A 55,307-nucleotide genomic window follows, 5' to 3' on the forward strand; every position below is an offset into this window, starting at 1 on the left:
TCGAGCGCTCCCGCCAGGTCTGCGAGATAGGGGCGGGATCGTCGACGTCCGCGTGCTCCGCGAGTGCGGCCGCGGTCGCGTCGACGTCGACGAGCGTGCTGTAGGAGTCGAACGTGACCGTCGTCACGCGGTCGGGATCGAACGCCATGGCGGCCCTACAGTGTGGAGAGCAAAGAACGTGGACCGTTCGTTCCGCCGACGAACCGGTCGAACGTCGGCTCGAGACGAGCGGTCGACCGAAGCCGCTTAGTACGAACACCGGCTGATATTCCCTATGAATCTCTCGAACTGGCGGACCTATCTCGTCACGCAGGCGTCGCTGTCGGGCGACCGGACGACGCCCGAGATCGTCCGCGCGGCCATCGACGGCGGCGTCGACGCCGTCCAGTTGCGCGAGAAGGAGACGAGCGCCCGCTCGCGGTACGAACTCGGCCTCGAACTGCGCGAACTCACCGCCGAGGCGGGCGTCGATCTGATCGTCAACGACCGGGTCGACATCGCACGGGCGATCGACGCCGATGGCGTCCACGTCGGCCAGTCGGATCTGCCGGTCGCGGTCGCCCGCGAGCTGCTCGGTTCGGATGCAATTATCGGTTGTTCGACGTCGACGGTCGCGGAAGCGCGGGAGGCGGAAGCCGAGGGGGCGGACTACCTCGGCGTCGGAGCCGTCTACGAAACCTCCTCGAAGGACGTCGACGAGGGGACCGACGGAATCGGCCCGGAACGGATCGCCGCGATTGCGGACGCAGTCTCGATCCCGATCGTCGGGATCGGTGGCATTACGGCCGACAACGCCCGGCCGATCGTCGAGGCGGGTGCGGCCGGCGTAGCCGTGATCAGCGCGATCACGGCGGCCCCGGATCCGGCGGCCGCGACCGAGTCGCTGGCGACCGCCGTCGAAACGCCGAAGGCACTCGACGTCGGAGGAGAAGGACAATGAGCGTAACCGATATCGACGCCGTCGACCTCGCGGAATCGGTCCGGACGGTTCGGGAGACGGAGCCGCTCGTCCAGTCGCTGACCAACACGGTGACGATCAACGACGTCGCGAACGTGACCCTCCACTGGGGAGGGCTCCCGGTGATGGCTGACTCGTTCGGCGACGCCGGCGAGATGGCCGACCTCGCGCGCGCGGTCCTGATCAACACCGGCCAGGTGCCCGACGGCCGCGTCGAGGCGATGCACGAAGCCGGAAAGAAAGCCAACGAGCGCGGAATTCCGGTCGTCTTCGACCCCGTTGGCGTCGGCTCGACGCCCTCGAGGGAGGCGGTCGCCGAGAGCCTCCTCTCGGAGATTGACTTCACCGTGATCAAGGGCAACTACGGCGAGATCAGCGCGCTTGCAGGCGTCGAGGCCGAGGTCAAGGGCGTCGAATCCGTCGGCGACTACGAGGAGATCGAGCGGACGGCCCGCTCCCTCGCCGAGTCGACCGGTTCGATCGTCGTCGCCTCCGGCGTCGACGACGTCGTCACAGACGCCGACGGCGCGGTCCGACTCACCGCCGGCCACGAGATGCTCGGCGAGGTCGTCGGCACCGGCTGTATGCTCGGCGCGACCGTCGCGACCTTCTGTGGCGCGCTCGAGGACGACCACGAAGCCGCAGTCCACGGCACGCTCGCGTTCGGTCTCGCCGGCGAACGCGCAGCCGACCTCGAGTACGCGGGGCCGGGAACCTACCGGACGAACTTCCGCGATGCCGTCGCCAACGTAACGAGCGATACCGTCGGCGGGCCCTCCCTCGAGGAGCGACTCGAGCAGGTACTCTGATCCGGCCGAACCGCGCCGGTCACCGTTCCGATAGCCGAACTGTATTGAAACCGTTTTAGTACCCGCTGGTGAACTGGAGCGTATGGCTCGAGATGACCTGCAGAACGCGGCCGACTCGATCGAACGGGCGGCCGACGCGACGTCCGACGACGAAGCACAGGAGCGACTCCAGACGCAAGCGGCGAAGTTCGAGGACTACGCGACGGCCGATCACGGCCCGGATCACGGACAACTCGCGCGTCACGAACACATCCTGAACGAGATCGCCGACGAGGAGGGCGGCCACGTCGCGTCGAACCTCGAGGACGCGCTCGCGTCGATCTCCGAGTTCCGGTCGACGCTCGAGGGCGTCTAAGGCCTTTCGCGGTTTTTCGGCGGCTCGAGGAACGTGTCGTACCGATTCTCGCCGAGAGATTCCTGGTATCAGTTCGTTCGGTGTGCGTTGTTTGCGTAACAGCTGATTCCGACGGAGTTGTCGCGGAAAAACCATTCTGCTAGCGCGGCAACACGGAATGGCCACGCCCTCCCCATCCGATTCGCTCCCTCACGGGTCGTGCCTCCCCGTTCGTTCGCTCATCCCTCGCACGAGATCGTCGACCGCCCTCGTATCACTCGGCCGGTCAACAGCGCGCGCCACCGCATGCCGGGTGATCGATCTGCAGTGAGATGTCTGTCCCCTGAATTGAGCACGAAGTTACGAAATATTCGTCAGCAAGAACCCGTCCGATTCCCTGCCGTTAACAAACGGGTTTGGGGTTCGCGCCCATCCCCTCGAGCGTCTCGACGTACTCGTCGTAGGCGGCCTGGATCGCGCCACTCGCGGCCTCCTGGGCGCGGTCCCAGTCCTCGTCGCTGTCACAGACCGTCTCGAGCAGGTCTTTCGCGCGCTCGAGTTGGTCGTCCAGCTCCTCGCCGAAGCCGCGGAACAGGCTGGCCGTCTGGGGGTCCGCGTCGCCGACGAAGTAGCCGACCACCTGATCCTTCGAGCGCTGGCTCGCGAGAATGCGGCCGACGAGTGCGCCAGCCCGTTCCACGGTGTCCTCGCGATCTCGGAGATACTCATGAAGCTGAGGGACCTCGCTCGGCTCGTACTCGTCGTCGGCGAGTTTGCCGTCGACGGTCTCGTAGTGACCTTGCTCTTCCTCGGCCGTCGCCTCGAACGCCGCGCGAGCCTCGTCGTCGGCCTCGTCGTCGGCCCACTCGAGGAACGTCTGCCAGGCGGCGTACTCGGCGTCGGCGGTCGCCTCGAGGACTGATTCGGTGTCGATCTCTCCGCCGGTGTCGGCGTACAGTGCCTTCGAGGAACCGAGTCGTGAGAGCGCGGTCTGGTTGTCCTCGCTGACAGTCTCGACGAACGTCTCCGGATCGGTCATGCGGAGTGCTTCGGGGGGGCTCGAGTTATGTCTGTCGTCAGCCACCCGGCGCTTCCGCGGGTATCCGTACTCCACTGCTACTGACGACTCCCGCTGCCAACCGTTCACCCCGCGTTGTCCGTCGATAGGTGCTGGTTACCAGTCGCGAACGGAACTACAACGGCGGCATAACAATGATCCTACTCGGAATTTCTTCGATCGGAATGAAACGACGAGCGTATCTGGTGACGGCCGCCGCGGCGACACTCGGTGGCTGTTCCGCCCTGAGCAATTCCGAAACGTCGGACGAACCGAACGACGATGACGACGACGACGACGATAGTTCCGACTCGCAGGATCCGATCGACGAATCGGCCGGGTCGTTCGATCAGTTCGACGATCTCTCGATGTGGACGGTGATGGAAGGCTCGCTGGAACTCGATAACGAACGCGCGTTCGTCGGCGAGCAGTCCGGCCGCATGGAGGCGACAGAGTCCGAGCGACGAGTGATGATCAAACGGCGGTTCGACCAGCCGCGGGATCTCTCCGATGAGTTCCCCGCGATGGCGTTTGCGACCGAGCAGGACGTCAATCCGATCGTCCAGCTCACCGACACTGACGGCAACCGGCTACTCCTCCAGTGTGACGTCCCGCCGGGGCTATCCTTCGCCCAGCACGATCTCGGGATCATCAGAACCGACGGCGACCCGGATCTGAGTTCGATCGCTCACATCAAGATTTCGGCGTGGGCGGGCGACAGGTCGGTGACGGTGTGGTGTGACGACCTCCACTTCGTCTCTCGGCCGGACACGGGCAAGGTCCTCCTCCAGTTCGACGCCGGTGACGAATCCACCGCCACTCGAGCCCGCTCGGCGCTGTCTGACTACGACTTCCCCGCGACCGCGTTCGTCCCCACCGATTACGTCGGCGGCTCCGGCTACGTCAGTCGGGGCCAGCTCGAGACCCTCCAGAGCGAGGGGTGGACGATCGCCAGCGGGAGTACGGCCAGCGGCGGGCTGGCCGGCCGGTCCGAATCCGCCCAGCGGGACCGCATACAGGGTGCGATCGAGTGGCTCGAGAGCAACGGGTTCGAAGACGGTGCCAGCTACTTCGGCTATCCGCTCAACCGCTACGACGAGACGACGATGGCCCTCGTCGAGGAACACCACGATATCGGCTTCGTCGGCGGCTACGGCGGCCACGCCGACCTGTTGAATCCGGCGATCGCCCCGCGGGCGGTCGGCTCGTCCGCCGACGAGGCGAAGCAACTCCTCGATCAGACGGCGAAGTTCCGGACGATTACCACGCTCAACTACGTCGATCTCTCCGGTGAATCGGGAGCGGCGCTCGAGGAGACGCTCTCGTATCTCAGCGACCTCGAGTCCGCTGGCGACCTCGAGGTCGTCGGACCGGACGATATCGCGTCGAACCACGTCTACGACGGGTAGATTTCCGGCGAGCAGTCGTCTGACGGCGTGGCTGACGCTATTTTTGCGAGTGGTGCAGAAATGGAGTGCGGCAAAGCCGCTGATTATACTTTACTGAACGACGACGCTCAGTTGCCCTGCTCCACGGGTCGCTTGCGCTCCCCGTTTCGCTACGCGGTCTCCTTCGCTACGCTCAGTCGCCCGCGCCCTTCTCGATCGGCGCGTTGACGAGGTTGCCCCACTCGGTCCAGGACCCGTCGTAGTTGACGGTGTCCTCGTAGCCGAGCAGTTCGTGCAGGGCGAACCAGGCGACCGACGAGCGCTCGCCGATGCGACAGTAGGCGACGGTCGTCTCGTCGCCGTCGATGCCCTCGTCGACGTAGAGTTCCTCGAGCTCTTCGGGATCCTTGAAGGTGCCGTCGTCATTGGTCACGGCAGCCCACGAGATGTTCTTCGCGCCGGGGATGTGGCCGCCGCGCTGGGCGGTCTCTTGGAGTCCCGGGGGCGCGAGGATTTCGCCGGAGTACTCCTCGGGCGAGCGAACGTCGACGAGGGGAACGCCGCGATCGATCGCGTTCTCGACGTCCTCGCGGTATGCGCGGATGCTCTCGCGCGGACCGGCGGCGTCGTACTCGGTTTCCGAGAAGTCGGGCTCCTCGTCCGTGGTCGGATAGTCGTTCTCGAGCCAGTATTCGCGGCCGCCGTCGAGCAGGTAGACCTCGTCGTGACCGTAGTACTTGAACTGCCAGTAGGTGTAGGCGGCGAACCAGTTGGAGTTGTCACCGTAGAGGACGACCGTGTCGTCCTCGCTGATGCCGTGGCTGCCGAGCAGTTCTTCGAAGTCCTCCTTGTCGAGGATATCACGCTGGGTCTGATCCTGGAGTTGGGTCTCCCAGTTGAACCCGATCGCGCCGGGCGCGTGTGCGTCTTCGTAGGCTTCCGTGTCGACGTCGACCTCGACCAGTCGAAGGTCGGAGCCGTCATCCTGAAAGTCGTCGAGGCGCTCCTCGACCCAATCAGCCGTGACGAGTACGTCTTTGGCGTAGTCGTTTGCCATACGCGCTCCTTGGATAGCGACACACAAAGGGACTACTTAACCGGTCAATTCAGACACCAGTCGACTCTGTCGGAAAGGATTGCCGCAACTCGACTCACCGATCCGCATCATCGTTCGGACAGCGGCTGTATTCGTCGGATTCGCGGTGTTTGCGCTCTTTCGTGAGAGACAGCGGGCAGAAAATCCGCCGAAAACGAGCAATTGTTGCCACTGTTGCGGTAGCCGAAAGCGGTGGAAATCGGTGCGTACTCGGGTCTGCGTTTCGAAGGATCACCCAATGGACGAATCCGTCGTCGTCTCTCCCGACTGGCTCGCAGCGCGTCTGGACGACCCGGCCGTACGCATCGTCGACGTCAGGGACGCCTGGGAGTACGACGGGATCGGTCACATCCCGGGTGCAGTGAACGTTCCCTTCGACAGCTACCGCGACGAGAGCGATGTCGACCGCGGCACCTTGCCCGGTGCCGAGGCCTTCGCCGACCTGCTCGGCGAGGCAGGGATCGACGCCGACGACACGATCGTCACCTACGACGATACTCACGGCGTCTTCGCCGCCCGGTTCATGCTCACCGCGCTCGAGTACGGCCACGACGACGTGCGGCTGCTCGACGGCGACTACAGCGCCTGGAACCGGGAGTACGAGACCACAAGTGAGGTCCCGGAGATCGAATCGACGACCTACGAGCCCGATCCGCTCTCACCCGAAGAGAGCCCGCTGGTCGGCTACGACGCCGTCGTGGACGCCCTCGAGCGCGACGCCGTTTTCGTCGACACGCGCGAGCGTGAGGAGTTCGAGGAGGCCCGTTTGCCCGGCGCGGTGCGCTTCGACTGGCGCGAGGTCGTCGACGACGAGACGCGGCGGCTGAAACCCGAGGCCGAACTCGAGGACCTCCTCGCCGAGCACGGGATCACGCCGGATCGGGAAATCGTGCTCTACTGCAACACCGCACGACGGATCAGCCACACCTACGTCGTCCTCAAAGCGCTGGGCTACGAGACCGTCCACTTCTACGAGGGGAGTCTGACGGAGTGGCTCGCCAACGACGGCGAGGTCGAGAGCGGCCCGGTCGCGTCCGAGTGAGCCCCGAACCGACGGGCCGCGCCGTCGAGTTACACGTCGCTACCCCGGCCGACGGTTTCTGAACCGCCGAGTTCGCCGAGTCCGTCCGATCCGGTAGCGGGAATCCGTGCCGGTGATCGGAAGACCCATCCACCGGTATCGAATACGCCGCACCGATGGTCCGCAATTCCTTGCCGAGCATCGGCCTCGGCACCTATTCCGAAGACGACCGTGAGCAGTGGCGCGACACCGTCGAGACGGCGCTGAACGTCGGCTACCGCCACGTTGATACGGCCCAGGTGTACGAGAACGAACGGTACGTCGGCGAGGCGCTCCGATCCGCGTCCGTCGACCGCGAGGACGTTTTCCTCTCAACGAAGACGGTCCACCACGACGTCCCACCCGAACCCGCGGCCGTTCCCGACGCGATCGACGGCTGCCTCGAGCGCCTCGGCGTCGAGACTGTCGACCTCCTGTACGTTCACTGGCCCTCCGGCATCTACGACCACGAGGCGGTCCTGCCCGCCTACGACGAGGCCTATCGGGCGGGGAAGACTCGCCGCGTCGGGCTCTCGAACTTCACGCCCGACCTGCTCGACGAGGCGCTCGAGGTCCTCGACGCGCCGCTGTTCGCCCATCAGGCCGAGATGCATCCCCTGCTGCCACAGGAGGAGCTGGTCGCCCACGCACAGGACCACGACTACCGGTTCGTCGCCTACTCGCCGCTGGCGAACGGTGAGGTACTCGACGTACCCGAAATCCAGCGGGTCGCCGAGAGACACGATGCGACGCCGGCGCAGGTGTCCCTCGCTTGGCTCCTCGATCACGACAACGTCGCTGCGATCCCGAAAGCGAGCAGTCGCGAGCATCTCGAGCAGAATCTGGCTGCGCGAGCGCTCGAACTCGACGATGACGACATCGAATTGATCGACTCGATCGATCGTCGACAGCGCGTGATCGACCCTGATCACGGGCCGTGGAACTGGTGAATCGCGGCGACTCTCGGGGAGACGGAGCCGGCGGCGGCCGTTCTCGGATCGCCCTCCGTCGGGCGATCACGAGACGTCTCGCCAGTCCGGTGCCGTCGAGTATGGCGCGTCCGAGAGGTCGTCGAACGCCGCATAGACCACCTCGTTCAGCGCGGGGTGGACGTGGACCGGCCCCGCGACGTCATCAACCGTTCCGCCGCCATCCATCGCGACGACCACCTCGTGGAGCAGCGTCGCGGCCTGCGGGCCGACGATGTGACAGCCCAGAATCTCGCCGTCCGGCGCGGCGATGGCCTTGACGAAGCCGTCGTCGGCCTCGAGGATCATCCCCAGCGGCGCGGCCCCGTAGGGGACGGTTACGGCCTCGTACTCGCGGCCTTCGTCCTCAAGTTCGTCCTCCGTTCGCCCGACGCTCGCGACCCGTGGGCTGGTGAAGATTGCGTGTGGCATGGCCTCGTAGTCGATCGTCTTCCCGGCATCGTCCAGTACGTTCGCCGCGACAGTCTTCGACTCGTCGTCGGCCGCGTGCTTGAACGGCTGCTCGCCGACCACGTCGCCCAGCGCCCAGACGTTCTCGGCGGTCGTCTCGAGGCGCTCGTCGGTCTCGACGTACCCTTTGTCGTCCGCTTCGACGCCCGCGGCCTCGAGGTCAAGCGCGTCGGTATTGGGCCGCCGACCGGTCGCGAGCAGGAGGTCGTCGGCGGTGAGTTCGACGGTGTCGTCGCCGCTCTCGTCCTCGCCCGCGGGCTCGGCCGTCACGGTGACGCGGCCGTCGGTTTCGGCGACCGACCCGGCTTCGTAGCCGGTGTACACGTCGCAGTACGTCTCGAGCGATTCGGTCACGACCGCGCTCACGTCGTCGTCCTCCCGCGGGACCAACTGGTCGCTGCGGCCGACGATCGAGACGTCGGCTCCCAGCGCACCGAAGAAATAGCCCAGTTCGGCTCCGATGTAGCCGCCGCCGACGATCACGAGCTCGTCGGGGCGTTCCTCGAGGAAGAGCGCGTCGTCGCTCGTGAGAAAGTCGACGTCCTCGAGGCCGTCGATCGGCGGGACCATCGGTCGGCTCCCGACGGCGATGACGACGGTCTCGCCGCGGATCCGATCGGCTTCGTTCGCCTCGTCGTTCGGATCGATCTCGATCGTTCGGTCGTCGACGAACCGGCCTTCACCGCGGTAGAGCGTGACGGTTTCGCTGTCCCGGAGGCCGGACTCCTGATTGTCCGCCTTCGCGTAGACCGTGTCGTGAACCGAGGCCGTGATCTCTCCGTAATCGATGTCTTCCAGCCGCGCGGGAACGCCGAACTCCTCGGCTCCGCGAACGCCTTCCACGACGTCCGCGCGGTGGATGAGCGCCTTCGAGGGAACGCAGCCGCGAGTGATACAGGCCCCGCCGAGCGGTCCGGGTTCGACGACGGCCGCCTCGAGGCCCTCATCGGCCGCCGCGGTGGCAACCTGACTGCCCGAGCCGCCGCCGAGCACGACGATATCGTACGCATCCATACCGTTCGAAACCACGAACGGCCGCGTAAAACGGGGGCCTGCTATGCGAACCCCGGTCAGTCCCCGCTGCGCCGGCCGACGATCGTATAGTAGCCACTGAAACGATTCACACACTGATCGCAACGCAGTCATTCGATCAGGTGTTCAATGACTTTCAGTGGCTACTCTAACCGCCGCCGTCCCGGCGAGTCCGTGATTCCCCTCGTCGTCGCGTTCCCACTCGAGCCGCCCCGTCGATTCGTTGCCGTCGAACCCGGTCTCGTCGGTCCGGAAGAACAGGAGGAGAACCGATTGACCGTCTCGATCCGCGTCGATACCGTGACCGTCGCCGACCGGTCGGGCACCGCCACCGTCATCGACGACGTCGGGCGCACCGAACCGGTACCGAACCGGCTCGCTCGTCGGATCGAACTCGTCGGTCTGTCGGACGGCAACAGGGACGACGCCGCGACTGTCCGGATTGATCGGCGCGCGATCGCAGCCCGGTCGAATCTCGATCTCGAGGTCGGTCGGGAAGTGTGCGGCGGCCTGTCCGCCGAACGCTGCGATTCCGAGCGTCGTCGCAACCAGCCCCGTTCCGGCCTGGAGGACGCGTCGTCGACCGAACGCAGCGTTCGTTTTCGTCGATTCCACCTGTCGTGACGGCTCGTGCGGTGTGTCTGCCATGCGACGCTTGCAGATCCATCGCCGCTGGTAATATCCGGTCTGGTCTCCCTCTCGAAAAAACATGTACTGCTACCGACGCTCGCGTCATCGAACGCGGGTCGTCTCAGAGCCAATCGTCGCCCGGATCGTCGTTCGTCGCTTCCGTGTACCCCTCGACCGCCGCCGCGAGGTTCGCGAGGGCCTCTTCGGGCGTCTGCCCCTGGCTCGAGACGCCGGTCTCCTCGTCGTCGGCGATGTGAAGTCCGTGCTCGTTTTGCCGCATGGTCACGTCCGCATCGTCGAGGGCCTCATACTCCGAGGGATCCACGTCTGCGTCGGAACTCATACGTAGGGATTGTCGCGGTCGGCTGAAATACTCTCCGACGCCGGGCGATTGGTTCGGACGTGGTGTGATCGAGGCGCTTCCGCCGATATCTTCGCTACCTCTCACATATGTGCGATAGCTGAAAATATATTGCTGGACAGCGCGTACGTGCTCCCATGACCGAGTTCGATCCGGTACCGGATGCCGATGCCGTCGACGAGGTGCGCCAGCGGTGGCGAGAGACGACCGACACGTTCGGACGCGTCTACGACACCGTTCGAACCCGCATAACGCTCGTCTCCATTTCCACCGCCCGCCCGACGGAGTCGAGACTGCCGATCTCGAACTCCCGTCACTCCATTCGTTAGACGTCCTCTCGACGGTTCTGGCTGCCGCCGAAGACCGGCTCGAACGGATGTGGGACGCGGACTCCTGAGTGTGAGTCATCGTGGCTGCTGAGTCGCCCGAGTACGGGAACGGTTTGACCGAGTACAGAAGCGTGACCGACGGAGTTCACGCGTCGAACCGAGTCTGTCGCGTCGGTCGTAGAAAAAGCCTTTAACACCATCGCCACGTAGTCCCAGCAAATGGTACTCGACGATCTCGGGAGTTCTCTGCGGGGCACCCTCGACAAGCTCCGCGGGAAGTCGCGACTCAGCGAGGAAGACATCGAGGAGATCGTCAAGGAGATTCAGCGCTCGCTGCTCTCCGCCGACGTCGACGTCTCGCTCGTGATGGAGCTGTCGGACAACATCAAAGAGCGCGCCCTCGAGGAGGAACCGCCCGCCGGCACCCCGGCGCGGGACTTCGTCCTCCGCATCGTCTACGAGGAACTGGTCGATCTCATCGGCGACTCCACGGAGTTGCCCCTCGAGGAACAGACGATCTTGCTGGCCGGTCTGCAGGGGTCCGGTAAAACCACGTCCGCCGCGAAGATGGCCTGGTGGTTCTCCACCAAGGGGCTCCGACCGGCCGTTATCCAGACGGACACCTTTCGGCCCGGCGCGTACGATCAGGCCCGGGAGATGGCCGAGCGCGCGGAGGTCGACTTCTACGGCAACCCCGATAGCGAGGACCCCGTCGAAATCGCCCGGAAGGGCCTCGAGGAGACCAGCGAGGCCGACGTCCACATCGTGGACACGGCGGGTCGCCACGCCTTAGAGGACGATCTGATCGACGAGATCGAGCAGATCGAGGGCGTCGTCGAGCCCGACACGTCCCTGCTCGTCCTGGACGCCGCGATCGGGCAGGGCGCGAAGGATCAGGCACAGCAGTTCGACGAGTCGATCGGGATCGACGGCGTCGTCATCACGAAGTTAGACGGGACGGCGAAGGGTGGCGGAGCCCTCACCGCGGTGGACCAGACCGACTCCTCGATCGCTTTCCTCGGGACCGGCGAGGAGGTCCAGGACGTCGAACGCTTCGAGCCCGACGGCTTCATCTCGCGGCTGCTCGGCATGGGCGATCTCAGCCAGCTCGCAGAGCGCGTCGAGCGCGCGATGGAGCAGACCGAGATCGAGGAAGAAGATTGGGACCCCGAGGACATGTTGCAGGGTCAGTTTACCCTGAACGACATGCAGAAACAGATGGAGGCGATGAACAACATGGGGCCGCTCGATCAGGTGATGGACATGATCCCCGGTCTCGGCGGCGGGATCAAAGACCAGTTGCCCGATGACGCGATGGACGTCACCCAGGATCGGATGCGGGCGTTCACGGTGATCATGGACTCGATGACCGAAGCGGAAAAGGAGTATCCCAAAGCCATCGGTGCGAACCAGATCAAGCGCATCGCCCGCGGCTCGGGCACCAGCGAGGAGCAAGTTCGGGAACTGCTCCAGCAGTACAAGATGATGGAGCGTACCATCAAGCAGTTCCAGGGAATGGGCTCCGAACAGGAGATGCAGCGCATGATGAAGCAGATGCAACAGGGTGGCGGCGGTGGCGGTGGCGGCGGAATGGGCGGTATGGGTCCGTTCGGGTAGGTCTCCCCTCGTACTCGCCTGTCGCTGTTTTGCGGAAATACGCCGAAAACGTCACATGACGTGACGTTCATTCTGCCACCACGTTAATGCTCTTCTAGACGAATCCTCGAGTAACAATGAATCGTCGGCAGTATCTCACCCGCACCGTCGCGGCCGGTGCAAGCACAGGAACCCTGGCAGGACTAGCCGGCTGTCTCGGTGGGCTCACCGACACATCGGATGCGAACGAAGTCACGGTCAGCGATCGAACCGGTGAACGCGCGCTCAGCCGCGCTGCAGGCAGTCTGAACAAGGCCGCGCAGTCGCTGGACGAACTCGAGGGCCTCGAGAACCCCGAAGACATCGACTTCGATCCACAAAAACCGCACAACCACCTCTCAGCTGCTCGCGAGCACCTCGATACGGCGGAATCGGAGCTGGGTGACGACCGGGAAAGCGACATCGAGACGCTCCGTTCGTACGCGGACGCCGTCGACGGCCTCATCACGGTCACCGCGACGATCACTGACGACACGCTCGCCGACGATATCGAGGCCGTCAACGCGGTGCTCGAGGAGGAGGGGGACCTCGAGGAGGCAAACGAGACCGTCGACGACCGCAACGAGACGGTCACCGGCGCACGCGAGCGCCACGAGGAGGTGACGGCGACGATCGATGCCATCGACGGCGATCGGCTCGCCGAACTGTCCGGTATCGATCTCGCGGATCTCGAGGACGGCGCAGCCACACTCGGCGACGCGGTGATATCGCTCGAAACCCTCACCAGGACGTACGACGCGACGCTGGACGGCGACGATGGGTACGGCGCGCTCGAGCGAGGCCGAGAGTACGCGGACGACGGCGAGTACGAGGCCGCACAGGCGGAGTTCGAGACCGCCGAAGCGACGTTTGCGGCGTCGCTGGATCGACTCGAAGCCGGACGATCCGAGGCTCCGGAGGGATTCGTCGACTACTTCGAGACGGCGTCGTGTCAGAACGGCCATCTGCGAGACGCGGCGGGGGCGTTCGCCGAATCGGCGGCCGCCGCTGCGGACAGGAATCCAGTCGCTGCCGAGAGCTACAAGAAGCAGGGCGAAGACTCGCTCGATGCGGTCGGGTCCTGTTCGAACTAATCGGACGACCCGGTCGTCGCTGCACCGCGCTCGTGGTCAGCCACCGGCGGGAGTTCGTCGATCAAGACGACCGCGTCTCCCTCGAGGACTGTCGTCCCGTCGCCGTCGAGCACGACGGTTTCGATCCGATACTTCGCCCGCCCAAGGTCCTCGACGATCTCGCAGACAGCGGTGGCGCGGGTGCCGATCGGCAGCGGGGCGCGGAAGCTGCTCTCCTGTGAGAGGTAGATCGTCAGTCCCGGGAGCCGGGCCAGCGCCGCGCTGATGATCCCGTTGGCCAGGACGCCGTGGACGATTCGCTCACCGAAGCGCGTTTCGGCGGCGTAGGCCGCGTCGAGGTGGACTCGGTTGGTGTCGCCGGTCACCGCCGCGAAGGCCTCGACGTCGTCTTCGGAGATCGGTTTCGAGAACCGGGCGACATCGCCTACCGAGACGGTCGACTCGTCCTCGCCGCGGTACTCGAACTCCCAGTCGTCGCGCTCGTACTGGGTGTCGGTCCGCACCTGTCGCCGAGGCGGCTGATCGCGCGACTCCGTCGCGCGGTGGACGAGCTGTGGCACGTAGTAGGAGAGCTCGATCGTCGTGACGATACCCCGCAGTTCGCCGGTGGCGTTGCTTCCCTCCGTCTCGGCCGTGACGGTGCCCCCGTCCGTCTCGGCCACGGCGGTGTTCTCTTTCGTGCTCGAGACGACCGGCAGATGTTCGATATCCGCCGAGCGCAACAGCGCCACGGCGTCGACGATCGAGGCCGTCGGTTCGATCGTCGTCAGGGGTCTCGACATGATTTCGCGCATCTCGAGGTGGCCGAAATCCACCCGTTCGCACAGTTGCGTGACGAAGTCGCCCTCGGTGACGATGCCGATGGGCTCGTCGTCCTGAACGACGACCACCGAACTGACGCTCTCGTCGCGTAGCAGCGTCGCCGCCTCGGTTGCGGTCGCGTCGGGCGGAACGGTGACGACGTCCTCGACCATGATCTCCGCGACGGGTATCGTGTCGTGCATCTGACGGCCCATACGCGGGCGACCCCTATCAGTCGTTGGTGAATCGCTGCCGTCGTTCAGTCTGGATCTCAGTAGCTCCTCGCTCTCCCTCTCTTGCCACGAGACGTTACGGTTACGCCGATCGGATCTCGAGCGACTCGATCAGCGTCCCGTCCGGTTCCCGAATTGCTCCCTCGAGCGCGCCGTCGTCGCGCTCCTCGAGGGTGGCGAACCCCGGTCGGTTCCCGCGCGGATCGGCGTGGCTACCGGGATTCAGCAGGGTGGCGTCGTCGGTTTCGACGACCGTCGGCCGGTGGCTGTGGCCGAAGACGACGACGTCGGCCTCCCTCGAGCGACCGAACATCGCGAGCCCCGTTTCGCCGCCGTCTTGGCGGTGCGTGACGGCGAATCGGACGCCCGCCGCCTCGACGACGCGGGCCGTCGGCAGTCGGTCGCACACCGCCGGCTCGTCGGCGTTTCCGTGGACGGCGAACAGTCGGTCGCACTCGTCCTGGAACGCATCGAGAGCGGTTTCACTCGTGAAGTCTCCCGCGTGGATGATGGTCTCGGCCTCGCGGGCCGCAGTCAGGGCCTCTCCCTCGAGTTCGTGGCTACGTCTGCTGTGCGTGTCCGAGAAGATCGCGATCATGGTCGTCCTTCGGTCGTCGCTGACAGATCCCTTTCGGATGCGGTCGACTCACTCGTCCGACCCGTAGACGGGAATGGGGAACCCGGGTCCGAGACGGTTGCAACCGGCTCTAGAACGGCTTACACTTTTAGGTGACCCTTCCGTAGTCGTCGCCGATGGCCAGTAGCACCTCCGTCGTCCTCGCCGCACTGTTTGCGAACGGTGCGATTGCGATTCTGAAGTTCGGCGGGTTTATGCTCACCGGGAGCCCCGCGATGCTGTCGGAAACGTATCACTCGATTTCGGATACGGGCAATCAAGTCTTCCTGCTGGTTGGAATCAAGTACGGCGCACAGGAAGCCAATCGGTCCCATCCGTTCGGCCACGGGAAGGCGCAGTTCTTCTACAGTCTCCTCGTCAGCATCATGCTCTTCGGCATCGCCGGCTGGGAGAGTGCCAGACACGGTTACAGCGCGCTACAGGAGGGCGGCGTCCATCGGGCCAGCGAGGACGTCTCCCTCTTTGGAATGATGGTCGATCCGATCTCCATCAACTACGCCGTGTTGCTCGGCGCGATCGCCTTCGAGTCCTACGCGCTCTGGAAGGCCTACCAGGGAATGAGCCGTCAGATGGACGAGTACGGCTGGTCGACCTTCCGCGAGGCGTTCAGCAAGACCAGCGACGTGACGACGCTGACCGCGCTCACCGAGGACACCATCGCGCTCGCCGGCGCGGGGATCGCCCTCTTCGGGATCTACTTCACCCAAGTCACCGGAAACCCGATGTACGACGCCGGCGCGGCGCTCATCATCGGGATCATGCTCATGGGATTCGCCGTCGCGCTCGCCTGGGAGAACAAGCGGCTCATCATCGGCGAGAGCCTCTCGAAAGACGCCGAGGACGAACTCCGCACCATCGTCGCCGACTGGGACGGCGTCACCGACCTCGTCGACTTCCGGACCGTCTACTTCGGGGCCGAAGAGCTGCTCGTCACCGCCGACGTCGCGTTCGAGCCCGACCTCGATACGGCGACGATCGACGAGCGAATTACCGCGATCGAACAAGCCCTGATCGCCCACGACGACCAGGTCCAGAAGGTCTACATCGAACCCGAAACCTGAGCACCCGTCGTTGCTCTCGGTCGCGCTATTCAGTCGGTTCAGCGTTCGCGTCGTCTCTATCGTCGTAGCCCGCCACCACCGTCGATCCCGGCGGCCGGTCGTTCAGCACCGTCGTGACCGTCGTCTTCTCCAGATCGACTGTCGACTCGAGCGGCTCCCACCCATCGTCGGTTTCGACGGCGACCGCGACGTCTGTCGGGCTCGCGCCGGGCGGCAGCCTCGAGGGGTCGTAGACGAGCGCGATCCGGACGGCTTCGACCGCCTTCAGGTCGTCGAGAGCCACGAGGTCGACGGGATCTGCGAGCGCATCCACCGGCGGCTCGCGGCCGCTCTTCGCGAGGCCGAACTCGTCGGGAATGACGCCCGCAACGACGTCGACGCTGGCACCCGCGCTCTCGAGCGTGTAGTCGTTGACGTTACTGGCATCGTATCCGGGAATCGCCATACCAGAAGCAGGCACTCGAGACCTATGGCCCTGTACCGTGCGTTCGCCGGCCGGTGGTAGTCTGTGTCACGTGACAGTCGCAGTCGTCGCCACGGGCTGATCGCGTAAATACCACGAGCGAATCGAGACGAATCCTTTTATCGCAGCGCGAACCTATCACGTACTGTGTCCGAGACCGGGTACATGCGCTTTTTCCCGTACGACCGGCCGTACGAGAACCAGCGCGAGGCGATGGACCGCATCCACAACACCCTCGGGCGGGGGCAAAACGTCCTCTTCGAGGGTGCCTGCGGGACCGGCAAGACGCTCTCGTCGCTCGTGCCGGCCCTCGAGGTCGCCCGCGAGCGGGACAAGACGGTCGTCATCATGACGAACGTCCATCAGCAGATGCGCCAGTTCGTCGCCGAAGCCCGCGCGATTACGCGCGAGGAACAGATTCGCGCCGTCGTTTTCAAAGGAAAATCGTCGATGTGCCACATCGACGTCGGCTACGAGGAGTGCCAGGCCCTGCGGGACAACACCCGCGCCGTCGTCGATACCGAACGCGACCGCGAGCAACTCGAGCGCCGACAGCGCGAACTGCTCGCCGAGAGCCAGGACGGCGACGGGTCGGCGGCAGACGCCCGCAGCGCCGTCATGGACGAACTCGAGGAGATCGAGGAGCGACTCGAGGACCTCGAGGAACAGAACGTCTGTGACTACTACCGGAACAACCTCACCGAGGATACGGACGACTTCTTCGGCTGGCTCTTCGAGGACGTTCGCACGCCCGACGAGATTTACGAGTACGCCGAACAGCAGCAGTTCTGCGGGTACGAACTATTGAAGGAGGGGATCGAGGGCGTCGATCTGGTCGTCTGTAACTACCACCACCTGCTCGATGCCACGATTCGCGAGCAGTTCTTCCGCTGGCTGGGTCGCGATCCGGACGACGTGATCGCCGTCTTCGACGAGGCGCACAACGTCGAGGACGCCGCCCGCGAGCACGCCACCCGGACCTGCTCCGAACGGACCTTCGACTCCGCGCTCGACGAGTTGGCCGACGCCGACGACCCCCGCTCGGAAGATGCCGCGAACGTCCTCTCAGCCTTTCACCGCGCGCTCGTCGAGACCTACGAGGACTCCTTCGGCTTCGGCGATCGCGAGGGGATCGGCGAGAACTGGGAAGACGTCCCCATCGCCAACGAGGACCGCAAGGACGACCTCACCCTCGAGTTCCTGCAGCGCTACTCGGGACGGGGGATCGAGGACGACCTCGAGGCCGCGATGAAACTCGGTCAGGAACTCGACGAGCAGTACGAGGAAGCCTACCGCGAGGGCGAGACGGCCACGCGCACGGAGTGTCAGACGCTGGGGGCCGCCGGCTTCGTCAGCGCGTGGATGTCGGAGAGTTCGGCAGAGGGACTGTATCCGGTCGTCTCCGTCACCCGCGACGCCGGCACTGACGAGATATACGGCCGCGCGGAGCTCTACTCCTGTCTCCCGCGGCAGGTGACCGGGCAGCTGTTCGACGAGATCTACGCGACCGTCCTGATGAGCGCGACCATCCAGCCGTTCGACGTCACCGAGAACGTGCTGGGCCTCGAGGACGCGGTGACGATGGCCTACGGGCTGCAGTTCCCCGAGGAAAACCGTCGAACGTACGCCGTCGAGACGCCGCCGCTATTCTCCTCGGATCGCGACGATCCCGCGGTCCAGGAGGAGGTGACAGAGACGATCCGCGACGCCGTCCGGATGACGCCCGGCAACACGCTCGCGTTCTTCCCCAACTACGGCGAGGCGGGTCGCTACGGCGAGCGGCTCGAGCGCGAGACCGACGGTACCGTCTATCTGGACGAACCGGGCGTCTCCGTCGAGGAGCTCCGCCAGCAGTTCGTCGCGGACGACGACGCGGTGCTCTGTACCTCGCTGTGGGGTACTCTCGCGGAGGGGGTGAGCTTCGACGGCGACGACGCCCACACGGTGCTGGTCGTCGGCGTTCCGTATCCGCATCTGGACGATCGCGCCGAGGCAGTGCAGGACGCCTACGACGTGGCCTTCGACGGCACCGACACGGGCTGGCGCTACGCCGTCGAGATTCCGACGGTCCGCAAGACCAGACAGGCGCTCGGCCGAGTCATCCGCTCGCCGGAGGAGGTCGGTGTCCGCGCGCTGCTCGACCGTCGCTACTCTCGCTCGGCGAAGTCGGATCTCGGCAAGTACAGCGTCAACGGCACCTTCCCGCACGAGGAACGCGAGGAACTGATCGACATCGCGTCGGACAAGCTCAAGTTCGCGATGCTCAACTTCTACGGCGGCCACGACGCCTACGACAGCGAGCCGCCGGCACCCTGACTACTCTCGAGTCGCACCGTCACGTCGTCACTCGCTCGATTCGATCGTCACGTCGGCCGCGCCGTTCGTGACGATCACGAGGTGGGTCCCACCGTCTTCGGCCGTCACGTCGGCCGCGCCGTTCGTGACGATCACGAGGTGGGTCCCACCGTCTTCGGCCGTCACGTCGAACGTCTCCGGCTCCGAGATCGATCGCGTCTCCATCGGCCCGTTCTCCGCGTGGTCGAGCCGGAAACTGATACTGTCGGACTCGACGGTCGTCTCGTTATCGGATTCGGCGACGGCGACGTTCTCGACGGTCACGGTCAGTTCCTCGCCGGCTTCGGCGCTGAACTCCGCCGTCTGCTCGTCCTGAACCCTCGAGTCGACGTAGCCGTCGTCCGTGAAACTCGACAGCTCACTACATCCCGCGAGAAGGACCGCTGTCGAACCCGCGACGACCGTGCGTCGGTACATGGCTACGAGATAGCGAGACCGTCGAGTAATAGCCACCGGACGACTCACGGTTCGATTCCCGGCTCGAACTCGCGAGCCGCCACTCCTTCGGCGATCAGTCGGCAGTCGACGACTCGAGTGGCTCCCACGCGTCGTAGCCGCCGGCCATGCTCGCGACCCGTTCGGCGTCGCCGTACTCGTCGATGAGGCGTGCGGCCTGGACCGACGTCTGGCCGATGTAACAGTAGACGACCACGTCGTCGGCCCAGTCGCGGTCGACGACGGTCTCCTCGAGCTCCTCGATACTGACGCGTTCGGCGTCGGGGAGGTGCCCCTCGGCGTAGTCCTCGTCGTCGCGGATGTCGATGAGGTCGAACTCGTCGTCGCGTTCGATGCGCTCTCGGACCGTCTCGGGGGTGAGTTCGTCGACCATTATCGTTTCCGGAGGTAGATTCGGTAGACCGCGTCGCCGCTGCGCCACACCTGCGCGTCGGCGTCGTCGCCGACGGCTCGGGGAACGTTTTCGGTACAGGGGACGTGATCCGTCTCCTGAACGAGGAGGTCGCCCGACTCGAGTCCCTGGAGTCCCTTCTTGGCCTCGACCTGCGGGTAGGGACAGACCTCGCCCATCATGTCCTGGACGAGGTCGGCCTCCTCGAGGAGTTCGTCCGCTCGGTCGTCGCTCAGTTCGTCCGGTGCGTTCGTGACGTCGTCGATGGATGGCATTGTATCGTGTTTCCGTGGTCGGAGTGGTTTGTAGTTGGCGAACGATTCGTTCTCAGATCGCACAGCCGACTTCGCGGTAGATCCAGTGGGTCATCACGTAGACGCCGGCGACGATGCCGATTGCGGCGATGAACGAGTGGATCGAGAGCTCCGCGATGCCGGAGTAGATGTTCCCGATATTGCAGCCGGGGGCGAGCCGCGAGCCCGCTCCCATCATGAGGCCGCCGACGACGGCGTTGGGCAGCCGTCGGCGCTTCGGGACTCGCACGGAGAAGTCGCCGCTCCAGAGGGCGGCGAGGAACGCGCCGACGATGACGAAGCCGATCATCACCATGTCGACGGTCATCCCGACGCCCTGCCCCTGGAAGAGGACCGAGCCCCAGTAGTCGAACGATCCTGAGTCGACGCCGACCTGCGAGAGGAGATAGCCCGTCCAGCGGGCTTCGGGACCGGTGACGCCGACGATGGAGACCTGGCTGAACCAGAGCACGGCGGCGGCGGTGATCCCGAGCGCTGCGGTCCGCGGATCCCACGGCTGCTTGCTCGAGGCGATCGGATGCTGCCACGCGCGGGCGAGGCCCCGGAAGTATGCCGCCGTTCCGCGAGCGAACCCGCGGAGGCCCACGACCGGCGCGAGGAGCGCGGTCGGATTGAGTTGTGCCACGTCCGCGCGCTCGCCGAACGCGGCGGCCGTTGACGAGCGCCCGGTCAGCGTGGCGTAGACGAGCAGCCCGGTGACGGCGACCGCGAGGGCCAGAAGTCCGGCCGGGACGGACGTGAGTTCGAACAGGGTCGCCCCCGTCCCGAACGTGAGCGCCTCGAAATAGGTGCTCTCGAGCGTCGGGAAGGCGACGGTGAATCCGGCGTAGCCGACCCCCATGAACAGCAGAGTGAGCCAGAACTGCAGGTAGCCCTCACCGGCGCGGTAGAGCGTCCCGCTGGCACAGCCGCCGGCGTAGGTCATGCCGATTCCGAAGATGAAGCCGCCGACGAGGCCGGTCAGCCCCCAGTCGGGCGTCCAGAACCCCTGATAGTACCCGAATTGATAGGCGATACCCCAGAAGACCATCGTCAGAAGGGTCGCAGCGAGCACCCCCTTCGTGACCCGGGAGTCCTTGTACGCGAAGAAGTCCCGGAACGCGTTTACGAAGCAGAATCGCCCCTTCTGGAGGAAGGCTCCGAGGGCGATTCCGACGACCGCTGCGACGAGTAGCGTTGAAACCACAACAGTGCCAAGGGCCGGGGCGACTTAACCCGCAGCCAGCCGGTTGACGCTACCCTGACCGCTGACGCCCCGCTACTGCAGATTACGGCCAATTTAGCTGCCGAGCGGATCTCTCTTCGGGAAGGGGCGCTGCGCACTCCGGCGTAGGTAGCAGCGGTATTTGCGGATCCTGATTGAGAACACCTCCCACCTTCGAGCCACCGCCGGCGGCTGACGGTGAACGCGTGCAGCCGTCGAAACCGACTCGGACCCCCTACGCCGGTAACGAGATCCGACTTACCGGCAGCTTGTAGGTCCCGTCCCAGAACTCGAGCGCGCTGACCGTCCACCGGATCGGCTCGATCTCGCGGTCGGCCAGCCGCTCTGCGGTCTCGAGGTCGCCGCCCCGAGCGAGCGTCACGTGCGGGACGTAATCGCGACCCTCGAGTCCCTCGACCGTCTCGAAGGTGTCGGTGAGGTCGGCGTGGATTCCCTCGAGGCCCGGGCTCTCGACGGCCAGATAGACGACCGGTGCCGAGCCCAGCGGGGGATCCTCGAAGTAGTCGATGCCCGTGATTTCGGCTTCGACGGCTGGGGATCCCTCGAGCGCGCGGTGGGCGCGGTGCTGGAGCTGTGCGACGTGGTCGGCCTCGCCGAGTCGTTTGAGCAGACACGAGTGGTCCTCGCGGACGGTCTCGAACCCGATCAAGTCGGGATGGAGCCGGTTCGCGAGCTGGCGGACGCGGCCGGGGACCGGGACGTTGACGCTGTACACTTCGGTGGATAGTGGGTCGAGACGGCTATCAGTCTGGTGGTCTCGCCGGCTCGAACGGTCGTATCGCGTCTGGCGTTAGATCCGATCGAGCAACCAGAGCACGATCATCACGGCGATCGCGAGCTGGACGACGAGGACGAACGGGCCGAGTAGACTCGCGATACTCCCGATCACCGCCCCGACGATCTCGAGGACGAGCAGTACGGCCACCAGCGCGAGGACGATCTTCAGGAGCATTTCGACCTCGAGTTCGCCGCGCGTGTCGGACATACACTCACCTTCGGCTGACTGTGTGAAAAACCATCGCTCCCGCGGTCGGAAAGACCTATTTAGACGGCCACGGCATGTCCCCATAATGGACGTGAGGGGGTTGCGGGCCCTGGTTTGCGTGCTCGTGGTGGTCGCGTGTTCGCTCGCGCTCGTCTCGGTACCGGCTGCCGTGGCGGCCGACGCCGGGACACAGCGAGCGGCGCTACAGGAAGGGCCGGACGGCAACGAGACGGGCTCGAACGAGAGCGTACAACTCGAGGACGCCGATCGGATCCACATCGACGTCGTCATCGCCGAGGACGGGTCGGCAAAGGTGACCGCCGACTACCAGTTCAATCTCTACGGCGAGAACAGTTCCGCGGCGGAGTGGGAGTCCCTGAACGAGAGTCTCTCGACCGACAGGGAGCGGTACGTCGAGGAGGAGCGCGATAGTTGGAACGACACCCTCGCGAAGGCGCAAAACCAGACGAGTCGTGAGATGAACATCTCGGACGTCTCCATCACGACGGAGGAGGATTCGCAACCGCGGGAGATCGGCCACGCGAAAGTCTCCTTCACGTGGTCCGAGTTCGCGCTCGTCGAGATGACGCAGATCAAAGCGGGCGATGCGCTGTCCGGATTCACGCTCGAGGAGGGGACGACGTTGCAGTTCCACTGGCCGGAGGAGTACACCGTCTACGAGAACAATGGCGAGCCACAGATCGATCCGATGCCGAACGAGCCGGCGGAGGGATCCGTCGCGTGGCACGGTGAGGAAACGTCGTTCACTGACGACCAGCCCCGGGTCGAACTGACCAAGAACGGCAATTCGTCTGCGGGACAGACCCCGTCTAACAGTGGGCCGGCGATGCCGTGGGTGATCGTCCTCCTCGCGCTCGCCCTGTTGGCAACCGTCGGCGTCGCCGGCTGGTTACTCGGTCGAAATCGTGCTGGTACCGGTTCGATCGAGGCCGAGTCCGAAGCGCAATGGCGGACCGACGGCTCAACTACTGACGACTCACCTACCGATGGCTCGACCGCCGTCAACTCGAGCCAGTCCGATGATCCGCCGGCGGACGGTCCTCCGCCGGAACTGCTGAGCAACGAGGAACGGGTCCTGCGCCTGCTCAAACAACGCGGCGGGCGAGTCAAACAACAGGAGGTCGTCTCGGAACTGGACTGGACCGAGGCCAAGACGAGTCAGGTCGTCGGCGACCTGCGAGAGAACGACGAGATCGACGTGTTCCGGATCGGCCGGGAGAACGTGCTGGCGCTGCCCGAGGACGAGTCGGGCCGGTAGCCGACACGGATCGTCTTCTCGTTCTCTCAAGGAGACCGTTGGCTCACTCCGGACCAATCAACCGACCTGCGGTGGCGCGCGCTGGGCCGCGGTGAATGCTAATGAACCGCGGCACGACGCTGCGCGAGGGATGAGCGAGTGACGGGAGGAGCGAGCGAATCGGCTGGGGAGGGCGTGGCGATTCCCTGTTGCCACGATAGCAGGACACCTGCTCTGCAATCATCGCCCCATAAACCAGCTGTTCCCTTCATAGCGATACTGTCCCAATTGTTCTCCTCACAAGCGTGATAGCCCCGAGACCGTTTCCAGTATCTCGTACGGTTCTTCGAGATCGGCCGCGTGTCGTGGTGTTGCCCGTCGGGAGCGCGATGTAGTAGGATTTAAGGCTGTGGATCTGCAGTGTTCGACCAATGAGCCACTCCGTCGGCACGCCGCTCGCCGTTCCCGGTACCGACGGGACTCTCGCTCGGCGGCGACCGCGACGGGGCCTTTGAGCCCACTCTTTACCTCACCCCACGTCCCCGGATCGTTCCACGGTTCCCGAAACTGCAGAATTTTCGGTTAGCAGCGCCTCTCTCGTTTATTTTCGAAATTAAAACCAACGGGCTTAAGTCCGTCCTGGGGGTTTACTCGAGTACGATATGACCCGCGTGGCACTTGCGTTTTCGGGCGGCCTGGACACGACTGTCTGTGTCCCGCTGCTCGAGGAAGAATACGGATACGACGACGTGATCGGCGTCACGGTCGACGTCGGCCAGCCGGCCGAAGAGTTCGACGAAGCCGAAGAAACCGCCGAGGCGCTCGGCCTGGACCACTACGTCGTCGACGCGCGAGAGGAATTCGCGCAACTCTGTCTCGAGAGCGTTCGCGCGAACGCGACCTATCAGGGCTACCCGCTGGGAACGGCGCTCGCCCGTCCGGTGATCGCGGAAGCGATCCTCGAGGTCGCAGAGGAACAGAACTGTACCGGCATCGCCCACGGCTGTACGGGCAAGGGTAACGACCAACTCCGCTTCGAGGCCGTCTGGCGCAGCTCGGACCTCGAGGTCATCGCCCCCGTGCGCGAACTCGGGCTCACCCGCGAGTGGGAGCAAGAGTACGCCGCCGAGCGTGACCTCCCCGTCGAGGGCGGCAGCGGCGGCGACTGGTCGATCGACACCAACATCTGGAGCCGCTCCGTCGAGGGCGACAAGCTCGAGGACCCCAACTACGTCCCGCCGCGGGACATCTACGAGTGGACCGACGAGCCCGGCAGCGAGACCGAGGAGATCGAAATCACCTTCGAGCAGGGTTACCCCGTCGCCGTCGACGGCGAGGAGTACGAGCCGGTCGCACTCATCGAGTCCCTGAACGAACTCGCCGGAAGCTACGGCGTCGGTCGCACCGACACGATGGAAGACCGCATGCTCGGGCTGAAGGTTCGCGAGAACTACGAGCACCCGGCCGCGACGACGCTGCTCAACGCCCACGAGGCCCTCGAGGGACTCGTCCTCACGCAGGAGGAGCGCCAGTTCAAGAAGCAGATCGACCAGCAGTGGTCCCAGAAGGGCTACGAGGGCCTGATCGACGCGCCGCTCGTGAGCGCGCTCGAGGGCTTCATCGCCGAGACCCAAACGCGCGTGACGGGGACCGTCACGATCCGCTTCGAGGGCGGCCAGGCGCGTCCGGTCGCTCGCGACAGCAAGTTCGCGGCCTACTCCGCCGAACACGCCTCCTTCGACACCGAGACGGTCGGCAAGATCAAGCAGGAAGACGCCACCGGCGTCGCGAAGTACCACGGCTTCCAGCGCCGCCTCGCGAACGAGGCGATCGCCGCGAACGCAGCCGACGAGGAAGTCGAACTCGCGACTGACGGGAGCGGAGACAACGAGGAATAAGATGACAGAGGAGAGCGCTCACGACGGTGTCGTCCGCCGGGACCGCTTCAGCGGCGGGCCCGCCCGGAGCTTCCTCTCCTCGCTCGCAGCGGACGAACGAATCTTCGCGGCCGACCTCGAGGTCGACCGCGCGCATACAGTCATGCTCGCCGAGCAGGGCATCATCGCGGACGACGTGGCCGGTCAGATCCTGACCGCGATCGACGCGATCGAGGTCGACGGCCACGACTCGCTGCCCGACGGCGAGGACGTCCACGAGGCCATCGAGACCGCCGTCATCGAACGCATCGGTGCGGACGGCGGAAAGATGCACACCGCGCGCTCGCGCAACGACGAGGTCGCGGCCTGCATCCGCTATCGCCTGCGCGAGGACGTCCTCGAGGCGATCGAGACGACGTTGGCGCTCCGCGAGTCGCTCGCGGACGTCGCGGCCGACCACCGGGAGACGATCATGCCCGGCTACACCCACCTCCAGCCCGCCCAGCCGACCACCGTGGCCCACTGGGCGCTGGCCTACGAGGGAGCGGTTCGCCGCGACACCGAACGGCTGCTCGAGGCCTACGGCCGGATCAACCAGTCGCCGCTGGGCGGGGCCGCGTTCGCCGGAACGACGTTCGATATCGACCGCGAGCGCACGGCTGAACTGCTGGGCTTCGATAGCGTCGTCGAGAACTCGATGGACGCCGCCTCGAGTCGGGACTTCCTGCTCGAGACGACGCAGGCGCTGTCGACCCACGCCACGACGCTGTCGGGGCTCGCGGAGGACGTGATCATCTTCGCGAACCGCGGTTTCGTCGATCTGGCGGACGACTACTCCTCGACGTCGTCGATCATGCCCCAGAAGAAGAACCCGGACACGCTGGAGCTCGTCCGCGCAGTCGCGGGCGACGCGGCCGGCGGGGTGCAGGGGTTGACGACGACGCTGAAAGGATTACCCCGCGCGTACAACCGCGACCTCCAGCGGGCGACGACCCACGCCTGGGAGACCGTCGACGCAGTGACCGAGGCGAGCGAGGTCGCGGCGGGCGCGGTCGCCACGGCCGACTGGAACGAGGAGACACTGGCCGCGGAGGCCGGCGAGGACTTTTCGACGGCGACCGGCGTCGCGGATCTGCTGGCGGCGAACGGGTTGCCGTTCCGGACCGCGCACGAACTCGTGGCGGTCGCAGCCGAGAGTGGTGCGAACTATGACGCGCTCGAGTCCGCCGCCCAGGAGGTTCTGGGCGAATCGCTCGAGGCCCACGTCGATCCCGCGGCCGTCGAGGACGCGCTCGATCCTGTCGAGAGCGTCGCGAGTCGCAATTCGCAAGGTGGTCCCGCCCCCGAGTCGGTCGACGCCCAACTCGAGTCGGCCCGCGAGGCGCTCGCGGCCGACGAGGAGACGCTCGCGGACGCGGCCGACGCGCTCGAGGCGGCGCACGAAGCGCTCCGTTCGGAGGTGAACGGCTATGTCTGAGACAGCCGCGCGACCCACCGGTAGCGAGGAGTGGGCGGATCAGTTGCCACAACCGCGACCCGTCGGCCGACCGTCCCGGCGACGGTCCCCGCGGGGGGACAATTTACCTGCTTCATGATATGTCAAAGTAGACCTGCGGTGAAGTAGCCCCCACGGACCGATAGAGTGGCGTGCAGTTAGTATAATTTTGCTGTTAAGTTCGAAGGCTTTAAGGGATCCCGGCTCCCACGTGCGAGTACAATGACCGAATGCGTCGAGTGTGGGGCTGAGGTGTCCCTGCACGACGATCTGGAAGTGGGAGAGATCGTTGACTGTACGACCTGTGGAGCAGAGCTGGAAGTCGTCGACACGGAGCCGCCAGTCCTCGAGCGGGCCCCAGAGCTCGAAGAGGACTGGGGTGAGTGACCTTGCAGACGGGCACGATATCGCCGTCCCCTATCCAGACGGTTCGCGGAGCGCGTAGCGCCGCGACCCCAACGCAGAGGTGGCTCGCGTGAACGTCGGCATCCTCTACTCACGAATTCGCAAGGACGAGAAGCTCCTCCTCAACGAGCTTCGCGAACGCGATCACGAGGTCACGAAGATCGACGTTCGCAAGCAGACCTTCGACATCTCGGAAGCGCCCGAGGCGTTCGACGGTCTCGACATCGTCGTCGACCGCTGTCTCGCCACAAGCCGGAGCCTGTACGCCACGCAGTTCTTCGAGGCCTACGGCATCCCCGTGGTCAACAGCCACGAGACCGCCGATATTTGCGCTGACAAGGTGAAAAATAGCCTCGCGCTCGAGGGCGCGGGCGTTCCCACGCCCGCGACGAAGGTCGCGTTCACGAAGGAGACGGCCATGGAAGCCATCGAGTCCTTCGGCTATCCTTGCGTCCTCAAACCCGTCGTGGGTTCGTGGGGTCGCCTGATGGCCAAGATCGACTCCGAGTCGGCCGCCGAGGCGATTCTCGAGCACAAGGCCACGCTGGGCCACTACGAGCACAAGGTGTTCTACGTCCAGGAGTTCGTCGAGAAACCGGGCCGCGACATTCGCGTGCTCGCGGTCGACGGCGAGCCGATCGCCGGGATGGTCCGCTCGTCGGACCACTGGATCACGAACGCCGCCAAAGGGGCCGAAACGGACGTCTTCGAACCGGACGAGGAAGCGAAAGAACTCGTCGAGAAGGCCAGCAACGCCGTCGGCGGCGGCCTGCTCGGTATCGACCTGATGGAAACGGAAGACGGGTACACTGTCCACGAGGTCAACCACACTGTCGAGTTCAAGGCGCTCGACGGCGCCGTCGAGACCGACGTCGCCGGTACCGTCGTCGACTGGCTCGAGCAGACGGCCGCTGCCGCGGCCGACGACGAACTCGAGGTGACCGCCTGATGGCGGTCGGCACCGAGACCGGTGCGGACGAAAACGCCGAGACCGTCACCGCGAGCGTCATCGGCGGCTCCGGTTTCACGGGCGGTGAGCTCCTGCGACTGCTCGCGGGCCACCCGAACTTCGAAATCACGGAGGTCACCAGCCGGTCGAAGGCCGGCAAGAGCGTCGGCTCCGTTCATCCGCCGCTGCGCGGGTCGGACCTGCGCTTTACTGAACCTGACGATCTCGAGCACGTCGATGTCCTGTTCGCGGCGACGCCACACGGCGTCTCCATGGGCCGGATCGACGACTTTTTCGACATTGCGGACACCGTCGTTGACCTCTCGGCGGACTTCCGCCTCGAGAGCGAGGCCCAGTACGACGAGTGGTACGACGGGCACGAGGCTCCCGAGTACCTCGAACGGGCCGAGTACGCGCTTCCCGAGATCAACCGCGACAACCTCGAGGGAGCGGAACTCATCGCGGGTGGCGGCTGTAATGCGACCGCGACGATCCTCGGGCTGTATCCACTGTTCGAACACGGCATCTTAGAGGGCGGCGAGCAGATCGTCGTCGACGTGAAGGTCGGCTCCTCCGAGGGCGGTGCCGGCGGCGGCGAGGCCTCGAGCCACCCCGAGCGTTCGGGCGTCGTCCGTCCGTACGCGCCGACGGGTCACCGCCACGAGGCCGAGATCGAGCAGTTCCTCGACACCTCGGTCGCCTTCACCTGCCACGCCGTGGACATGATCCGCGGTGCGAGCGCGACGAACCACGTCTTCCCCTCGGGCCCGGTCTCGAAGGGCGACCTCTGGCAGGCCTATCGGGGCTGCTACGAGGACGAGCCGTTCGTCCGCATGGCCGCCGGCGGCTCCGGCGTCTACCGCTACCCCGAACCGAAGGCGGTCGCCGGCACGAATCTGGCCGAGGTCGGCTTCGAACTCGACCCGTCGAACAAGCGCATCGTCGTCTTCTCGGCGATCGACAACATGATGAAGGGCTCCGCGGGTCAGGCGGTCCACGCCGCTAACGTCGCGCTGGGCCTCGAGGAGACGGCCGGACTCGAGTTCACGGGACTCCATCCCGTGGGGGCGCCCTGAGATGACGGTGGTCGTCAAGATCGGCGGCGCTCGAGCCGTCGATCCCGAAGGCGCGCTCGCCGACGTCGCGAGCCTCGTCGCCGAGGGCGAAGACGTGGTTCTCACGCACGGTGGTTCGACCGCCGTCGACGAGACCCTGGAGGAGCTCGGCGAGGAACCGACCTACGTCGAGACCCCTGGCGGCGTCGTCGGGCGCTTTACCGACGAGCGCACCATGGACGTCTTCAAGATGGTGATGCCGGGCAAGCTCAACACCGATCTGGTGGAGAGCCTGCACAACGAGGGCGTAAACGCGGTCGGCCTCTCGGGCACCGACGGCAAACTGCTCGAGGGCAAGCGCAAGTCCGCCGTCCGCGTGAAAGAGGACGGCAAGAAGAAGATCAAGCGCGGCGATCACTCGGGCACGATCGAGTCGGTCAACGCCGACCTGCTCGAGACGGTGCTCGCGGGCGGCTACACGCCCGTCGTCTCCGTTCCGGTGCTCGGGAGGGAGAAAGAAGGCGGCTACACCGCAGTCAACGCCGACGCCGACCGCGCCGCGGCCGCGATCGCCGGCGCGCTCGGGGCCGACCTCGTGGTGCTGACGGACGTCTCCGGGATCTACGAGGATCCCGACGACGAGTCGACCAAGATCGATGCGGCGTCGACGCCCGACGAGTTCGAGGCCGTCAAAGCCGCCGCCGAGGGGTTCATGACGAAGAAGGTCATGGCCGCTGAGGAGGCGCTCGAGGGCGGCGCGTCGTCGGTGATCGTCGCGACCGCCAACGCCGACGAGCCGATCACGAGCGCGCTCGCGGGTGAGGGGACGACCCTCGAACCCGGCGTGCTCGCGGACGAGGATGCGGCCGAGACGGCACAGGGGGCCACAGAATGAGCGACCTCGACTTCATCTCCGGTAGCAAGCCGATCGGCATCGAGCGCGGCGAGGGGCCGTTCCTCTACACCGCAGACGGGACGGAGTACCTCGACGCGGGCGCGAGTTTCGCCTGCACGCCGCTGGGCCACAGTCATCCCGCGGTCGTCGACGCGGTGCAGGAGCAGGTCGGCGAGCTGACGTTCGTCGACTCCTCGTACCCCGTCCAGTCGCGCGAGGACGCCTACGCGGCGTTCGTCGCGGCGGCTCCGGACGGTCTCGAGGGGGCCTGGTTCTGCAACTCGGGGACCGAGGCCAACGAGGCCGCGCTGAAGTTCGCCCGGTCGGCGACCGGCGAGTCGAAGATCGTCGCCGCGACCCGCTCGTTCCACGGGCGGACGATGGGGGCGCTCGCGGCGACCTGGAAGGACAAGTACAAGGAGCCCTACGAGCCGCTGGCCGGTGACATGGAGTTCGTCCCCTACGGCGACGACGAGGAACTCGCGGCCGCCGTCGACGACGAGACGGCAGCCGTCATCTTAGAGCCGATTCAGGGCGAGGGCGGGATCAACGTACCGCCGGCGGGCTACCTCGAGACCGCCCGCGAACTGACCGAGGAAGCCGGCGCGGCGCTCGTCTTGGACGAGGTCCAGACCGGCATGGGCCGGACGGGCCAGATGTGGGCCTGCCAGAACGCGGGCGTCACACCCGACGTGCTCACGACGGCGAAGGGCCTGGGCAACGGCCTGCCCGTCGGCGCGGTCGCGGTGCGGGACTGGATCGCCGACGGCGCGGCCTCGCACAACGCCACGTTCAGCGGCGGCCCCGTCGTCGCTGCGGCAGTCCATGCGACCGTCTCGACGCTGGTCGAGGAGGAGTGGCCCGCCCACGCCGCCGAGATCGGCGACTATCTCGTCACCGAACTCGAGGCGGCGCTGGGCGACGAGGTGCGCGAGGTCCGCGGCGACGGCCTGCTCGTCGGCCTCGAGTTGAAACGAGGCGCGAACCGCGTCGCCCGTGATCTGGCGATGAACCAGCAGGTGCTAGCGCTGCCCGCGGGTCGGACCGTGCTGCGACTGCTGCCGCCGCTCGTGATCGACGAGGCGGAGGCGGACCAGCTCGTGGACGCACTGACGGCGGTCGTCACATCTGACACCGAATCATGAGCGCGAACGCCGACCCCTCGAGCGACGTGTCGTTCGCGGAGGCCCGCGAGTTACTCGTCGATCTCGTTTCGATCCCCTCACCGACCGGCGAGGAACGCGAGGCGGCCAAACGCCTCGTGGACTTCTTCGAGGCCCACGACCGGGAGGTCTGGATCGACGCGGTCGGGAACGTCCGTGCGCCGGCAGACGACGCCGTGTTGTTGACCTCGCATATCGACACTGTTCCGGGGGACATCCCCGTTGAGGTCGAAGAAACCGGCGACGACGAGATCCTCTGGGGTCGCGGCAGCGTCGACGCGACGGGACCGCTCGCCGCGATGGCGGCCGCTGCCGTCCGGACCGGCGTTTCCTTCGTCGGCGTCGTCGGCGAGGAAATCGACTCGAAGGGATCGCGCTATCTGGTCGACGATCGAGACGAGCCACCGGCGGCGGTCGTCAACGGCGAGCCCTCCGGAGCCGACGGGATCACGCTGGGCTATCGCGGACTGATCGCCGGCACGTACGTCGCGACCAGCGAGTCCGGACACACCTCCCGACCGGACCCGAACGCGATTCAACACGCCGTCCGCTGGTGGTCGGCCGTCGAGGAGTACTTCGAAGGTGACGAGTACGAACCCATCTTCGAGCAGGTGACGACGAAGCCGGTCGACATCGAAGGCGGCGTCAGCGACGACGGCCTCTCCGTCGAGGCGACGATGGACGTCCAGTTGCGCGTGCCGCCAGCGCTCACCGTGGGGACCGTCCGCGAAGCCGCGGAAGCGGAACTCGAGGTCGGGACCGTGACCTGGAAGGACAAGGTCCCGCCGGTGATGACGAGCCCGCGAACCGAGGTCGCACGTGCGTTTCGTGTCGCCATCCGCAAGGAAGGCGCCGATCCTCGCCTGGTGCGAAAGACCGGAACGAGCGACATGAACATCTACGCCGGGGCCTGGGACTGTCCGATGGTCACCTACGGGCCGGGCAACTCGGACCTCGATCACGCGCCCGACGAACGGCTTCCATTATCGGAGTTCGACCAGTCAGTGTCGATTCTCGAGCGCGTCGCGCGGACGCTCAGTGAAGACTGAATACACGCATTCCAGACGAACGATTACAATGACGATAGATACCGACGACACACAGCCGAGACATTTCCTCGACGTCGACGATCTCTCCGAGGAGGAACTGTTCGCCGTTCTCGACAGAGCCGACGAGTACAAACGCGCCGTCGAAGCCGGCGAGGACCACGCCGACCTGTCCGGACAGACCCTGGGGATGCTCTTCCAGAAGGCGAGCACCCGGACCCGGGTCTCCTTCGAGACGGGGATGACGCAGCTCGGCGGGCACGCGATCTTCCTCGGGGAAGACGACATCCAGCTCGGGCGGGGCGAACCGCTGAAAGACACCTCGCGTGCGCTCTCGCGGTACGTCGACGCGGTGATGGCCCGGGTGTTCAAACACGAGAACATCGAGGTGCTTGCGGAGTACTCCTCGGTGCCGATCGTCAACGGGCTCACCGACGACGCCCACCCCTGCCAGACGCTCGCGGACCTGCTGACGATCCGCGAACACGAGGACGGCCTCGAGGACGTCTCGGCGGCCTGGATCGGCGACGGCAACAACGTCGCCCAGTCGTTCGCACTCGGCTGTGCGCTGACCGGCGTCGATCTGACGATCGCAACGCCCGAGGGGTACGAGGTCGATGACGCCGTCCTCGAGCGCGCCCGCGAACTCGGTGGCGATCCGACGGCCACGACGGATCCCGTCGATGCGGTCACCGACGCCGATATCATCTACACGGACGTCTGGATCAGCATGGGTCAGGAGGACGAGCGCGATGTCCGCATGGACGACTTCGCGGGATTCCAGGTCAGTTCGGACCTCCTCGAGCACGCCCCCGAAGCGTCGGTTATGCACTGTCTCCCGGCCCACCGCGGCGAGGAAATCACCGACGACGTCATCGAGGGCGAGCGCTCAGTCGTCTTCGATCAGGCGGAAAACCGACTCCACGCCCAGAAGGCGTTGTTGAGCTGGCTGCTCGAGTAACCATCGCGAACGCAGTGAGAGTGCCAGTTCCGTTCACGAGCGGATTCTCGCCCGACCGGCGAAGAAATACACTGTTTCTTTGATCAACCTGGAATTGATCTATCTCAGGGTATTTCGTTATATTTGAACTGTATGCCGGTGTTATACCCGGTTCTATCGATGGCACGAGCGAGCCATGTCATTCAGACTGGTGCTCGCGACGCTCCTCATGCTGTTAGGACCGGCAGCGCTGCTCGTGCTGCTCGTGCTGTAACGCAGGGGTGGGGTATCGACTATCGAACACGGGGACTGCGCTGTTTGTCTTCCAATCCGGGTTCGAGGGCGCTCGAGCAACATCTGCGTGTGGATACACAACGTGATCGACGAGGTCGACGGCACGGCCATGGAAGACGGGCCACTGCCGAATCCACTCACTTTTTCCCCGGTGCGGCCCTCTCGACCGACAATGAGTCTCAGCCTTTCGGCCGACCAGCCGGACGTGCCCGCTACCGCCGACGAGGGCGTCTGGCTCGAGTGCATCGACTGCGGCGAGACGTTCGCCCCCTTCGACGACGTCCGATACACCTGCGACGACTGCGATAGTCTGCTTGAGGTCCGCTACGCCGACCTGCCCACCTTCGACGATTTCGAGGGCGAGGGCGTCTGGCGCTACGCCGACGCGCTGCCGTTCGACGCGGGCGTTTCGATTCAGGAGGGTGCGACGCCGCTGTACGAGGTCCCTCGCCTCGAGGACGACATCGGCGTCGAGACCCTGCGGATCAAACACGAGGGAATGAACCCGACCGGGTCGTTCAAGGACCGCGGGATGACCGTCGGCGTGCGAGTCGCGAAGGAACTCGGCGTCGGCCGACTGGCCTGTGCGTCGACGGGGAACACGAGCGCCGCGCTGGCCGCCTACGGCTCCCGCGGCGGAATGCAGACGCTCGTGCTTCTCCCCGCGGGCAAGGTCGCCGCTGGGAAGATCGCCCAGGCGAGCCTCCACGGCGCGCGTATTCTCGAGGTCGACGGCAACTTCGACGCCTGTCTTGATATCGTGCAGGAACTCGCGGGGCAGGGCGAGGCCTACCTGCTGAACTCGCTGAACCCGTTCCGGCTCGAGGGCCAGAAGACGATCGGCCTCGAGATCCTCGAGGGCTTCCTCGCGGACTACGACACGGTTCCGGATCGGATCGTGCTCCCGGTCGGCAACGCGGGCAACACGTCAGCGCTGTACAAGGCGTTCCGCGAACTCGTCCAGGCGGGCGAACTCGAGGAGAGCGACGTGCCGAAACTGACCGGCGTTCAGGCCGAGGGGGCCGCGCCGATGGTCGAGGCGATCGAGAACGGTGCCGACGAGGTGCGGCGCTGGGAGGAGGTCGAGACCCGCGCGACCGCGATCCGGATCGGGAACCCGGTCAACGCGCCGAAGGCGCTGCCCGGTATCCGCGAGACCGGCGGTACCGCCGTCGCGGTCTCCGACGAAGCGATCACCGAGGCCCAACGTGATCTCGCCGGCGAAGGGATCGGCGTCGAACCCGCCTCGGCGGCCTCCGTCGCCGGCCTGCGAAAACTCCGCGCCGAGGGAATCGTCGACGACGACGAGCGCGTCGCCTGCCTCACTACCGGTCACCTGCTCAAGGACCCCGACGCCGCGGCCGCTGCCGGCAGTGAACCCGAACCTGTCCCGGCCGACACCGACGGTGTTCTCGAGCACCTGCAGGGGTAGCGTCGTTCGGACGCATGACTCGCGTCAGACGCGTCTGACACCCGACTGACTGACCTTTTTCCGGAACAGTATGGTAGTTGGTATCGAGCCATGTCCGCCGACCAACGAGGCCCTACCCCCATCCGCCCTATCGACGAACGAACCGGACACAGCCGTTCGAACTCGGCCGCCGGATCGAACCACCGAAACAGCGACCCGCTGCAACGGCCCTCCGCCGACTCGGATCGACAGGAACCGCCGCTCTCCTACAGGATCGAACGCACGAAACTCCGCGCCCGGATCGCTGCCCTCGAACAATTGGTCGAAACGAGCGAGCGACGCCGACAGGCGGTTATCGACCAGTACGAACGACTGCTAACTGATCGGGCAGACGACGGCGAAACGTCGGTCCACGAATCAGAATCGCAGTCACGATCCCTCGTCGCGCGATTCATCGGTCGGTAAGCTTTCTCTCCCTCCCCACTTTCACAAAACAACTTTAATTAGATTCCCAACAGTTTAAATATCAGGGGTAAGCCAGTAACATCTAGGTAAAATAACCAATGGCAGATGCTGATACGTCTGTGGGCTGCCCGGAGTGCGACGGCAGATTACGGAAACGGGGTACTGAAATAGTCTGTGAAGAGTGCGGACTCGTCTCCGCAGAGGACGCGATCGACCGCGGTCCCGAGTGGCGGTCGTTCGATGACGACGATACCGATCCGAGACGCACCGGAGCGCCGCTGACCCGCTCGAGACACGACCGCGGACTTTCGACGGAGATCGGATACGGCTCCGGATCGAGCTCGCGGTACAGTTCGCGACTGACCGGCCGAAAACGACGGCAGATCGCTCGATTACGCCGAGAACACAACCGCGCCCGAATCTCCTCGAAGGCCGAACGCAATCAAGTCTACGGGTTCGCAGAAATCAGACGGATCACCGCCTTGCTCTCGCTGCCGGACTCCGCCAGAGAGCAATCCTGTGCGCTCTTCGAGTCCGCCCAGTCCGAAGACCTCCTGCAGGGCCGGTCGTTGGAGGGCTTTGCCGCTGCCGTGATCTATGCGACCTGTCGGACGAGATCGATCGCCCGAACGATCGACGAAATCGCCGCTGTTGCGCGTGCCGATGCCGACGAACTCACGGTTGCCTACGACGCGCTGAACCGAGAACTCGGCCTTCCGACGGGCCCGATCGACCCCACGCAGTACCTCCCCCGATACGCGTCAAAACTCGAGCTCGGACAGGCGGTCGAGCGCCGTGCACGAGAGCATCTCGATGCCTTACTCGAGGCCGGACTGATCGGCGGTCGTAATCCGAGCGGGGTCGCGGCTGCCTGTCTCTACAAGGCAGCTAGCGAACGAGATGAGTGGCCGTCACTGACACAGACCGCTGCGGCCGAGGTCGCCGACGTCGCGGCCGTGACGATTCGATCGACCGTCACGAACCTCAGAGATCTCTAATGCGTCGTCCCGCAGCACACGGTACGCGGCACCCGTTGAGATCGGTCCGCCGCCGGCATTACGTCGTCCGGAGCGAGTCCGTACTCGGCTCGTAGACTTCGCCTTTCTGTTTGAGCTTGTCGATCTCGTGCTCGGCCTTCGAGTGATCCATGCCGATCTCCTCGGCTCGCTCGAGGACGATGTCGACCGGCGCGCCGTCGTCGTACTCCTCTTCGATGTCGCCGATCAGCTGTTTCAGGTTCTTGATGCGGTCGCGCTGGGACTTCGACGTCCCGGCTTCGACGATATCAGCGTCGAACTCGCCGGTCTCGGGGTCGACGCCGATGTCCTGTAGACAGGACCGGACGATCTCGATAACGCGTTCGGCGTCGTCCCGCTCGACCGTATCCGACAGCCGGACGCGGGCGCTTGCCTCCGACAGTCGAACCAGCGCCTCGAGTTTTCGCGCCGTCACCGGAACGGGTGCGTCGTCGTCGGTCCCTTTCGCGCGCAGGTCGACGTAGAAGTCCCGGATCGCCTCGCGGGCCTCCTCGGTCATGCGTGGATGGCAGTTTTGCTTCGCGTAGGCAATGTACTTCCGCAGGAGTTCGGCGTCGATCTCCGGATCGACCTGCTCGGTCATCTCGTCGATCTCGCTCTGACTGACGTCCATCGAGGGCATCTCCTCGCGCTGGGTCGTCAACTCGCCGGCGTAGTTAGTCGTGATGATGTGTTCGGCGAGGTTGCGGTCTTTCTCCTCGTCAGGGGTGTCCGTGACCGTAAAGATCAGGTCGAACCGCGAGATCAGCGCCGGCTCGAGGTCGATCTGCTCGCTGATCGGCTCGTACTGGTCGAACCGGCCGTACTTGGGGTTCGCTGCACCGAGCAGCGAACAGCGGGACTTGAGGGTCGCGTTGATCCCCGCCTTCGAGACCGAAATCTTCTGTTGCTCGAGGGCCTCGTGCATGGCGCTCCTGTCTTCCGGTCGCATTTTGTCCAGTTCGTCGATGGCGGCGATCCCACGGTCCGCGAGGACGAGCGCACCGGCCTCGAGGCTCCACTGCTGGCCGTCGCCGAAGTCGTCGCGAACGGCTGCGGCGGTGAGACCTGCTGAGGACGATCCTTTCCCGGACGTGTAGACCGCTCGCGGTGCGATGTTTTCGATGTACGCGAGCATCTGGGATTTACCCGTACCAGGGTCCCCGATCAAGAGCATGTGCAGGTCGCCACGGATCCTCGAGCCGTCCGGCAACTGCTTTGTCACGCCCGAGAACAACTGGAGGATCATCGAGAGCTTCTCCTGATCGTAGCCGTAGATGGAGGGCGCGATGGAGGCGACCATCTTCTCGTAGAGCCCATCGGAACCCGAGAGTCGGACGATCTCTTCTTTGTCCTCGCCGGTGATGTTCATATCCTCGAACTGCTCTTCGTCTACCTCGACGGAGATTCCCTCCATGTAGAAGTCGAAGACCGGGGATTTGTCCTGCTGGTCGCCCTGTTGCTCGAGTCGCAAAACGCCGATCGCCGAGACGTGGTCGCCCGGAGTGACCTCGCCGGTGATGTCGTCCTCGATGTTGATATCGAGGGCCTGTGGGGTCTCCCCGCCGCGCAGCCCTTCGGGACTCTCCTGAACGCGGAGTTTCTGTGAGTCGATGAACTCGGACTGGTCAAAGTTGACGCGGAAGGGGCCCTGCCGTTCACAGCCCTGACACTCGTGGGGTTCCTGAAAGTCGCCGCTAGATTGGGGTATTCGGGAGAGTGTACCACAGAGCTGGCACTCGAAGGCGGCTTCCTCGATTTTGGGTCGAACGTCGGTGGCCTTGCGGACGATTCCGTGGACCTGCACGAGGGAGTTCATGTCCCGCGCGCGGATCTCTCGGATCTCGGGGGATTCCGTCTCCGGAAGGTTACGGATCCGGACGTGGGCCTGTCCGAGACTCACGTCGATCGGGAGGTCGTACAGCCGTAGCGCCTCCTCGGCGTAGCGCTGGAGCTGCTCGGGCTGTGCGATGAAGTCGTCCGCGAGGTCGGGATCGAATCGGTAGAGGTCCTGCCAGTTGATGTGGAGCGATCGCTGCTCGTTGGGATACTGCTGGGCAAGCTGCTTGATCTCGCTGTCGTAGTAGTTACGGAAGAACTGCTCGAAAGAGTCGACGAGTTCGGAATTTCCCGCTTGCGCCATTGCACACTTCTAGGACCGCCATCGGGTATAAATGGTCGTATACCGGGGCGAAACTGAACCGAGTCGGATCATAGCGGGGTACTGTCTGCATCGTCGAGCTCAGCGCTCGAGGTGTGATGACACGCTGTCTCCGCAGTTCGAGAAATCGAAAAACCGATTCGGTCCCCGTTGCACCCGCCGATCCCGTGATCGTGGCGGGACGATGGAGACCGACACACCGTATCCTGTATTCCAGTCGAACGGTTGGCCGCGTGGCCACATTCGCCTGCTCGATTCCGAGGGTATGTAGCCGTGCCTAATCCGGTTTGGATATCGACGGACGGGGACGGCTAGTGATTGTTGCGACGGGGTCAGTCGGCGCTGCTCGCGGCCTCATCGAGGCTATCTTCGGCGACGCCGAGCGTCGCGATCGACCGGAACGCTTCCTCGACGGTCAGATCGATCTCGTGGACATTTTCGATGGGCATGTGCATGACGAAACCGTTTGTCGCCGGGTTCGGCGCGAGCGGGACCATGATCGTGACCATCTCCGTTTTGTTCACACTGGCCTCGACGACGGCGGGCGTCTCCGCGGTGAGAAAGCCGAGCATGTACGCCCCGTCGTGGGGAAACTCGACGAGTTTCACGTCCTCGAACTGGTCCGTGTCGTCCTCAACCAGGAGTTTGCTCGCCCGGCGAATGCTCTCGTAGACCGTGCTGACGCCGGGAATCGTCTCCATCACCGCGTGTACCCGTTTCGAGAGGTATTTGCCAGGCGTGTGTTCCGCAATGAGACCGACCAGCAGGAAGACACTGAGCAGCGATAGTAACGTCACGAACTCGATCACCGGTGCCGGCGGCTCGTCGGCCCAGAGATACGTGACGCCGGCGGTTACCGGCGAGATCGCGTTGCGGATGAAGTTGAGAACGACCATCACCACTAACAGCGTCGCCACCAGTGGGATCGTAATCACGATCCCGTTGATGAGCCACCGCTTGACCCGCAAACGGAAGGATGCCATGTCTTTTGTCAACCGGGATGACGCCGAAACCGTTGGGCTTGCGGCAGATTGTAGTCGGAGCTGACTCGATCAGTATCCCTCGCGGCCGCTGGGTCTCGAGAACTGTTCGTAATCTCGAGGCCGACAGGGGCGAGTTCATCGCGGTGTTTTTCGTGGTCGTCTTGATGGGCGTCGTGGCGCTTCCCGTTGGTCTCATCACCGCGAGACTGATCTCCGTCGGCGATCGATTCCTCGAGTAGTCGCGACGAGAAACTGGGACGAAGGGAATCCCGTCTTCCCTCTCAACTGCCCTTTTCGACCGTCAGCTCGAGAACAGCCGTATTCAGGGGGTAAATTGCCCCGTTTCGACCGGTAGAGAATAGTGCTCTATCGAACACCCTTCGTACATTGGAGCGATACTGATGGTGGTGTGGCCGCTTCATCTCTATCCATGCCGACTCACTCTAATCAGACGCGAGCAGCAGTCCGCTGTGAGAGCTGTGATGCGATCCTCGTCGGCGAGATTACGCCGGCGGGCTCGATCCGCCCGCTGGGCACGAGCGAGGACTGCGTCTGCGGTGACGGGTCGTTCACTCGGCTCAAGCAACCTGCTTCCTCACCCTGATCGGTGCTGTATCGCCCACCATCGGCGAGTCGCTCGATTGGCCGACACTGTCGTCGCTTCGCGACGACGAATTTGGAAACCGGCCACAAACGTCACCAACAACTATCTGGGATATTTACAAAGAGTGACTGGCAGGTCCGATAGCTAGTTGATGTTTAGGAATATCAAATCAGATGTCACAATCACCTCGTTAAAAAGACTTATTATTGAATATGTGGTATCTGGTAGTGAGGTGATGACAACGAACACCAAAACGACTACCACCACCGTACGAAACTCCCTGTGGCTACTGTGACCATCCCTGTGCGAATCCCGCCAACGGATTTCACCGGCTGTTGTCACGTCCCGACACCGTACTTCGATTTTAGCGTTCGATTTTGATACGATTCCTGTCGCCGTAGTCAGCTCTGTTACACAGCGATCACAGTTGCTGTTGCCAGTCACTGTGCCGCAGTTATCTTTTGACGGCCTGTACGCCACCGTCTCGCTCCGCGGTCACTAACTGCACATCGACCGGCCGCCCGTCGGGTCGGGAAACGACGATCAAGAAGCGGTGACACCGTTGCTGTCCGGGTGATTTTCGCGGAAAACAGGAGCGTGGGGCTCACTTTGTTTGCCTCACCCGAGATTCGGGCGGTGAGTACCGGCCTCCACGATAACGACCCCGGCTCGAGACCGGACTCGTTTCCATCTTAGATTTTCACACTCTGGCTCCGCTTCCGTGACACACCGCTCTCGGGGTAGACAGGAGTAGTATGAATTAGGATATGTATAGTTATTGAGGGCTGGAAGTACTGGATATTCGTAGTAGATATAACCTATAGAATCATCAAGTGTTGCATCAATGGTAGGGACATTCCCACACACCAAATTATACTGGAGTATTTGTTTTAACCCCTGAATTCCATTCTCTAAGTGTCCACCCACCGTACGAAATGATGTTTAAAACAGATCACTCTTCCAACTCTTCGAGCAAGTCCTCCAGCGATGTAGAACCGGATAGGGCATCGAAACGCTTCGAAGACGACATCTCTCATCTCCTCCAGACGAGCCGTAAAAGAGACGTAATCAGCCATCTGTTAGATACCGATGGACCAATCAAGATGGGGACCCTCGCCGAGATCGTCTCCGCGAAAGAACACGAGACGACTGTCGCAGAGCTGACCTCAATCCAACGCCAGCGCGTCTATGTCCCGCTCTACCAGAACTATCTCCCGGAACTCGATACGAAGGGATTTATTGAGTACAACCAGTCACGCGGAATCGTCCGACCAACGGACCGATTAGAGGTCTTTCGACCGTATCTCGAAGCAGCGGACCCAATCGACGACCCTGATTGTGCGGACACCGACCCCGTCCGCTCTCTTATTACGCGTGCTGTCAGTTATATCATACAATAGCAACTACTGCAAGCGGTAGCCTGCTTACAGCCCCGCTCGCTCTTTAAGTGGTTCTAGTCACAAGGTAGAGCTATGACGGGAAGTGAGGTCCTCTGAGACGCTTACGCTACAGTCACAACTCAGTCGATCGACAGGGTTCCTGAAGTCTCCGTCGGCGATCGGATCGGCGAACTCTCCTTGCGGGGTAGTATGTGATTCCGACTGTCCGTCACCGTAGTTCTCGCTGGTCGCCACGACTAGCTGCTCCTCGCAGAGTGGGGATCGGAGCGTAGCCGTTGGATAGACTGCTACGGCCGTGCACATCGTCCACTGCTGACCCGTGGAACTGTCACGGCTGACACTCCCTTCATCAAGCGCGGGCAAGGCTACTCGTCACTGGGAATATCGCACCGACAGAACTCACAGACGGACGGCTCGAGTTCGACGACACGAGTCACTGCGATAGCCCCGGCTGACACGAGAGATCACCGCTGCTAGCCGCTGTTCAACTCCGTTTTGACTTATAAGAGAATGGGATCGCCCGGATTTGAACCACGGTCGGAGCAAGCTCCTCTCTGATTCAAATCCGGGCTCTTTCCGATTCCTGCTGCTCGCGGTTTTGCTCGCAGCAGTAATATGGGATCGCCCGGATTTGAACCGGGGTCACGGGCACCCAAGGCCCGAAGTATACCAAGCTAACCCACGATCCCGTATCTACTCCAACCGCGCCCACATCATAAAGCGTTTCGTTATACCGCCGGCCGTGGATTCGCCGGGGCCGATCCGGTGACTCGTGACACTGAGAGACAAATAGCAGCATTCGTGCCCAACGGTTTTGCCTGATGCCGTGATATCGCCGGCTATGACTGGACTCGAGATACTGCTTTTAATCGTCATCCTGGTACTCGCGCTCGTCGGGGCACAGCTCATCGAGGTCGCGAGACCCTTCATCGTCAATGCGGTAGGCGGGCTCGTGGTGTTGTACCTCGCACAGGTCGTCTTTGGGCTCGGAGTCGCGGTGACGCCGCTGACGGTTGCGATCGTCGCCATCGGCGGTGTCCCGGGCTCGTTGCTCGTACTCGTGCTCTCGCTGTTCGGTGTCGCCTTCGTCCCGTGAATCCGCCGGTGTCGAACTGTCGACTCAGTTTCCGAGAAGTCGTGCGATGTCCTCGTCGGTCGCTTCGGTATCCCCGGTAGACCCGGTATCGACCGTCTCCTCCTCGTCCCACTCGGCCAGCAACGCGGCGACGTCCTCGTCGGTCGCTTCTGAGAGCGACTCGTCGGTATCGTCGGCGACGACGGCATCGAAGATTGTCCCAAACGTCGAGACGACCCGATCCTCGTGACGCGTCGGATCGAAGTGAAAGTGGGCGTAGGCGTCGACGCTCGAGAGCCGATTCGCGAGGACGTGCGTGAACTGAAAGACCGCCTTCGGCGAGGTGTGTCGGAGAAGCGGATCGAGTCCGTCGAAACAGACCGTGATCTCCTCGCCGGCGTCGTCCCAGTGTTTGCAGAACCGACTGATCGAGACGCCGATCGCGGAGAGATCCGCGGGATCGGTCACCGCATCGGTGACGACCGGCTGCGTGAAGTCAGGCTCCGACTCGTCGCCGGCGTCGGGTAGCATGTCTCCGATCGTGAGCTGCCCGAGTGGGCCGTCGATCGCCCCCTCGTCGGGACAGTTCGGCTCCTCGTCGGCGAAGGTGACCGCGAGGTGTGCCGTGTCGCTGTCGTCGTAACACAGCTCCTCGCAGCCGTTCGGCGCTGCTCGTCCCGTGTGGACGAGTAACACGTTCGCCGGTGGATCGATCGCGGCTGGCGTCGTCGTATCCATAGTGACGGCTCCGGGGCGGATGCCCGTACTGGCTATCGATTGAACGCTACCGTCCTTTACCGTTCTGGCCGTCGAGACGTACGCAAAAACGATCGTAGCGGCCGTTCGCTGCGCCAGTGACAGTCACGGATCACACCGCTGTCCCGATCAGAGGTCCTCGTCGCGGAGTTCGATGTCCGCGACGAGCTCGTAGGGATGAGCGTCCTTTCGGATCCCGTCGAGAAGGGTGAACGCCTGACCGGGCTCGAGGAAGTGTTCGGTCACCACGCGACCGAGCGGCGTGGGTTCGAAGCCGTCGATGAACTCGTACTGCAGCAGTTTGCCGATGGCGTGTTTCGTGGGGACGTCGCCGAGCATCCGGTCGTTGAGCGCCTTCGCGGCCTTGCCGCCGACCGTGACGTTCGCGAGCGTCTCCTCGACGGCCGCGGCCTCGTCGTAGTGGGTCATCACCGACTCCATCTCGCCTTTGAGCAACTTGAAGGCGACCTCGTCCTCGCTCATCTCCATCGAGTTGTGGTAGACGGTGTCGGGTTCGACGAGGACGTACACCGTCCCCGTGTCGTGGTAGTCGGGCCGTCCCGCGCGGCCGAGCATCTGGTGGAACTCTTGGACCGAGAGCCACTCGATGCCCATCGCCAGTGAGTCGAAGATGACCTGCGAGGCGGGGAAGTCGACCCCCGCGGCCAGCGCGGCGGTCGTGACGACCGCTGAGAGTTCCTGGTCGCCGAACTTGCGTTCGACCGTCTTCCGGCGCTTGTAATCCAGACCGGCGTGGTAGGGGGCGGCCGAGTAGTCGAGCTTTCGCGAAATCTCGTGACAGCGCCGCCGGGAGTTGGTGAAGATGATCGTCTGCCCGCGATACCCCTTCGAAGACTCGGTGTCGAACTCGCGTTTGACGAGCTTGTTCTCGACCCGTACCTTCTCTTGGCCGTCCGCGAAGGTGACGTGGCGTTCGATCGGGATCGGCCGCTCCTCGAACTCGATGAGCGTGGCCTCGAGCGCTTTGGTGAGCTGTTCGGGATTGCCGACGGTCGCCGAGAGGTAGACCCACTGTGCGCCGTCGTACTCGTCGCGGCGCTTCGCGCGCTGCTCGCACGTGTATTTGAGCCGCGAGATGAGGCCGTCGAGGCGGTGGCCCCGATCTTCCTCCTTGAGGGTGTGGACCTCGTCGATGACGACGGTCCCGATGTCGCCCATCTCCTTGCCCGTCCGCAGGGCGTGGTCGATCCCCTCGTAGGTGCCGACGATGACGTCGGCGTTCGGATCGAACTGGTTGCCGTTGTCGGCGATCCGGCTCGCGCCCACGCGGATGGAGACGTCGACGAGGTGGCCGTACTCGTCCTGAAAGTCCTCGTACTTCTGATTGGCCAGCGCCACCAGCGGCACGAGAAAGAGCATCGTCCCCTTCCCCTCGAGGACGCGGTCGATGCCGGTCATCTCGCCGACGAGGGTCTTCCCGGTCGCCGTCGCGGAGACGACGAGCTGGTCCTCGCCGTCAAGGAGGCCGTTCTCGACCGCGAGGCTCTGGACCGGAAGCAGCGTCTCGAACCGATCCTCGAGCAGGTCCTGTATGCCCGGATGCAGATTCAACGAGTCCGTCCGAACGGGATCGACCTCCTCGGTCGTCGCCGAGATGGTATCGAACTTCGTCAGATCGGGATCGAGCTGGCCCTTGAGCAGATTGACGATCCGTTCCAGGTCCTGCACTTCCATCATGAGCTCTTCGAGGCGCTCCTTGGCGGCACCCGAGACCTCACCGCCGACGGAAAAGGAAAGCTGGCGCTCGAGTTCCTGCTTGGCACAGTCCGTACAGATCCAGTCGTTGTCGTCCTTGACGGCGGTCTCGGTCGTGATCGGCGAGTACCGGCCCGCGCCGGCGCAGTAGCGGCAGGTCCGGACGGTCTTGACCTTGTCCTCGAGCTGGTAGCCCGCGAGCATTTCCTGAAGGTCGCGGCGACCCGCGGTCGAGGTCTGCTCGGAGATGCGGATCCGCTTCGCTCGGCGGGCGAGTTCGACGAACTCGTCGGGCTGGCGGGGCTCTTCGCTCGAGCCGTCTTTCAGTCGGAACTTCGCGGGACGGGGGCCGGCCGAGGTTTCCGAGAGTTCGAGTTTCGCGCGGAACAGCCGCTGTCCGTCACGTTCGACGACGACGAGGAAGTCGCCACCGGTTTCGTGACAGAAGATGGTATCGACCTGCTGGACCTGCTTCGACACGAGACTGACTAATAGCGTGGCGTACTTGAGCGATTCGGACTCGAGTGCGCCGAGCACGCGAGTCGATCCGGATGCGTGCCGTGTCACCGGTTTCGACCGAGCGGTCGCCTAGAAGTCGCCGTTGACGATGTCGCTGACTTCCTGCGGGTCGAACAGGTCGTCCTCGAGGCCGTAGAGCTGCCGGGCCAACCGCTGAGTGGCGACGAGGTTGATGATCGGGCCTTGATAGAACGGGACGGTCTTGTACACGTTGTCGTTCTGGACGGCCGTCAGTTTCTGCCCGGCGTCGTGACTTTGTATCGGTTCGACGAAGTTCTGCTGGAACTCCTCCTCGCTGAGGTATTGCTCGGTGCGAAGCAGGATGTACTCCGGATCGACCTCAAGGAGCGTCTCGTAGTCGATCGATCCGCGGGTGTCGTGGAAGTTCTCGACGTCGGAGTTCGCGAGCGCGTCCTCGACTCCGAGGTCCCGCAGGTGTTTGTAACTCGTCGACTCGTCGATGATGTAGGGGAGGAAAGAGTCATCCGCTATCTGCGGGTACAGGACCGCAGCCTCAGGTCGGCCGCTCGAGGGAACGACGTTCTCGAGTTCCGACTGGAACTCGTCGTGCAGCGTCTCGAACTCGTCGTAGCGTTCCTGTTCCTGAAAGACTTCGGCGAGTTTCTCGAAGGCCTCGTACATCGTGAGGTAGTCGTAGTCCTGATGCCACTGGTAGCCCCGAGAGGTGATACTGTTCCCGAAGAACGGCGTCCCCGTCGATTCGATCCGCTCGATGGCGTCGCCGCTCCAGTCGGCCCGCCCCGTGAGGAAGTTCGGATCCATGACGAGGACATCCACTCCCTCGGCAAGGTTCATGAACTTCTCGGGGCCGAACTCGTCGTCCCAAAGCGTTTCGATATCGTCCGGGTCGACGCTCACGTCGGGAATGTCGTCGTAATACCCCGTATGTAACCGCCCCGCCTTATAGAGGCCTACCGGCGGTTCCTGACCCAGTGCGATCCCCATGTCGGCCCAATCCGCGGTGCCGGCGGCCCACGCCTTCGGGACACCCTCGAACTCGACGTCGCCGACCGGCGGCATCGATACCGTGTACGGATCGACATCGTCCTCGTCGTCCGATCCGTTACCGCTGATACAGCCGGCCAACGCGCTCACGCCCGCGATGGTCCCGCTCGTTCGAAGCACGTTGCGCCGTGTCCACGTCCGTTCGTTACCCATTATCTTTAGGCTAGCCTAAAAATATAAAAGCGTTCCGATGGCAGCGTTACGTCCGGCGATCCGGGAGCGCTCGCTTCGGCAGCACCTGGAGTTCGGGCTCGTACTCGACGGTGGCTTCGACGCCGAAGACGTCGGCGAGCAGTTGCTCGGTCACGACCTCTTCGGGCGGCCCCCAGTCGTAGAGTTCCCCGTCGCTCATCGCGACCAGATAGTCCGCGAACCGGGCCGCCTGTGAGATATCGTGGAGGATGACGGCCACGGTGACGCCCTTCTCCTCGTTGAGTTGGCGGATCGTCTCGAGCACCCGAAACTGGTGGTGAATGTCCAGAAACGTCGTCGGCTCGTCGAGCAACAGGACGTCGGTGTCCTGTGCCAGCACCATGGCGATCCAGGCCAGTTGCTTCTGACCGCCGCTCAGCTGGCCGAGCTCGGCGTCGCGGATGTGATCGATCCCCGCCAGCTCGATCGCGCGTTCGACTGCCTGATGATCTTCCTCGGTGACGCCATCGAAAAAGCCCCGATGCGGGTAGCGGCCGTGATAGATGAGGTCCTCGACGGGGATCGAGCCGAGCGAGTCGTTCTCCTGCGAGAGGACGCCCATTTCGCGTGCCAGTTCCTTGCGGCTGAACGTGTCGAGGTCCTCGCCGTGAATCTGGACGTTCCCCGTGTCCGGCGTGAGGTGGTTCGAGAGCGCCTTCAGGAGGGTACTCTTCCCGCTGCCGTTGGGGCCGACGAGCGCGGTCACCGCCTCTTCGGGGATGTCGAGGCGCGCGCAGTCGACGATGGTCTCCTCGCTCGTCGGATAGCTGAGCTCGAGGTCGTCGCCGACCAGTGCGCTCTCGACCGCAACGCCGTTGTCGTCGGTGATCCGTTCCTGTTCTCGATCCGCGCTCTGCTGTGTGCGTGACATTATAACTCACCCATCGATTGCTGCTTCCGCATCAGATAGAGGAAATACGGGCCGCCGATCAGCCCGGTGACGACGCCGACGGGCATCTGGGTTCCGCCCAGCGCGAGTCGCGCACCGACGTCGGCGACGACCATCAGTGCGGGGCCGGCGAAGAGACACCCGATCATCAGCTGCCGGTTGTCCCCACCGATCGTGTTCCGGACGATGTGGGGGACGACGAGGCCGAAGAAGCTGACGATTCCAGCGACGGCGATGGCGGCGCTGGCGGCCAGAATTGCGACGGCCGAGAGGGAAAACCGGACCCGTTCGACGCGCATCCCGAGCGATCGGGCGGTGCTCTCACCCAACATGAGGACGTTCAACTGCCGCGCACCGGCGAGCGCGATCACGATCGCGACGGCCGCCGGCAGGATCGCGATCCGAACTTCCCCCCAGCCGGTGCCCGTGAGCGATCCGGTGAGCCAGGCAATCGCCGTCTGGACGACGCCCAGATCGTCTGCGAAGAAGAACAGACCCTGCTGGAGCGACTGAAAGACCATGTTGACGACGACGCCCGCGAGCACGAGCCGGACGGGGCTCGTCCCACCTTTCCAGGCGATCGTGTAGACGATCACGAACGCGACCGTCCCGCCCAGAGCTGCGATCAGCGGCAGGAACGGTGAGAGACCGCTGAAGACGACCAGCGTCGCCAGCACGGCGAACCCAGCGCCGGAGCTGACCCCAAGCACGAACGGACTCGCCAGTTCGTTCCGCGTCACGGCCTGGAAGATCGCACCGGAGATCGCGAGCGTCGCGCCGGCGATAACCGCGACGAACACCCGCGGCATCCGGAGCGTCCAGACGACGATGCTCGCGGTACTCATCTCCGGCAGGTCCGTCCCGAGCAGGAACGCTGACCAGGCGTGGAGGTTGAATATCACGCCGGGGTTGAACACTGCTTGCCACGCCTCGAGAAACGTCATAGAGTACTCCCCGAAGCTCACCTGTACGAGTCCCGCGACGACGGTGATGACCGTACTCGCCAGACAAAAGAGGACGAGCCGCCCGGTTACCCATCCCTCCCGCTCTCGGGCGGACCTGTGCCCCTCGACAGACTGCGCTTCTCCCATCGCATTTAGGTGTGCCTAAAAGACGTTTAGTAGTTGCGGTTGCAGAACGGTATGACACTGCAGTGTCAGTATCCGCAACTGGACTGCGGTACGATCGGTTCAATCGGTGCTCCGACCGGCCCGGCTTCACTCGAGCAGGTCGATCTCGTCGTCCCCGTTCGGAACCGCACAGATGAACGCGCCCCGCCGGTCGCCCTCGTTGCGGTACCAGTGGACCGTCCCCGCGGGGATCAACAGCGAGTCGCCCGCCTCGACCGCGTACTCCTCATCGTTGTCGACGGCTTCGCCGTCTGCTCGATGCGCCTCCGGCGCATCGCCGATACCCACCGTTATTCGCCCTCGAGGACGTACTGCTCGTGCTCGACGTCGTTGGTGTGTTTCGGCACTTCCGCGCCGGGCTCGAGGACGAATCGCCGGATCGCGAAGGTCGGCGCGCCGTGGTCGTCGTCGATTAGAACGCCCTTCGAGAGCCCGTCGGCCGCGTCAACGGTCTCGTACTCGATCTCGTCGCCACGTCTGACCAGTGGCTCCGTCATGGTCTCGAGTCGGTGGCGGATCCACAAAACGGTCCGGGTCCGCAACCGCTACCGCCACTCGGCCGGTGTCGGAACCGTCGAACCGGTTCGGTTACAGAGTACGTCGAAGTCGAGCGACGAGATACCAGACGCCACCGATGACGCCCAGAACGAGCACGAGGTTGAAGAGGAGGATCGGGATCTCGGGGATACCGATCGCAGGAGCCAACATGAGTACTTGTCCACAACTGGTGGGGCGTACTTGATTCCATCCATACACGTGTGTGCTGACACTACTCGTTTCTGGGTTGAATTCGTCTCCCGGCAACGCGTTCGCATTTCGGGACGTACTCGACGACAGCGCCGCTGCTCAGGGGTAGTAAAATACTGCAGTCAAGTGCCGATACCAGTTCGAATTCGCCTTACAGGCGCTCGACGTTCGTCGCGCGCGGGCCCTTGGGGGCCTGCTCGATGTCGAACTCGAGCTCCTGTCCTTCCTCAAGGTCCGGGCCGCCGATGTCTTCCATGTGGAAGAACACGTCGTCGTCCGCGTCCTCAGTCTCGATGAATCCGTAGCCGCCTGTGTCGTTGAAGAAATCAACGGTTCCTTTCGCCATTGCTTCTAAAGAGAAGCGCCGAGCAGTCTTAAAGGCACCGACTCACATTCCACGGCGATTTCGCGGGTATCAGCCCGCTCACTCCGGTAGCCGCGAGTTCAGCGACTCCCCTCCTCCAGATCCTCTAGACGCTGTATCGAGATCGAAATGAAATAGACGAGGATGAACATGAAGAAGCCTCCCGAGAGACCGATGAGCTCGACCGTCCGCACGCCGGCGGGGTCGATCACGGCGACCACCGCCAGCCCGAGGACGAAGATCGCGATCAGGAACCCCCCGAACGCGTAGTAGAACCCGATATCGGTCTCGAGGCGTTCGCGCATTGCTCTGTGTCTCCTTTCGACGCAACCCGCAAAACGGTATCGACACGCTCTCAGTTGGCGGACCGAGGCTCGCCGATGTCCATCGTCGTAGTGGCGACGGTGTTCGCGTGCAGCCGATCGAGACGGCGATCCCGTTCGGACCGGGTTCCGGGAGCCCAATATTGACCTTCGGGCGGGGCCATAACCGAGTATGGCTACAACTAGGCAGTGGCAACTCGCCAGTCGCCCGGTCGGCGAACCGACCGCGGAGAACTTCGACCTCGTCACCGTCGATCGGCCCGAGCCCGACGACGGCGAAGTACTGGTCAAGACGTTATACCAGTCGGTCGATCCCTACATGCGCGGCCGGATGCGAGACGCGGAATCGTACGCCGAGCCCTGGGACGTCGGCGACCCCATGGAGGCCGGCGTCGTCGGCGAAGTCCTCGAGTCCGAGGCCGACGAGTTCGCGGCGGGCGACGTGGTGACCGGGAACCTCCTGTGGGCGGAACACGCGGTCGCCGACGCGGACGAACTCCAGCCGGTGAATCCGGACCTCGGTCCGATCTCGACGGCGCTGGGCGTGCTCGGGATGCCCGGCGTGACGGCGTTCTGGGGCCTGCTCGACGTCGGCGATCCGAACCCCGGCGACACCGTCGTCGTCTCCGCCGCCGCGGGCGCGGTCGGCTCCGTCGTCGGCCAGCTCGCCCGAATCAGCGGCGCACGCGTAGTGGGCACCGCCGGCAGCGACGAGAAGACCGAGTGGCTCACCGAGGAGCTCGGGTTCGACGCGGCGATCAACTACAAGGAAACCGACGACCTCGGCAGCGCGATGGCCGAGGCCTGTCCCGACGGGATCGATGTCTACTTCGACAACGTCGGCGGCCCGATCACCGACGCCGTCTGGCCCCGCCTGAACGTTCATTCGAGAGTCGCGGTCTGCGGCCAGATCGCGCTGTACAACGAGACCGAGGTGCCCACGGGCCCCCGAAAGCTCGCGAAACTCATCGAGACCCGCGCGAAAGTCGAGGGGCTGCTCGTCGGCGACTATCAGGACCGGTGGGGCGAGGCGCTCGAGCGCCTCTCGACGTTCGTTCAGGAAGACGAGATCCGCTACCGCGAGAACGTCGTCGAGGGCTTCGAAAATGCGCCGGACGCGTTCCTCGGCCTGTTCGAGGGCGAGAACATCGGTAAGCAACTGGTCAAGGTCGGCGAGCGCGGCGACTGAGCGGGCGAACGGTCGGCCGGCTGGTTCTGTTCTTTCCAAACGGATCCGATGAGTCGGTCGTCCTCCCTTGCTGCAGGGATGAACGAGGCCGTACGTGACGAAGCGAACCGGAGGATCAGCGCACAACGCCAGCGGGGAGTCGGCTTCGAAAGCCACGGGAGAGAGAGGGGGGCTTCGAGCGTGATGTCAGAGGGAGCGGCCGCCCGCAGTCTCCGAGCTGTCAGACGGGAGTCGGCGGACGGCCGGTCGCGATCGCAGGGGACGGGCGACAGGCCTCGATCTCGAGGACGTGCCTCGAACGGAGTGGAGGGCCGATGATCGAGGCCTATGAGAGCGGACGGACCGTCCCACGTTATAGTCAGCGCAAGCTGAAACCGCGATTTTAGTTAGCGTGCCGGACACACGGATACAACCGATCGAGGTCGAAACGATTAACCACGCTGACAGAGTAGCGGCCGCATATGCTGGACATCCTCACCGGCCTCGTCCCCGACGACCCCGTCATCATCGCGGTCGTCGTGATCCTGCTCTCGCTGGTCTTCTTCGCGTATCTCCTCCTGCGACGGACCGTCCTCGAGTTCCGCGACGGAATGCGCGGCGATCGCTGATTCGGGTCGAACCGTGGATCGCCGGCCGGACGGTTCCCCATCACGAACCGTTTTTTCCTCCCCCCGTCAATATCGGGGTATGGACCCGCGAATCCGCGAACACGCCGAGATCATCGCCACCCACTCGGTCGACCTCGAGGAGGGTGACAACGTCGTCATCGACGCCCATCCGGTCGCCGAGGACCTGGTCGTCGCCCTTCACGAGGTGATCGGCGATCGGGGAGCGAACCCGATCACGACGAGCCAGCGAACCGGAAAGCGCCAACAGCGCGCGTATCTGCGAGCCGCCGATGGCGAGTTCGACACGCCCGAGCACGAACTCGCGCTCGTCCGAAACACCGACGTCTACATCGCGATTCGCGCGACGGACAACGCCACTCAGACCAGCGACGTCGACCCCGAGATCAGCGCGGCCCACCAGCAGGCCCATCGTCCGATCCTCGAGGAGCGACTCTCCAAGCGCTGGTGTCTCACGCAGTATCCCGCACCGGCCAACGCCCAGCTCGCGGAGATGAGCACGGACGGTTACGAGAACTTCGTCTGGGACGCCGTCAACAAGGACTGGGACGAACAGCGCGCCCACCAGGAGAACATGGTCGAGATCATGGACCCCGCCGAGGAGATCCGGATCAAGAGCGGCGACACGACCGACGTGACGATGTCCATCGCAGACAACCCGACGCTGAACGATCACGGCGAGCACAACCTTCCGGGGGGAGAGGTCTTCACCGCACCCCAGCCCGACAGCGTCGAGGGGGAGGTCCTCTTCGACATGCCGCTGTACCATCAGGGCCGGGAGATCACGGACGTGTTCCTCGAGTTCGAGGGCGGCGAGGTCGTCTCGCACTCGGCAGCGAAGAACGAAGACGTCCTCACGGAAGTGCTGAACACCGACGACGGCGCGCGCCGACTCGGCGAACTGGGTATCGGGATGAACCGCGACATCGACCGGTTCACCTACAACATGCTCTTCGACGAGAAGATGGGCGACACCGTCCATATGGCCGTCGGCCGCGCCTACGACGACACCGTCGGCGAGGGTAACGAGGCCAACGACTCCGCGGTCCACGTCGACATGATCGTCGACATGAGCGAGGACTCGTTCATCGAAGTGGACGGGGAAGTCGTGCAGCGAAACGGGACGTTCCGATTCGAGGACGGGTTCGAGGAATAGCAGACGTCTTTTTGATGGAAATTTGTGCGCGAGCGAACGAAGTGAGCGAGCGGAAAACGGTCCGATTGTGACAGTCCGATTCGAGGGGCAGGGACCGTTCGACTCATTCGAGCCGGCTTTTGGCGTAACTCTCGAGACAAACACCTCGGCTGGTACCGACTGAACGTTCACAATGCGGTGGCGCGCGCTGGATCGCGGTGAACGCTAGTGAATCGCGGCACGACCCGTGCGAGGTCTTCGTGAATAGTGCGGGACCGACGGTCCCGCATACCGTGCGAACGGGTGCTTCGCACCCGTGAGCAGACGCAGTGAACGAAGGCTTGGAAGACGCGAAGCGTCTTCATGCGGATGAGCGAGTGAACGAAGTGAACGAGCGTTAGCGCGGAACCGTTGGTTCCGCGAACCATACGAACGGGCCGAAGGTCCGTGAGTAGAAATCGGCTGGGGAGGGCGTGGCGATTCCCTGCTGCCAGCGGAGCAGGACACTTGGTTCCCTGTGGTCGCTACTTAGACTAAGTCGGCCCCGTTGAAATGAAATCCTCAGATGATTTGCCATGAAATGAACACCTACTCTCTGTGCGAATCTATCCGTTGATGACCGAGATCCCACTAGATGGGCGACATATTTTTGTAACTCTGTATACAAGTCCCGTCATGGCAACTCGAACGGGGACTGGACTGGGCCAGCCGGACGCAGAGTCCCCGGATGCTTCGTATGCAATCGTCGCTGGCCTATACGTCGCCGTTCTCCTCGCTCCGTTAGCTGTTCTCGTCCTCTCACGTGCGACATCGAACGGCGGTATCCTCTATCTCGGGTTTCTCGCCGCAATTACAGGCTTCGCCACTGTGACCGGCTCGATCGTCTCCCGGACGTCCGGACTCGCGGTCAGCCTCGGTGGACGCACCGCAGCATGGCTGCTCGCTGTCCTCCCGTTCGTGTGGTTCATTGGCGTCCTCGGTGTCGTTTCCATGGGTACTGAGCCACCAGGCATTACGGTTGGCCTCGCGATCGTTAGCACGATCGGTGGGATGTTTCTCGGCCTCTTCCTGACTACAATGAGTCGGACCCGATACGCGGCAGCCGTTCTGATCGGTGCTGAGGAATTCGTCGAATGGGAGGCGCGCTGGCCGCGGCGCTGGCGCCGTCTCTCCCTAGGCGGAATGGTCGTTGCAGGTGTCGTCGGCGTTGCCGGCGTCATCGTTCAGCTCGTCTGGAGCGACTTGTCCTGGGCAGGCAATCTCTATCTCCTCTTCTTCCTGTGGACCCCCTTCGCAGGGGCCACGAATCCACGGACCTTTCGCGTGACCGATGTTGGACTCGTTGTCGAACGCCCACTCCAGCAGCGTATCCGGCCGTGGTCCGAGTTCGCGAGTTACACGCTTACCGATACCGCACTGATCATTCACCCGTCTGTATGGTGGCGCCCGGCCTACCGATCCGACCGTGGGGACATTGAGGATCTGGATGCTGCCGTCAAAGCACTTGAGAGAATTCTTGGTGACGACGAGTATACGGCGCGATAGCGGTCGATATCGGTGTTCTACAAGTTCTACTTACCGCAGTGGGTACCAAAACTACCATCTTCTACGGATTTCAACAGCGCTACTGATTCGGAAACGCTCGAGTCCCGATTGCGGGCCGACTCCCTGCCGTCGACGCGGTGGTTTCGGTGGTGGCGTCCGGCGGCGGGCGGCCGGCTGTCCGCCGGGACTCGAGTCCAACAGTACGCGTAGGCTCTCGATGGAAATAGCATTCACGCTCGAGCGACCAGATTAGGTGACGAGCCCGCAGGGAACCGGATCGCACCTGTAGGGTACGAGAGGAGCCACGCAGTTGCTATCGACCGGGTTTATAGTCCCGAGAGAGCTATCAGACGTATGGAAGTACTCGTCGCGTACGACGGCTCCAAGCCCGCACGGAAGGCAGTCGAACACGCGTTTGAGACGTATCCCGACGCGGAGATCGTGTTGCTGCGCGTCATCGAGGCGGCGGACAGCTCGACGGAGGCGGGGATCAGTCTCATTCAGGAGATGCTTCG

General features: G+C 64.2%; 56 protein-coding genes, 1 tRNA gene and 1 pseudogene (2 of these 58 cut by a window edge). 32 read left to right on the top strand and 26 right to left on the bottom strand.

Annotated elements, in window-relative coordinates; translation table 11 throughout:
* Window positions 1–148: the 5' end (the start) of a haloacid dehalogenase type II gene (locus tag HYG81_RS30080; RefSeq protein WP_180839780.1), read on the bottom strand. Its footprint begins 542 nt before the window's first position; only the first 148 of its 690 coding nucleotides appear in the window; its start codon is at window positions 146–148; the stop codon falls past the left edge of the window.
* Window positions 149–274: 126 nt separating this feature from the next.
* Here HYG81_RS30080 and thiE point away from each other — a divergent pair, with 126 nt between their 5' ends.
* The 3 genes from thiE (at window position 275) to HYG81_RS30095 (ending at window position 2,122) form a co-directional block, all read left to right on the top strand.
* Window positions 275–940 (top strand): thiamine phosphate synthase, encoded by a 666-nt coding sequence (thiE, locus tag HYG81_RS30085; RefSeq protein ID WP_180839781.1) that lies wholly within the window; start codon window positions 275–277, stop codon window positions 938–940.
* A complete protein-coding gene (gene thiM, locus HYG81_RS30090; protein ID WP_180839782.1) occupies window positions 937–1,767 on the top strand; it encodes a hydroxyethylthiazole kinase in 831 nt (276 codons plus the stop codon). The genes thiE and thiM overlap by 4 nt, the downstream gene beginning before the upstream one ends.
* Before the next feature lie 82 nt (window positions 1,768–1,849).
* The gene (locus tag HYG81_RS30095; RefSeq protein WP_180839783.1) at window positions 1,850–2,122 is read left to right on the top strand and encodes a DUF7553 family protein; all 273 of its coding nucleotides are present in this window, start codon (window positions 1,850–1,852) and stop codon (window positions 2,120–2,122) included.
* Between the two features lie 382 nt (window positions 2,123–2,504).
* Here HYG81_RS30095 and HYG81_RS30100 read toward each other — a convergent pair whose 3' ends face one another.
* Window positions 2,505–3,140 (bottom strand): rubrerythrin family protein, encoded by a 636-nt coding sequence (locus HYG81_RS30100; RefSeq protein ID WP_180839784.1) that lies wholly within the window; start codon window positions 3,138–3,140, stop codon window positions 2,505–2,507.
* 203 nt (window positions 3,141–3,343) lie between these two features.
* Between HYG81_RS30100 and HYG81_RS30105 the strand changes: the two genes are divergently transcribed.
* Window positions 3,344–4,567 carry a polysaccharide deacetylase family protein gene (locus HYG81_RS30105; RefSeq protein WP_180839785.1) on the top strand — a complete coding sequence of 408 codons (1,224 nt, stop codon included), beginning with the start codon at window positions 3,344–3,346 and terminating at the stop codon, window positions 4,565–4,567.
* Between the two features lie 172 nt (window positions 4,568–4,739).
* Here HYG81_RS30105 and HYG81_RS30110 read toward each other — a convergent pair whose 3' ends face one another.
* Window positions 4,740–5,603, bottom strand: a complete 864-nt coding sequence (locus tag HYG81_RS30110; RefSeq protein WP_180839786.1) for a sulfurtransferase — start codon at window positions 5,601–5,603, stop codon at window positions 4,740–4,742.
* Window positions 5,604–5,880: 277 nt separating this feature from the next.
* Here HYG81_RS30110 and HYG81_RS30115 point away from each other — a divergent pair, with 277 nt between their 5' ends.
* Window positions 5,881–6,684, top strand: coding sequence for a sulfurtransferase (locus tag HYG81_RS30115; RefSeq protein WP_180839787.1), 804 nt, complete (start codon window positions 5,881–5,883; stop codon window positions 6,682–6,684).
* A gap of 155 nt (window positions 6,685–6,839) precedes the next feature.
* Window positions 6,840–7,652: an aldo/keto reductase gene (locus HYG81_RS30120; RefSeq protein ID WP_180839788.1), complete on the top strand. Its 813-nt coding sequence runs from the start codon at window positions 6,840–6,842 to the stop codon at window positions 7,650–7,652.
* Between the two features lie 66 nt (window positions 7,653–7,718).
* Here HYG81_RS30120 and HYG81_RS30125 read toward each other — a convergent pair whose 3' ends face one another.
* The 3 genes from HYG81_RS30125 to HYG81_RS30135 form a co-directional block, all read right to left on the bottom strand.
* The gene (locus HYG81_RS30125; protein ID WP_180839789.1) at window positions 7,719–9,155 is read right to left on the bottom strand and encodes a dihydrolipoyl dehydrogenase; all 1,437 of its coding nucleotides are present in this window, start codon (window positions 9,153–9,155) and stop codon (window positions 7,719–7,721) included.
* 144 nt (window positions 9,156–9,299) lie between these two features.
* Complete coding sequence (locus tag HYG81_RS30130) at window positions 9,300–9,821, bottom strand: hypothetical protein (RefSeq protein WP_180839790.1); 522 nt, start codon at window positions 9,819–9,821, stop codon at window positions 9,300–9,302.
* Window positions 9,822–9,924: 103 nt separating this feature from the next.
* Window positions 9,925–10,146 carry a type II toxin-antitoxin system HicB family antitoxin gene (locus HYG81_RS30135; protein ID WP_180839791.1) on the bottom strand — a complete coding sequence of 74 codons (222 nt, stop codon included), beginning with the start codon at window positions 10,144–10,146 and terminating at the stop codon, window positions 9,925–9,927.
* Window positions 10,147–10,301: 155 nt separating this feature from the next.
* Here HYG81_RS30135 and HYG81_RS45765 point away from each other — a divergent pair, with 155 nt between their 5' ends.
* The 3 genes from HYG81_RS45765 (at window position 10,302) to HYG81_RS30150 (ending at window position 13,222) form a co-directional block, all read left to right on the top strand.
* Complete coding sequence (locus tag HYG81_RS45765) at window positions 10,302–10,493, top strand: hypothetical protein (RefSeq protein ID WP_226375939.1); 192 nt, start codon at window positions 10,302–10,304, stop codon at window positions 10,491–10,493.
* A 219-nt stretch (window positions 10,494–10,712) separates the two neighbouring features.
* Entirely contained in the window at window positions 10,713–12,110 is a 1,398-nt protein-coding gene (locus HYG81_RS30145) for a signal recognition particle protein Srp54 (RefSeq protein WP_180839792.1), read from the top strand.
* A 116-nt stretch (window positions 12,111–12,226) separates the two neighbouring features.
* Window positions 12,227–13,222: a hypothetical protein gene (locus HYG81_RS30150; protein ID WP_180839793.1), complete on the top strand. Its 996-nt coding sequence runs from the start codon at window positions 12,227–12,229 to the stop codon at window positions 13,220–13,222.
* Here the strand turns inward: HYG81_RS30150 and HYG81_RS30155 are convergent.
* The gene (locus tag HYG81_RS30155) at window positions 13,219–14,226 is read right to left on the bottom strand and encodes a CBS domain-containing protein (protein ID WP_180839794.1); all 1,008 of its coding nucleotides are present in this window, start codon (window positions 14,224–14,226) and stop codon (window positions 13,219–13,221) included. The two genes, HYG81_RS30150 and HYG81_RS30155, sit on opposite strands and share 4 nt — an antisense overlap.
* A 112-nt stretch (window positions 14,227–14,338) precedes the next feature.
* Window positions 14,339–14,854: a metallophosphoesterase gene (locus HYG81_RS30160; RefSeq protein ID WP_180839795.1), complete on the bottom strand. Its 516-nt coding sequence runs from the start codon at window positions 14,852–14,854 to the stop codon at window positions 14,339–14,341.
* A 155-nt stretch (window positions 14,855–15,009) separates the two neighbouring features.
* Here HYG81_RS30160 and HYG81_RS30165 point away from each other — a divergent pair, with 155 nt between their 5' ends.
* Window positions 15,010–15,954: a cation diffusion facilitator family transporter gene (locus HYG81_RS30165; protein ID WP_180839796.1), complete on the top strand. Its 945-nt coding sequence runs from the start codon at window positions 15,010–15,012 to the stop codon at window positions 15,952–15,954.
* A gap of 25 nt (window positions 15,955–15,979) precedes the next feature.
* Here the strand turns inward: HYG81_RS30165 and HYG81_RS30170 are convergent, their stop codons facing one another.
* Window positions 15,980–16,399 (bottom strand): hypothetical protein, encoded by a 420-nt coding sequence (locus HYG81_RS30170; RefSeq protein WP_180839797.1) that lies wholly within the window; start codon window positions 16,397–16,399, stop codon window positions 15,980–15,982.
* A 183-nt stretch (window positions 16,400–16,582) separates the two neighbouring features.
* Here HYG81_RS30170 and HYG81_RS30175 point away from each other — a divergent pair, with 183 nt between their 5' ends.
* Complete coding sequence (locus HYG81_RS30175) at window positions 16,583–18,733, top strand: ATP-dependent DNA helicase (RefSeq protein WP_180843015.1); 2,151 nt, start codon at window positions 16,583–16,585, stop codon at window positions 18,731–18,733.
* Window positions 18,734–18,760: 27 nt separating this feature from the next.
* Here HYG81_RS30175 and HYG81_RS30180 read toward each other — a convergent pair whose 3' ends face one another.
* The 6 genes from HYG81_RS30180 to HYG81_RS30205 all read right to left on the bottom strand — a co-directional run bounded on the left by HYG81_RS30180 (window position 18,761) and on the right by HYG81_RS30205 (window position 22,143).
* Window positions 18,761–19,189, bottom strand: a complete 429-nt coding sequence (locus HYG81_RS30180) for a hypothetical protein (protein WP_226375940.1) — start codon at window positions 19,187–19,189, stop codon at window positions 18,761–18,763.
* A gap of 94 nt (window positions 19,190–19,283) precedes the next feature.
* Entirely contained in the window at window positions 19,284–19,601 is a 318-nt protein-coding gene (locus HYG81_RS30185) for a rhodanese-like domain-containing protein (RefSeq protein WP_180839798.1), read from the bottom strand.
* Window positions 19,601–19,894, bottom strand: coding sequence for a sulfurtransferase TusA family protein (locus tag HYG81_RS30190; RefSeq protein ID WP_180839799.1), 294 nt, complete (start codon window positions 19,892–19,894; stop codon window positions 19,601–19,603). Before HYG81_RS30190 ends, HYG81_RS30185 begins: the two co-directional genes overlap by 1 nt.
* 52 nt (window positions 19,895–19,946) lie before the next feature.
* Complete coding sequence (locus tag HYG81_RS30195; protein ID WP_180839800.1) at window positions 19,947–21,119, bottom strand: YeeE/YedE family protein; 1,173 nt, start codon at window positions 21,117–21,119, stop codon at window positions 19,947–19,949.
* 253 nt (window positions 21,120–21,372) lie between these two features.
* On the bottom strand, window positions 21,373–21,873 hold the full coding sequence (locus tag HYG81_RS30200) for a 2'-5' RNA ligase family protein (protein ID WP_180839801.1): 501 nt from the start codon (window positions 21,871–21,873) through the stop codon (window positions 21,373–21,375).
* Window positions 21,874–21,948: 75 nt separating this feature from the next.
* On the bottom strand, window positions 21,949–22,143 hold the full coding sequence (locus HYG81_RS30205; RefSeq protein WP_180839802.1) for a DUF7554 family protein: 195 nt from the start codon (window positions 22,141–22,143) through the stop codon (window positions 21,949–21,951).
* 85 nt (window positions 22,144–22,228) lie between these two features.
* On the opposite strand from HYG81_RS30205, the gene HYG81_RS30210 reads away from it, so the two are divergent.
* The 13 genes from HYG81_RS30210 (at window position 22,229) to HYG81_RS30270 (ending at window position 36,394) form a co-directional block, all read left to right on the top strand.
* The gene (locus HYG81_RS30210; RefSeq protein WP_180839803.1) at window positions 22,229–23,422 is read left to right on the top strand and encodes a helix-turn-helix transcriptional regulator; all 1,194 of its coding nucleotides are present in this window, start codon (window positions 22,229–22,231) and stop codon (window positions 23,420–23,422) included.
* A gap of 641 nt (window positions 23,423–24,063) precedes the next feature.
* The gene (locus tag HYG81_RS30215) at window positions 24,064–25,299 is read left to right on the top strand and encodes an argininosuccinate synthase (protein WP_180839804.1); all 1,236 of its coding nucleotides are present in this window, start codon (window positions 24,064–24,066) and stop codon (window positions 25,297–25,299) included.
* A 1-nt stretch (window position 25,300) separates the two neighbouring features.
* Window positions 25,301–26,755 carry an argininosuccinate lyase gene (gene argH, locus HYG81_RS30220; protein WP_180839805.1) on the top strand — a complete coding sequence of 485 codons (1,455 nt, stop codon included), beginning with the start codon at window positions 25,301–25,303 and terminating at the stop codon, window positions 26,753–26,755.
* Between the two features lie 240 nt (window positions 26,756–26,995).
* A complete protein-coding gene (lysW, locus tag HYG81_RS30225) occupies window positions 26,996–27,160 on the top strand; it encodes a lysine biosynthesis protein LysW (RefSeq protein ID WP_005554620.1) in 165 nt (54 codons plus the stop codon).
* A gap of 88 nt (window positions 27,161–27,248) precedes the next feature.
* Window positions 27,249–28,127: a lysine biosynthesis protein LysX gene (gene lysX / locus HYG81_RS30230; protein ID WP_180839806.1), complete on the top strand. Its 879-nt coding sequence runs from the start codon at window positions 27,249–27,251 to the stop codon at window positions 28,125–28,127.
* A complete protein-coding gene (argC, locus tag HYG81_RS30235) occupies window positions 28,127–29,203 on the top strand; it encodes an N-acetyl-gamma-glutamyl-phosphate reductase (RefSeq protein WP_180839807.1) in 1,077 nt (358 codons plus the stop codon). The genes lysX and argC overlap by 1 nt, the downstream gene beginning before the upstream one ends.
* Before the next feature lies 1 nt (window position 29,204).
* Entirely contained in the window at window positions 29,205–30,077 is an 873-nt protein-coding gene (locus HYG81_RS30240; RefSeq protein ID WP_180839808.1) for an acetylglutamate/acetylaminoadipate kinase, read from the top strand.
* Window positions 30,074–31,222, top strand: a complete 1,149-nt coding sequence (locus tag HYG81_RS30245; protein ID WP_180839809.1) for an aspartate aminotransferase family protein — start codon at window positions 30,074–30,076, stop codon at window positions 31,220–31,222. The genes HYG81_RS30240 and HYG81_RS30245 overlap by 4 nt, the downstream gene beginning before the upstream one ends.
* Window positions 31,219–32,289 (top strand): [LysW]-lysine hydrolase, encoded by a 1,071-nt coding sequence (locus HYG81_RS30250; RefSeq protein ID WP_180839810.1) that lies wholly within the window; start codon window positions 31,219–31,221, stop codon window positions 32,287–32,289. The genes HYG81_RS30245 and HYG81_RS30250 overlap by 4 nt, the downstream gene beginning before the upstream one ends.
* Window positions 32,290–32,317: 28 nt before the next feature.
* The gene (gene argF, locus HYG81_RS30255; RefSeq protein ID WP_180839811.1) at window positions 32,318–33,247 is read left to right on the top strand and encodes an ornithine carbamoyltransferase; all 930 of its coding nucleotides are present in this window, start codon (window positions 32,318–32,320) and stop codon (window positions 33,245–33,247) included.
* A 445-nt stretch (window positions 33,248–33,692) separates the two neighbouring features.
* The gene (gene thrC / locus HYG81_RS30260; RefSeq protein WP_180839812.1) at window positions 33,693–34,952 is read left to right on the top strand and encodes a threonine synthase; all 1,260 of its coding nucleotides are present in this window, start codon (window positions 33,693–33,695) and stop codon (window positions 34,950–34,952) included.
* Window positions 34,953–35,042: 90 nt separating this feature from the next.
* The gene (locus HYG81_RS30265) at window positions 35,043–35,396 is read left to right on the top strand and encodes a hypothetical protein (RefSeq protein ID WP_180839813.1); all 354 of its coding nucleotides are present in this window, start codon (window positions 35,043–35,045) and stop codon (window positions 35,394–35,396) included.
* Window positions 35,397–35,494: 98 nt separating this feature from the next.
* Window positions 35,495–36,394 carry a transcription initiation factor IIB gene (locus HYG81_RS30270; RefSeq protein WP_180839814.1) on the top strand — a complete coding sequence of 300 codons (900 nt, stop codon included), beginning with the start codon at window positions 35,495–35,497 and terminating at the stop codon, window positions 36,392–36,394.
* Window positions 36,395–36,452: 58 nt separating this feature from the next.
* Here HYG81_RS30270 and HYG81_RS30275 read toward each other — a convergent pair whose 3' ends face one another.
* Both HYG81_RS30275 and HYG81_RS30280 read right to left on the bottom strand, forming a co-directional pair.
* On the bottom strand, window positions 36,453–38,555 hold the full coding sequence (locus HYG81_RS30275; protein ID WP_180839815.1) for a minichromosome maintenance protein MCM: 2,103 nt from the start codon (window positions 38,553–38,555) through the stop codon (window positions 36,453–36,455).
* 350 nt (window positions 38,556–38,905) lie between these two features.
* On the bottom strand, window positions 38,906–39,556 hold the full coding sequence (locus tag HYG81_RS30280) for a DUF502 domain-containing protein (protein WP_180839816.1): 651 nt from the start codon (window positions 39,554–39,556) through the stop codon (window positions 38,906–38,908).
* A 430-nt stretch (window positions 39,557–39,986) separates the two neighbouring features.
* On the opposite strand from HYG81_RS30280, the gene HYG81_RS30285 reads away from it, so the two are divergent.
* Together HYG81_RS30285 and HYG81_RS30290 are read left to right on the top strand one after the other, a co-directional pair.
* Window positions 39,987–40,160: a hypothetical protein gene (locus HYG81_RS30285; protein WP_180839817.1), complete on the top strand. Its 174-nt coding sequence runs from the start codon at window positions 39,987–39,989 to the stop codon at window positions 40,158–40,160.
* Between the two features lie 935 nt (window positions 40,161–41,095).
* The gene (locus tag HYG81_RS30290) at window positions 41,096–41,560 is read left to right on the top strand and encodes a DUF7344 domain-containing protein (protein WP_340674422.1); all 465 of its coding nucleotides are present in this window, start codon (window positions 41,096–41,098) and stop codon (window positions 41,558–41,560) included.
* A gap of 616 nt (window positions 41,561–42,176) precedes the next feature.
* On the opposite strand, the gene HYG81_RS30295 is transcribed toward HYG81_RS30290, so the two are convergent.
* Window positions 42,177–42,249: transfer RNA gene (locus tag HYG81_RS30295), tRNA-Pro, on the bottom strand.
* 152 nt (window positions 42,250–42,401) lie between these two features.
* Here HYG81_RS30295 and HYG81_RS30300 point away from each other — a divergent pair.
* Entirely contained in the window at window positions 42,402–42,656 is a 255-nt protein-coding gene (locus HYG81_RS30300; protein ID WP_180839819.1) for a pro-sigmaK processing inhibitor BofA family protein, read from the top strand.
* 24 nt (window positions 42,657–42,680) lie between these two features.
* On the opposite strand, the gene HYG81_RS30305 is transcribed toward HYG81_RS30300, so the two are convergent.
* The 8 genes and pseudogenes from HYG81_RS30305 to HYG81_RS30340 form a co-directional block, all read right to left on the bottom strand.
* Window positions 42,681–43,373: a DUF7504 family protein gene (locus tag HYG81_RS30305; RefSeq protein ID WP_180839820.1), complete on the bottom strand. Its 693-nt coding sequence runs from the start codon at window positions 43,371–43,373 to the stop codon at window positions 42,681–42,683.
* Between the two features lie 147 nt (window positions 43,374–43,520).
* On the bottom strand, window positions 43,521–45,587 hold the full coding sequence (locus HYG81_RS30310; RefSeq protein WP_180843016.1) for a DEAD/DEAH box helicase: 2,067 nt from the start codon (window positions 45,585–45,587) through the stop codon (window positions 43,521–43,523).
* 108 nt (window positions 45,588–45,695) lie between these two features.
* Window positions 45,696–46,805, bottom strand: coding sequence for an ABC transporter substrate-binding protein (locus tag HYG81_RS30315; RefSeq protein ID WP_180839821.1), 1,110 nt, complete (start codon window positions 46,803–46,805; stop codon window positions 45,696–45,698).
* 46 nt (window positions 46,806–46,851) lie between these two features.
* On the bottom strand, window positions 46,852–47,715 hold the full coding sequence (locus tag HYG81_RS30320) for an ABC transporter ATP-binding protein (protein ID WP_180839822.1): 864 nt from the start codon (window positions 47,713–47,715) through the stop codon (window positions 46,852–46,854).
* On the bottom strand, window positions 47,715–48,824 hold the full coding sequence (locus HYG81_RS30325) for a FecCD family ABC transporter permease (protein ID WP_180839823.1): 1,110 nt from the start codon (window positions 48,822–48,824) through the stop codon (window positions 47,715–47,717). The genes HYG81_RS30320 and HYG81_RS30325 overlap by 1 nt, the downstream gene beginning before the upstream one ends.
* A gap of 126 nt (window positions 48,825–48,950) precedes the next feature.
* Window positions 48,951–49,360, bottom strand: a pseudogene (locus HYG81_RS30330) (cupin domain-containing protein).
* Window positions 49,361–49,761: 401 nt separating this feature from the next.
* Entirely contained in the window at window positions 49,762–49,956 is a 195-nt protein-coding gene (locus HYG81_RS30335; protein WP_005554588.1) for a cold-shock protein, read from the bottom strand.
* Window positions 49,957–50,054: 98 nt separating this feature from the next.
* A complete protein-coding gene (locus HYG81_RS30340) occupies window positions 50,055–50,279 on the bottom strand; it encodes a hypothetical protein (RefSeq protein WP_180839824.1) in 225 nt (74 codons plus the stop codon).
* A 190-nt stretch (window positions 50,280–50,469) separates the two neighbouring features.
* Here HYG81_RS30340 and HYG81_RS30345 point away from each other — a divergent pair, with 190 nt between their 5' ends.
* From HYG81_RS30345 to HYG81_RS30365, 5 genes are all read left to right on the top strand, one after another.
* The gene (locus HYG81_RS30345) at window positions 50,470–51,486 is read left to right on the top strand and encodes an NADP-dependent oxidoreductase (protein ID WP_180839825.1); all 1,017 of its coding nucleotides are present in this window, start codon (window positions 50,470–50,472) and stop codon (window positions 51,484–51,486) included.
* Between the two features lie 461 nt (window positions 51,487–51,947).
* A complete protein-coding gene (locus HYG81_RS30350; RefSeq protein ID WP_180839826.1) occupies window positions 51,948–52,094 on the top strand; it encodes a DUF7859 family protein in 147 nt (48 codons plus the stop codon).
* Window positions 52,095–52,173: 79 nt separating this feature from the next.
* The gene (locus HYG81_RS30355; RefSeq protein ID WP_180839827.1) at window positions 52,174–53,268 is read left to right on the top strand and encodes an aminopeptidase; all 1,095 of its coding nucleotides are present in this window, start codon (window positions 52,174–52,176) and stop codon (window positions 53,266–53,268) included.
* A 654-nt stretch (window positions 53,269–53,922) separates the two neighbouring features.
* The gene (locus HYG81_RS30360; RefSeq protein ID WP_219628690.1) at window positions 53,923–54,792 is read left to right on the top strand and encodes a hypothetical protein; all 870 of its coding nucleotides are present in this window, start codon (window positions 53,923–53,925) and stop codon (window positions 54,790–54,792) included.
* 354 nt (window positions 54,793–55,146) lie between these two features.
* Window positions 55,147–55,307 carry the start of a universal stress protein gene (locus tag HYG81_RS30365; RefSeq protein ID WP_180839828.1) on the top strand. Its footprint extends 256 nt past the window's final position, so the window shows 161 of its 417 coding nt (coding positions 1–161); it begins with the start codon at window positions 55,147–55,149; its stop codon lies off the right edge, out of view.

Origin of the sequence: Natrinema zhouii (assembly GCF_013456555.2) — an archaeon.
Taxonomy (GTDB): domain Archaea; phylum Halobacteriota; class Halobacteria; order Halobacteriales; family Natrialbaceae; genus Natrinema; species Natrinema zhouii.

Bases quoted from the DNA above. Each gene is read 5' to 3' on its own strand.
- thiE (WP_180839781.1), top strand. From the start codon at position 275: ATGAATCTCTCGAACTGGCGGACCTATCTCGTCACGCAGGCGTCGCTG.
- thiM (WP_180839782.1), top strand. From the start codon at position 937: ATGAGCGTAACCGATATCGACGCCGTCGACCTCGCGGAATCGGTCCGG.
- HYG81_RS30095 (WP_180839783.1), top strand. From the start codon at position 1,850: ATGGCTCGAGATGACCTGCAGAACGCGGCCGACTCGATCGAACGGGCG.
- HYG81_RS30100 (WP_180839784.1), bottom strand. From the start codon at position 3,140: ATGACCGATCCGGAGACGTTCGTCGAGACTGTCAGCGAGGACAACCAG.
- HYG81_RS30105 (WP_180839785.1), top strand. From the start codon at position 3,344: ATGAAACGACGAGCGTATCTGGTGACGGCCGCCGCGGCGACACTCGGT.
- HYG81_RS30110 (WP_180839786.1), bottom strand. From the start codon at position 5,603: ATGGCAAACGACTACGCCAAAGACGTACTCGTCACGGCTGATTGGGTC.
- HYG81_RS30115 (WP_180839787.1), top strand. From the start codon at position 5,881: ATGGACGAATCCGTCGTCGTCTCTCCCGACTGGCTCGCAGCGCGTCTG.
- HYG81_RS30120 (WP_180839788.1), top strand. From the start codon at position 6,840: ATGGTCCGCAATTCCTTGCCGAGCATCGGCCTCGGCACCTATTCCGAA.
- HYG81_RS30125 (WP_180839789.1), bottom strand. From the start codon at position 9,155: ATGGATGCGTACGATATCGTCGTGCTCGGCGGCGGCTCGGGCAGTCAG.
- HYG81_RS30130 (WP_180839790.1), bottom strand. From the start codon at position 9,821: ATGGCAGACACACCGCACGAGCCGTCACGACAGGTGGAATCGACGAAA.
- HYG81_RS30135 (WP_180839791.1), bottom strand. From the start codon at position 10,146: ATGAGTTCCGACGCAGACGTGGATCCCTCGGAGTATGAGGCCCTCGAC.
- HYG81_RS45765 (WP_226375939.1), top strand. From the start codon at position 10,302: ATGACCGAGTTCGATCCGGTACCGGATGCCGATGCCGTCGACGAGGTG.
- HYG81_RS30145 (WP_180839792.1), top strand. From the start codon at position 10,713: ATGGTACTCGACGATCTCGGGAGTTCTCTGCGGGGCACCCTCGACAAG.
- HYG81_RS30150 (WP_180839793.1), top strand. From the start codon at position 12,227: ATGAATCGTCGGCAGTATCTCACCCGCACCGTCGCGGCCGGTGCAAGC.
- HYG81_RS30155 (WP_180839794.1), bottom strand. From the start codon at position 14,226: ATGCACGACACGATACCCGTCGCGGAGATCATGGTCGAGGACGTCGTC.
- HYG81_RS30160 (WP_180839795.1), bottom strand. From the start codon at position 14,854: ATGATCGCGATCTTCTCGGACACGCACAGCAGACGTAGCCACGAACTC.
- HYG81_RS30165 (WP_180839796.1), top strand. From the start codon at position 15,010: ATGGCCAGTAGCACCTCCGTCGTCCTCGCCGCACTGTTTGCGAACGGT.
- HYG81_RS30170 (WP_180839797.1), bottom strand. From the start codon at position 16,399: ATGGCGATTCCCGGATACGATGCCAGTAACGTCAACGACTACACGCTC.
- HYG81_RS30175 (WP_180843015.1), top strand. From the start codon at position 16,583: ATGCGCTTTTTCCCGTACGACCGGCCGTACGAGAACCAGCGCGAGGCG.
- HYG81_RS30180 (WP_226375940.1), bottom strand. From the start codon at position 19,189: ATGTACCGACGCACGGTCGTCGCGGGTTCGACAGCGGTCCTTCTCGCG.
- HYG81_RS30185 (WP_180839798.1), bottom strand. From the start codon at position 19,601: ATGGTCGACGAACTCACCCCCGAGACGGTCCGAGAGCGCATCGAACGC.
- HYG81_RS30190 (WP_180839799.1), bottom strand. From the start codon at position 19,894: ATGCCATCCATCGACGACGTCACGAACGCACCGGACGAACTGAGCGAC.
- HYG81_RS30205 (WP_180839802.1), bottom strand. From the start codon at position 22,143: ATGTCCGACACGCGCGGCGAACTCGAGGTCGAAATGCTCCTGAAGATC.
- HYG81_RS30210 (WP_180839803.1), top strand. From the start codon at position 22,229: ATGGACGTGAGGGGGTTGCGGGCCCTGGTTTGCGTGCTCGTGGTGGTC.
- HYG81_RS30215 (WP_180839804.1), top strand. From the start codon at position 24,064: ATGACCCGCGTGGCACTTGCGTTTTCGGGCGGCCTGGACACGACTGTC.
- argH (WP_180839805.1), top strand. From the start codon at position 25,301: ATGACAGAGGAGAGCGCTCACGACGGTGTCGTCCGCCGGGACCGCTTC.
- lysW (WP_005554620.1), top strand. From the start codon at position 26,996: ATGACCGAATGCGTCGAGTGTGGGGCTGAGGTGTCCCTGCACGACGAT.
- argC (WP_180839807.1), top strand. From the start codon at position 28,127: ATGGCGGTCGGCACCGAGACCGGTGCGGACGAAAACGCCGAGACCGTC.
- HYG81_RS30240 (WP_180839808.1), top strand. From the start codon at position 29,205: ATGACGGTGGTCGTCAAGATCGGCGGCGCTCGAGCCGTCGATCCCGAA.
- HYG81_RS30245 (WP_180839809.1), top strand. From the start codon at position 30,074: ATGAGCGACCTCGACTTCATCTCCGGTAGCAAGCCGATCGGCATCGAG.
- HYG81_RS30250 (WP_180839810.1), top strand. From the start codon at position 31,219: ATGAGCGCGAACGCCGACCCCTCGAGCGACGTGTCGTTCGCGGAGGCC.
- argF (WP_180839811.1), top strand. From the start codon at position 32,318: ATGACGATAGATACCGACGACACACAGCCGAGACATTTCCTCGACGTC.
- thrC (WP_180839812.1), top strand. From the start codon at position 33,693: ATGAGTCTCAGCCTTTCGGCCGACCAGCCGGACGTGCCCGCTACCGCC.
- HYG81_RS30265 (WP_180839813.1), top strand. From the start codon at position 35,043: ATGTCCGCCGACCAACGAGGCCCTACCCCCATCCGCCCTATCGACGAA.
- HYG81_RS30270 (WP_180839814.1), top strand. From the start codon at position 35,495: ATGGCAGATGCTGATACGTCTGTGGGCTGCCCGGAGTGCGACGGCAGA.
- HYG81_RS30275 (WP_180839815.1), bottom strand. From the start codon at position 38,555: ATGGCGCAAGCGGGAAATTCCGAACTCGTCGACTCTTTCGAGCAGTTC.
- HYG81_RS30280 (WP_180839816.1), bottom strand. From the start codon at position 39,556: ATGGCATCCTTCCGTTTGCGGGTCAAGCGGTGGCTCATCAACGGGATC.
- HYG81_RS30285 (WP_180839817.1), top strand. From the start codon at position 39,987: ATGCCGACTCACTCTAATCAGACGCGAGCAGCAGTCCGCTGTGAGAGC.
- HYG81_RS30290 (WP_340674422.1), top strand. From the start codon at position 41,096: ATGATGTTTAAAACAGATCACTCTTCCAACTCTTCGAGCAAGTCCTCC.
- HYG81_RS30300 (WP_180839819.1), top strand. From the start codon at position 42,402: ATGACTGGACTCGAGATACTGCTTTTAATCGTCATCCTGGTACTCGCG.
- HYG81_RS30305 (WP_180839820.1), bottom strand. From the start codon at position 43,373: ATGGATACGACGACGCCAGCCGCGATCGATCCACCGGCGAACGTGTTA.
- HYG81_RS30315 (WP_180839821.1), bottom strand. From the start codon at position 46,805: ATGGGTAACGAACGGACGTGGACACGGCGCAACGTGCTTCGAACGAGC.
- HYG81_RS30320 (WP_180839822.1), bottom strand. From the start codon at position 47,715: ATGTCACGCACACAGCAGAGCGCGGATCGAGAACAGGAACGGATCACC.
- HYG81_RS30325 (WP_180839823.1), bottom strand. From the start codon at position 48,824: ATGGGAGAAGCGCAGTCTGTCGAGGGGCACAGGTCCGCCCGAGAGCGG.
- HYG81_RS30335 (WP_005554588.1), bottom strand. From the start codon at position 49,956: ATGGCGAAAGGAACCGTTGATTTCTTCAACGACACAGGCGGCTACGGA.
- HYG81_RS30340 (WP_180839824.1), bottom strand. From the start codon at position 50,279: ATGCGCGAACGCCTCGAGACCGATATCGGGTTCTACTACGCGTTCGGG.
- HYG81_RS30345 (WP_180839825.1), top strand. From the start codon at position 50,470: ATGGCTACAACTAGGCAGTGGCAACTCGCCAGTCGCCCGGTCGGCGAA.
- HYG81_RS30350 (WP_180839826.1), top strand. From the start codon at position 51,948: ATGCTGGACATCCTCACCGGCCTCGTCCCCGACGACCCCGTCATCATC.
- HYG81_RS30355 (WP_180839827.1), top strand. From the start codon at position 52,174: ATGGACCCGCGAATCCGCGAACACGCCGAGATCATCGCCACCCACTCG.
- HYG81_RS30360 (WP_219628690.1), top strand. From the start codon at position 53,923: ATGGCAACTCGAACGGGGACTGGACTGGGCCAGCCGGACGCAGAGTCC.